This window comes from Commensalibacter sp. M0133 (assembly GCF_016101485.1).
GTDB lineage: Bacteria > Pseudomonadota > Alphaproteobacteria > Acetobacterales > Acetobacteraceae > Commensalibacter > Commensalibacter melissae.
This window is the reverse complement of record NZ_JACFQI010000001.1, coordinates 415,157-472,827: the sequence shown is the minus strand read 5'-3', so window position 1 is coordinate 472,827 and position 57,671 is coordinate 415,157. Positions and strand designations below refer to the sequence as shown.

The 57,671-nt window shown below is 37.6% G+C and carries 52 protein-coding genes and 1 tRNA gene (2 of these 53 running past the window's edge); 33 read left to right on the top strand and 20 right to left on the bottom strand.

Going from position 1 to position 57,671, the window contains the following annotated elements; translation table 11 throughout:
* A protein-coding gene (locus H3T46_RS02125) for a hypothetical protein (protein ID WP_155565538.1) crosses the window boundary here: on the top strand, positions 1-423 show its 3' portion. 186 nt of this gene lie to the left of the window's left edge; the window shows 423 of its 609 coding nt (coding positions 187-609); the start codon falls outside the window, past its left edge; its stop codon occupies positions 421-423.
* On the top strand, positions 423-827 hold the full coding sequence (locus H3T46_RS02120; RefSeq protein WP_110438090.1) for a hypothetical protein: 405 nt from the start codon (positions 423-425) through the stop codon (positions 825-827). The genes H3T46_RS02125 and H3T46_RS02120 overlap by 1 nt, the downstream gene beginning before the upstream one ends.
* A gap of 3 nt (positions 828-830) precedes the next feature.
* Here the strand turns inward: H3T46_RS02120 and H3T46_RS02115 are convergent, their stop codons facing one another.
* From H3T46_RS02115 to H3T46_RS02100, 4 genes are all read right to left on the bottom strand, one after another.
* Positions 831-1,202, bottom strand: coding sequence for a DUF1499 domain-containing protein (locus H3T46_RS02115; protein WP_146206640.1), 372 nt, complete (start codon positions 1,200-1,202; stop codon positions 831-833).
* Between the two features lie 65 nt (positions 1,203-1,267).
* Positions 1,268-1,684: an outer membrane protein assembly factor BamE gene (locus H3T46_RS02110; RefSeq protein WP_198197283.1), complete on the bottom strand. Its 417-nt coding sequence runs from the start codon at positions 1,682-1,684 to the stop codon at positions 1,268-1,270.
* Positions 1,685-1,730: 46 nt separating this feature from the next.
* Positions 1,731-2,162, bottom strand: coding sequence for a hypothetical protein (locus H3T46_RS02105; RefSeq protein WP_155568178.1), 432 nt, complete (start codon positions 2,160-2,162; stop codon positions 1,731-1,733).
* 2 nt (positions 2,163-2,164) lie between these two features.
* The gene (locus H3T46_RS02100) at positions 2,165-2,662 is read right to left on the bottom strand and encodes a hypothetical protein (RefSeq protein ID WP_198197282.1); all 498 of its coding nucleotides are present in this window, start codon (positions 2,660-2,662) and stop codon (positions 2,165-2,167) included.
* A gap of 304 nt (positions 2,663-2,966) precedes the next feature.
* On the opposite strand from H3T46_RS02100, the gene H3T46_RS02095 reads away from it, so the two are divergent.
* The 4 genes from H3T46_RS02095 to H3T46_RS02080 are packed head-to-tail and all read left to right on the top strand — an operon-like array spanning position 2,967 to position 7,217.
* On the top strand, positions 2,967-4,685 hold the full coding sequence (locus tag H3T46_RS02095; protein ID WP_198197281.1) for a serine protease: 1,719 nt from the start codon (positions 2,967-2,969) through the stop codon (positions 4,683-4,685).
* Positions 4,682-5,434 carry a hypothetical protein gene (locus tag H3T46_RS02090; protein ID WP_198197280.1) on the top strand — a complete coding sequence of 251 codons (753 nt, stop codon included), beginning with the start codon at positions 4,682-4,684 and terminating at the stop codon, positions 5,432-5,434. The genes H3T46_RS02095 and H3T46_RS02090 overlap by 4 nt, the downstream gene beginning before the upstream one ends.
* A 5-nt stretch (positions 5,435-5,439) precedes the next feature.
* Complete coding sequence (locus H3T46_RS02085; protein ID WP_198197279.1) at positions 5,440-6,702, top strand: hypothetical protein; 1,263 nt, start codon at positions 5,440-5,442, stop codon at positions 6,700-6,702.
* A 5-nt stretch (positions 6,703-6,707) separates the two neighbouring features.
* Complete coding sequence (locus tag H3T46_RS02080; RefSeq protein ID WP_198197278.1) at positions 6,708-7,217, top strand: hypothetical protein; 510 nt, start codon at positions 6,708-6,710, stop codon at positions 7,215-7,217.
* Between the two features lie 72 nt (positions 7,218-7,289).
* On the opposite strand, the gene H3T46_RS02075 is transcribed toward H3T46_RS02080, so the two are convergent.
* Positions 7,290-8,387, bottom strand: a complete 1,098-nt coding sequence (locus H3T46_RS02075; RefSeq protein ID WP_198197277.1) for a branched-chain amino acid aminotransferase — start codon at positions 8,385-8,387, stop codon at positions 7,290-7,292.
* Between the two features lie 230 nt (positions 8,388-8,617).
* On the opposite strand from H3T46_RS02075, the gene gabD reads away from it, so the two are divergent.
* Positions 8,618-10,084, top strand: coding sequence for an NADP-dependent succinate-semialdehyde dehydrogenase (gene gabD, locus H3T46_RS02070; RefSeq protein WP_198197276.1), 1,467 nt, complete (start codon positions 8,618-8,620; stop codon positions 10,082-10,084).
* A 63-nt stretch (positions 10,085-10,147) separates the two neighbouring features.
* Here gabD and H3T46_RS02065 read toward each other — a convergent pair whose 3' ends face one another.
* Together H3T46_RS02065 and H3T46_RS02060 are read right to left on the bottom strand one after the other, a co-directional pair.
* Positions 10,148-11,131 carry an MYG1 family protein gene (locus H3T46_RS02065; protein WP_155580473.1) on the bottom strand — a complete coding sequence of 328 codons (984 nt, stop codon included), beginning with the start codon at positions 11,129-11,131 and terminating at the stop codon, positions 10,148-10,150.
* A gap of 152 nt (positions 11,132-11,283) precedes the next feature.
* Positions 11,284-13,533: a primosomal protein N' gene (locus H3T46_RS02060; RefSeq protein ID WP_232349951.1), complete on the bottom strand. Its 2,250-nt coding sequence runs from the start codon at positions 13,531-13,533 to the stop codon at positions 11,284-11,286.
* A gap of 153 nt (positions 13,534-13,686) precedes the next feature.
* Between H3T46_RS02060 and thiD the strand changes: the two genes are divergently transcribed.
* The 3 genes from thiD to H3T46_RS02045 are packed head-to-tail and all read left to right on the top strand — an operon-like array spanning position 13,687 to position 16,436.
* Complete coding sequence (gene thiD / locus H3T46_RS02055; protein ID WP_198197275.1) at positions 13,687-14,487, top strand: bifunctional hydroxymethylpyrimidine kinase/phosphomethylpyrimidine kinase; 801 nt, start codon at positions 13,687-13,689, stop codon at positions 14,485-14,487.
* 45 nt (positions 14,488-14,532) lie between these two features.
* Positions 14,533-15,516: a tyrosine recombinase XerC gene (locus H3T46_RS02050; protein WP_198197274.1), complete on the top strand. Its 984-nt coding sequence runs from the start codon at positions 14,533-14,535 to the stop codon at positions 15,514-15,516.
* Positions 15,513-16,436 carry a retroviral-like aspartic protease family protein gene (locus H3T46_RS02045; protein ID WP_198193125.1) on the top strand — a complete coding sequence of 308 codons (924 nt, stop codon included), beginning with the start codon at positions 15,513-15,515 and terminating at the stop codon, positions 16,434-16,436. Before H3T46_RS02050 ends, H3T46_RS02045 begins: the two co-directional genes overlap by 4 nt.
* Here the strand turns inward: H3T46_RS02045 and H3T46_RS02040 are convergent, their stop codons facing one another.
* Complete coding sequence (locus tag H3T46_RS02040) at positions 16,437-17,804, bottom strand: MFS transporter (RefSeq protein WP_155568166.1); 1,368 nt, start codon at positions 17,802-17,804, stop codon at positions 16,437-16,439.
* A 266-nt stretch (positions 17,805-18,070) separates the two neighbouring features.
* Between H3T46_RS02040 and H3T46_RS02035 the strand changes: the two genes are divergently transcribed.
* Genes H3T46_RS02035 through H3T46_RS02005 form a run of 7 tightly spaced genes read left to right on the top strand, consistent with a single transcriptional unit; the run spans position 18,071 to position 30,334 of the window.
* The gene (locus H3T46_RS02035) at positions 18,071-20,995 is read left to right on the top strand and encodes a virulence factor SrfB (protein WP_198197273.1); all 2,925 of its coding nucleotides are present in this window, start codon (positions 18,071-18,073) and stop codon (positions 20,993-20,995) included.
* A gap of 16 nt (positions 20,996-21,011) precedes the next feature.
* Positions 21,012-23,648: a virulence factor SrfC family protein gene (locus H3T46_RS02030; RefSeq protein ID WP_198197272.1), complete on the top strand. Its 2,637-nt coding sequence runs from the start codon at positions 21,012-21,014 to the stop codon at positions 23,646-23,648.
* Between the two features lies 1 nt (position 23,649).
* Entirely contained in the window at positions 23,650-24,885 is a 1,236-nt protein-coding gene (locus H3T46_RS02025; RefSeq protein WP_198197271.1) for a sel1 repeat family protein, read from the top strand.
* The gene (locus H3T46_RS02020) at positions 24,882-26,834 is read left to right on the top strand and encodes a vWA domain-containing protein (RefSeq protein ID WP_347400998.1); all 1,953 of its coding nucleotides are present in this window, start codon (positions 24,882-24,884) and stop codon (positions 26,832-26,834) included. Before H3T46_RS02025 ends, H3T46_RS02020 begins: the two co-directional genes overlap by 4 nt.
* A complete protein-coding gene (locus H3T46_RS02015; RefSeq protein WP_198197270.1) occupies positions 26,834-27,544 on the top strand; it encodes an ABC transporter ATP-binding protein in 711 nt (236 codons plus the stop codon). Before H3T46_RS02020 ends, H3T46_RS02015 begins: the two co-directional genes overlap by 1 nt.
* Positions 27,537-28,763 carry an ABC transporter permease gene (locus H3T46_RS02010; RefSeq protein ID WP_198197269.1) on the top strand — a complete coding sequence of 409 codons (1,227 nt, stop codon included), beginning with the start codon at positions 27,537-27,539 and terminating at the stop codon, positions 28,761-28,763. The genes H3T46_RS02015 and H3T46_RS02010 overlap by 8 nt, the downstream gene beginning before the upstream one ends.
* Entirely contained in the window at positions 28,760-30,334 is a 1,575-nt protein-coding gene (locus H3T46_RS02005) for an SUMF1/EgtB/PvdO family nonheme iron enzyme (protein ID WP_198197268.1), read from the top strand. Before H3T46_RS02010 ends, H3T46_RS02005 begins: the two co-directional genes overlap by 4 nt.
* Before the next feature lie 63 nt (positions 30,335-30,397).
* Here the strand turns inward: H3T46_RS02005 and H3T46_RS02000 are convergent, their stop codons facing one another.
* A complete protein-coding gene (locus H3T46_RS02000; RefSeq protein WP_198197267.1) occupies positions 30,398-31,921 on the bottom strand; it encodes a carboxylesterase/lipase family protein in 1,524 nt (507 codons plus the stop codon).
* Between the two features lie 276 nt (positions 31,922-32,197).
* On the opposite strand from H3T46_RS02000, the gene H3T46_RS01995 reads away from it, so the two are divergent.
* On the top strand, positions 32,198-32,869 hold the full coding sequence (locus H3T46_RS01995) for a glycine zipper domain-containing protein (protein ID WP_232349952.1): 672 nt from the start codon (positions 32,198-32,200) through the stop codon (positions 32,867-32,869).
* A gap of 29 nt (positions 32,870-32,898) precedes the next feature.
* The gene (locus tag H3T46_RS01990; protein ID WP_198197266.1) at positions 32,899-33,363 is read left to right on the top strand and encodes a hypothetical protein; all 465 of its coding nucleotides are present in this window, start codon (positions 32,899-32,901) and stop codon (positions 33,361-33,363) included.
* A gap of 7 nt (positions 33,364-33,370) precedes the next feature.
* Here the strand turns inward: H3T46_RS01990 and H3T46_RS01985 are convergent, their stop codons facing one another.
* From H3T46_RS01985 to H3T46_RS01955, 7 genes are all read right to left on the bottom strand, one after another.
* Positions 33,371-34,387: a HoxN/HupN/NixA family nickel/cobalt transporter gene (locus H3T46_RS01985; RefSeq protein ID WP_155580460.1), complete on the bottom strand. Its 1,017-nt coding sequence runs from the start codon at positions 34,385-34,387 to the stop codon at positions 33,371-33,373.
* Between the two features lie 81 nt (positions 34,388-34,468).
* Positions 34,469-34,804: a DoxX family protein gene (locus H3T46_RS01980; RefSeq protein WP_110438064.1), complete on the bottom strand. Its 336-nt coding sequence runs from the start codon at positions 34,802-34,804 to the stop codon at positions 34,469-34,471.
* A gap of 159 nt (positions 34,805-34,963) precedes the next feature.
* Entirely contained in the window at positions 34,964-35,992 is a 1,029-nt protein-coding gene (locus H3T46_RS01975; RefSeq protein ID WP_155565514.1) for an isocitrate/isopropylmalate dehydrogenase family protein, read from the bottom strand.
* Positions 35,993-36,087: 95 nt separating this feature from the next.
* Positions 36,088-37,845, bottom strand: a complete 1,758-nt coding sequence (locus H3T46_RS01970; RefSeq protein ID WP_198197265.1) for an aminopeptidase P family protein — start codon at positions 37,843-37,845, stop codon at positions 36,088-36,090.
* A gap of 31 nt (positions 37,846-37,876) precedes the next feature.
* Entirely contained in the window at positions 37,877-38,374 is a 498-nt protein-coding gene (locus H3T46_RS01965) for a GNAT family N-acetyltransferase (protein ID WP_110438061.1), read from the bottom strand.
* On the bottom strand, positions 38,371-39,276 hold the full coding sequence (locus H3T46_RS01960) for a 50S ribosomal protein L11 methyltransferase (protein ID WP_155565512.1): 906 nt from the start codon (positions 39,274-39,276) through the stop codon (positions 38,371-38,373). Before H3T46_RS01960 ends, H3T46_RS01965 begins: the two co-directional genes overlap by 4 nt.
* Entirely contained in the window at positions 39,273-41,486 is a 2,214-nt protein-coding gene (locus H3T46_RS01955) for an ATP-dependent helicase (protein WP_198197264.1), read from the bottom strand. The genes H3T46_RS01960 and H3T46_RS01955 overlap by 4 nt, the downstream gene beginning before the upstream one ends.
* A gap of 83 nt (positions 41,487-41,569) precedes the next feature.
* On the opposite strand from H3T46_RS01955, the gene H3T46_RS01950 reads away from it, so the two are divergent.
* The 6 genes from H3T46_RS01950 to H3T46_RS01925 all read left to right on the top strand — a co-directional run bounded on the left by H3T46_RS01950 (position 41,570) and on the right by H3T46_RS01925 (position 46,393).
* Positions 41,570-42,280, top strand: coding sequence for a JAB domain-containing protein (locus H3T46_RS01950; RefSeq protein ID WP_198197263.1), 711 nt, complete (start codon positions 41,570-41,572; stop codon positions 42,278-42,280).
* Between the two features lie 28 nt (positions 42,281-42,308).
* Positions 42,309-43,097 (top strand): N-formylglutamate amidohydrolase, encoded by a 789-nt coding sequence (locus H3T46_RS01945; protein ID WP_198197262.1) that lies wholly within the window; start codon positions 42,309-42,311, stop codon positions 43,095-43,097.
* On the top strand, positions 43,037-43,933 hold the full coding sequence (locus H3T46_RS01940) for a shikimate dehydrogenase (RefSeq protein WP_370552768.1): 897 nt from the start codon (positions 43,037-43,039) through the stop codon (positions 43,931-43,933). Before H3T46_RS01945 ends, H3T46_RS01940 begins: the two co-directional genes overlap by 61 nt.
* Positions 43,934-43,942: 9 nt before the next feature.
* Positions 43,943-44,539 carry a dephospho-CoA kinase gene (gene coaE, locus H3T46_RS01935; protein ID WP_198197261.1) on the top strand — a complete coding sequence of 199 codons (597 nt, stop codon included), beginning with the start codon at positions 43,943-43,945 and terminating at the stop codon, positions 44,537-44,539.
* Complete coding sequence (gene dnaQ, locus H3T46_RS01930) at positions 44,536-45,231, top strand: DNA polymerase III subunit epsilon (protein ID WP_155571953.1); 696 nt, start codon at positions 44,536-44,538, stop codon at positions 45,229-45,231. The genes coaE and dnaQ overlap by 4 nt, the downstream gene beginning before the upstream one ends.
* A 136-nt stretch (positions 45,232-45,367) precedes the next feature.
* A complete protein-coding gene (locus tag H3T46_RS01925) occupies positions 45,368-46,393 on the top strand; it encodes a lipid A deacylase LpxR family protein (RefSeq protein WP_198197260.1) in 1,026 nt (341 codons plus the stop codon).
* A 7-nt stretch (positions 46,394-46,400) separates the two neighbouring features.
* On the opposite strand, the gene H3T46_RS01920 is transcribed toward H3T46_RS01925, so the two are convergent.
* Positions 46,401-47,780 carry an MATE family efflux transporter gene (locus H3T46_RS01920; RefSeq protein ID WP_198197259.1) on the bottom strand — a complete coding sequence of 460 codons (1,380 nt, stop codon included), beginning with the start codon at positions 47,778-47,780 and terminating at the stop codon, positions 46,401-46,403.
* Between the two features lie 92 nt (positions 47,781-47,872).
* Here H3T46_RS01920 and cysS point away from each other — a divergent pair, with 92 nt between their 5' ends.
* Positions 47,873-49,228: a cysteine--tRNA ligase gene (gene cysS / locus H3T46_RS01915; RefSeq protein WP_198197651.1), complete on the top strand. Its 1,356-nt coding sequence runs from the start codon at positions 47,873-47,875 to the stop codon at positions 49,226-49,228.
* On the top strand, positions 49,225-49,992 hold the full coding sequence (locus H3T46_RS01910) for an RNA methyltransferase (RefSeq protein WP_198197258.1): 768 nt from the start codon (positions 49,225-49,227) through the stop codon (positions 49,990-49,992). The genes cysS and H3T46_RS01910 overlap by 4 nt, the downstream gene beginning before the upstream one ends.
* Before the next feature lie 5 nt (positions 49,993-49,997).
* On the opposite strand, the gene H3T46_RS01905 is transcribed toward H3T46_RS01910, so the two are convergent.
* Positions 49,998-50,528 carry an HdeD family acid-resistance protein gene (locus H3T46_RS01905; protein WP_198197257.1) on the bottom strand — a complete coding sequence of 177 codons (531 nt, stop codon included), beginning with the start codon at positions 50,526-50,528 and terminating at the stop codon, positions 49,998-50,000.
* Between the two features lie 171 nt (positions 50,529-50,699).
* Here H3T46_RS01905 and H3T46_RS01900 point away from each other — a divergent pair, with 171 nt between their 5' ends.
* The 3 genes from H3T46_RS01900 (at position 50,700) to H3T46_RS01890 (ending at position 54,126) form a co-directional block, all read left to right on the top strand.
* Entirely contained in the window at positions 50,700-51,626 is a 927-nt protein-coding gene (locus H3T46_RS01900) for an SEL1-like repeat protein (protein WP_198197256.1), read from the top strand.
* 243 nt (positions 51,627-51,869) lie between these two features.
* On the top strand, positions 51,870-52,487 hold the full coding sequence (gene rpsD, locus H3T46_RS01895) for a 30S ribosomal protein S4 (RefSeq protein ID WP_155566844.1): 618 nt from the start codon (positions 51,870-51,872) through the stop codon (positions 52,485-52,487).
* Positions 52,488-52,578: 91 nt separating this feature from the next.
* Positions 52,579-54,126: a peptide chain release factor 3 gene (locus tag H3T46_RS01890; RefSeq protein WP_198197255.1), complete on the top strand. Its 1,548-nt coding sequence runs from the start codon at positions 52,579-52,581 to the stop codon at positions 54,124-54,126.
* On the opposite strand, the gene H3T46_RS01885 is transcribed toward H3T46_RS01890, so the two are convergent.
* Together H3T46_RS01885 and H3T46_RS01880 are read right to left on the bottom strand one after the other, a co-directional pair.
* On the bottom strand, positions 54,127-54,828 hold the full coding sequence (locus tag H3T46_RS01885; RefSeq protein ID WP_232349953.1) for an NUDIX hydrolase: 702 nt from the start codon (positions 54,826-54,828) through the stop codon (positions 54,127-54,129). It lies immediately after the preceding gene.
* Positions 54,829-54,863: 35 nt separating this feature from the next.
* A tRNA-Gln gene (locus H3T46_RS01880) sits at positions 54,864-54,937 on the bottom strand.
* A gap of 192 nt (positions 54,938-55,129) precedes the next feature.
* On the opposite strand from H3T46_RS01880, the gene H3T46_RS01875 reads away from it, so the two are divergent.
* The 3 genes from H3T46_RS01875 to guaB form a co-directional block, all read left to right on the top strand.
* The gene (locus H3T46_RS01875) at positions 55,130-56,128 is read left to right on the top strand and encodes a Ppx/GppA family phosphatase (protein WP_122123623.1); all 999 of its coding nucleotides are present in this window, start codon (positions 55,130-55,132) and stop codon (positions 56,126-56,128) included.
* A gap of 36 nt (positions 56,129-56,164) precedes the next feature.
* Positions 56,165-56,884 carry an RlmE family RNA methyltransferase gene (locus tag H3T46_RS01870; protein WP_198197253.1) on the top strand — a complete coding sequence of 240 codons (720 nt, stop codon included), beginning with the start codon at positions 56,165-56,167 and terminating at the stop codon, positions 56,882-56,884.
* A gap of 179 nt (positions 56,885-57,063) precedes the next feature.
* Positions 57,064-57,671 carry the start of an IMP dehydrogenase gene (guaB, locus tag H3T46_RS01865; RefSeq protein WP_198197252.1) on the top strand. It continues 877 nt past the right edge of the window, so 608 of the gene's 1,485 nt are visible here — the first part of the coding sequence; the start codon lies at positions 57,064-57,066; the stop codon falls past the right edge of the window.

Sequence of the window (57,671 nt, the reverse complement as noted above, 5' to 3'; positions counted from 1 at the left end):
GCTGTAATGAATGTTGTCCAAGATCAGCATTATGTTATAAGAGAGGTGAATGCGGGGGTTGGCACCTTATATGCAGACCAGACATATGATATTGGTCAGCCTTTGAGTTTTTTTGGAATTCCGATCACTCATTTTCATCAAAAACCGTGGGCGGGTGGAAATTTGGCAATTCAGCTGGGACCGTTTGAACTGGCTGGTGGACAAAATAGTTTATATGTTGCCAAGAAAAACAGTTCTGTTTCTGTTGTGCTTTTGCCTTTGGAAAATAATAAAAAAGGATTTCAAATTCATGTTTCAATTGAAATGCGTGATTTTTACAATGACGGACATGTCGGTGAAATCTGGTTAGTCCGGGATCCAAAAATTTATCAGAATTTCTTTGATGCTTTGTCAAAAGCAATTTATTTACAGGCTCAATCCTAATGAAAATTTTTCATTTATTTTCTGTGGTCGTGGTTTTATTGTTGGCAGGATGTAATGGGAATTCCATACCAACAAGCCTGAGATTAACTGATTTACCGACAGGTCAGCTTCGTAATATGCAAATGCGGCAATTTGATCAGTCAGATATAAATAGGGTTAATCAAGCCGTAATTAAAACACTGGTCAGTCTGGATTTTCAAATTGTCAGGGTGGATGATCTAAGCCATCTGATTGAAGTCATACGTCTGGAAAACGGACATATTATGCAGGCAAATATAATGTTAATATCAATGGTGAACCATGGTACGACAGTTCGTATAGCTTTGCGCTACAATCAATATCCCGTAACGTCACCCCAAGTTTATCAGGAATTTTTTGATACGTTGTCACGTAATTTATCCTGATCTTTAATAAATGGCGTTGGCGTTCAAGAATGTGGCTTGAGATAACTGATTAAAAAAATTTTGATAGAATTCAGGGTTTTTGTCCAATGGCAAGTTATTCATACGAGCCATAGCCCTGACGATAATATGATCTTTATTGGGTTGTGTCGTAACGGTAATTTCAATTATGTCATCTGTAAAATGGGTTGCCGTGACAAAACCGATCTGATCATTTGATCTCACAATGATATATCCCATGTCTTGCAGCGTAGATGAAATGGCCTGGATCATTTTTTGCTGATCCGTAGTTTCAAATGATCGACTCTGAACAGCCCTTAGTGCAAGAGTCTGTTGCGGTTTTGCCAAAACAGTTTGAAGCGGATTTAATAAAACCATGATCCCAATGAAGATTTGGCCCCAAAGGGATATAGAAATATATATACGAGAAAATGTTTGCATTCCTAGAAATTGCTATATCTATAAGAATAATCTCTAACTTTTTGATTATGGTCAAATTTAACAATCAAGGTGAGTGTTCGTTGTGACGTGCTGGATGTATTGGCTTTGTTTCCCAACCCGAGGATAACAATGGTTGCCCATCCTCCCGAACTGGAATGTGTACGCATGGTTGAAATTCGATCATACACCCATACTTCCTGATGTTGATCATCGGAAGTTACAATATTGGGTGGCCCAAAAATTTCAACAACCGAGGCATTACTCATACCTTTATGAAGTTGGCTTTCAATGGTTCCAAGAGTCAGATGGGCATCTGTATTTTGAGCCGTCTGAGCATCTTGGGTTTGTTTTGATGCTGATTCACAACTAGCCATGAGTAAAACTGTGGTGGGAATAATCATATATTTGAGAAAGCGCATGATGTTTGTCCATAATTAAATAGAAAAGCCATTATTTACAGTAAGATTAAAATGGTTGATTTTGCAAGAATAGTGATCGGGATAGTGGTTCAAAAAAATTCTTTTGATAAAAAACAGGGTCTACTATATTTTCATATCCGGTTGAGGAAGCGCTGAAATTATTGTAAATTTGTCCATTGACTCTTACAGCAAATTTATTTTTATCAATGGAATATGTCATTACACTCAAAATTATATTGCTGTTTTGTTGTGCCGTTACCTCGGAACTGTCCAAATTGACTTTTACAATATTAAAACCTTGATCCTGCAGTGTTGTAATAATGGTTTTCAACAAAATATCTTGATTAGGTGCCTCGAATGTACGCGTTTCATTTACACGTTTTTGAGTGGCGGGAAGCATAGATTCATTATTGTTTGAACAAGCTGTCAGTGAGAAACATGACAAGCCTAATATGCAAAGAAAAAATTTAAGTGTCATTTTCATCGGGATGTGTAATTTTGATGAAGGGATCGTGAATAGGAAAAGGCATCAAAAAACTGTTGATATGTTACAGGGGATCGAATGATTTCAGATTGTCTTGGAGGACCACCGTTTAAATTTGCACCTTCTTCACCATTATAAAGTGGATAGGCACTTAAGGATAGGCGTGCAATGATTGTATGAACAGAATCATTTTTTGAACTTAAAGTTAAAGTTGCCAAAATAACCTGATTTAAATCAGGATGAGTCTGGTTGGCAGCGATAAGCCCCATGGCAGGTGAAGTTTCTGTAATAATAAATCCAAGATCCTGAAAGGTAGACAAAGCAATTTGATAGGCTTGAGAAGAAGATAAATTCGGGAATTCCCTTGTCTGTAAAGTCCGAATTTCCATTGTTGTCAAAGACTTGTCATTTTTTGCATGAGCAGATAAGGGGATTAATGCCAATGTAATTCCGATAATGATATTCAAATTCAAATAATTTTTGATAGTTAGCATTGGTGTATCCGATTTGGAAAATCATTCCGTTATTTTTTTACATTTGAAATTATTATAATATAATTTGGTAAAAAGGTTTATTTAAAAATCCTAATTTGATTTTTTCAATTATCTTAAATTATTTTTTGTTTTTTGTCTTTAAAAATGAATAGTTTTGGCAAGTTTTGCCTGATTTTATTTTATTGATAATTGCTTGTTATACGGGACTCAAAGCTTGGCTTTGTTATGCCATACTTGGCAAGAATATAACATTGGATTACTATCATTAAGTTTAAAAGATATTTCATAAAATTTGCGAGCAAATATGACATTATTTCTTCTTGACAAACAGAATCTAAAAAAATCAGAAATAATGACTATTAATGATCAAATTATATATGAAAAATACGATTTGATCATCAAAATTTTTTCTCAGTATTGTCCAGATATACAATTGGCTGAACCTGTTGTTACAGAAAATCAAAATAAAGATACGTTATTGATTTCCTGGTATGTGGATACCTTTGAAGAGCCAAAAATAATAACTGGGCCGCAAAAGCAGCAAATTTATCAGAAAATGGCTATTTCATTTAAAAATTTGTTTAAAAATATATCCAGGGACAGTTCGAGCGGAAAAATTGTTGAAGCTGTTTTACATATTACGGATTTTAGGGATATTCTTATAAGCGGGGATAAGATAATTATTAAGAATTGGGGAGGAAATTCTTTTCAGGACAATAAAAATTCAGGAATATATTTACCATCCTTGTTTGAATTTTCATCTGAGCCCAAACCTGCAAAAGACGTCATTTCACATTTCTCTGATGAAAAAAAGGTTAATGGACAAATAAAGTCATTTATTAAATCACGAGAAAATTCTACGGTAAATCCTAAAATATCATTACGTTTTCGGTTTTTGACAAATTTCAAGAATCAATTTGTTTTATCTCGATTAATAGCGGCGATTTTGTTTTTTTTTATAGGTTTATTGTTGGGTTGGCGAATAATATTTGCTGAACATCCAATCAAAATTAATGGAATTACAGTTCGGGAAGCTCATAATCTTGTTAAACAATATCCGCAAATAGAGAAATCCAATCATGATCTGGAAACAGAAATTAAGATTTTGAAGGATAGGTTAAAAAATCCACCCTGTAACATAAGGGAATCTCGTGCAGATCCATCATTAAATAAAAGTTTAGAACATCCATTTACACCAATGACTTCAACCGGAAAAATTTTTGAAGGTAGTTTACCGGAACTGCTTGAAAAAAGTACTGTTTTTATAATGGTGTTAAAGGACGATGATGTATCTGCCGCTTCGGGTACAGGATTTTTCGTCACATCCGACACAATCGTGACTAATCGACATGTGGTTGAAAATGCCAAGAACAATTCTGTAATGGTTACCAATAAATCCTTGGGACAGTTGAAACTTGCTCATGTTGTTTCTGTAAGTCAGACTATAGAAAATGGAGGACTGGACCTGGCAATTCTTAAGGTTGAAAATGCGCCACCGCAACAACCTCTGAGTTTTTCATTAGATGCACGACCCTTACAGGATGTTGTCGCTGCAGGTTATCCGGGAATCATGATAAGCCAGGATGATGCGATGCAAAGACTGATGAAGGGTGATCTACAAGCAATTCCTGGTGTTATATTGACCAAGGGACAGATTAACGGAATTCAGAATAATCACAATGGAGAAAAAATAATGCCTCATAGCGCAATGGTTTCTCCGGGTAATTCTGGAGGTCCACTGGTTGATCTGTGTGGAAGGGTAGTTGGAGTAAACACGTTTGTAACGATGGATCAGTATACATCCTCCCATGGTAATTATGCCCAAAAATCCGACATGATTGTTAGAGTTTTACAATCCTCAAATCTACCTATCCAGGTTCAATCGGGAGCCTGTCAGCCTGAACCGGTTGAAAAACAAGACCAATCGACTGACAAGCCCGCATTTAAATCTGACAAATCCGAGCAGGATAATAATCAATCATCTTCTGATCCTATTGAATCTAAAAAGGATAATTCAAAATGAAATTGCAATTTATTCCAGGAAGACCGATTGTTACAACCAATTTCAATAAGGCAAAACCCCTTGGAATGAATGGTCAGTTGATATTGGAAAACTGGCATATTCTGTATGATCTTTTGAAGAAGAATGTCGGTCCTGAATGTGCCGCTTTATTGCTTGAACCTCAATTGGATCGGGGACGAGGAGAGGTTGATTGGTATTTGCCTGTCGACAGCCAAAATCTCCCTGTCAAACATTTATCAAAAGAGGAGAATTTAAAAGAGGCGTATGATTATATCGAAGAAGGGAAAAAATACGCTCAGTGTTTGATAAACTCTCCAGATTCATTGCAAAAGCAAAAAGGCAAGCTTCTTTTGGATGCATTACAATTTCCCAATGACGAATTCATAATCGCAACCCCTCATGGACCAGCCATATTGGAATGGGGACATGAATCAAATCAGCCTTATTCAAAAAAGGAAGTTTTGTCCGCCAAGGGAAAGGAGAGGAATATGAAAGTTATGACAATTCTCCCTCCTCCAGTTTCACTATTTAATAATCGCATTGAGAACAAAAATTTTTGGCCATGGATAATAAGTGGTCTCATTTTACTATTATTGATGATATTGCCATGGTGGAAAGGAATCATATCAATAAATTATTGTCGTTATTATTGGCTTTTACCTTTGGTGTTGTTTTTTTTGACATTGCTTGTTGTTGGCGTGATGCTAAAAAAACAAAATGATCTTCATTCTTTGGTCAATAAGGAATGAACCTGATGGTTTTGGTATTAAGTCGACAAAAAATCAATCGGTTAAAACCTCTTTTTAATCGGCAACAGAATTTTTATCGTCAGATATATAATGAAATATTAACCTATAGTGATGCGGATCACGCAAGAATTTTTGCTCAGCCAGAATTCAATAACGATATCGTTCGTTGGAATGCGGAGGGACAAACAAGTTTTTCATGGAAAGAACTTGATCAAAATCAGCAGCAAAAATTATTACAGGCAACACGTTCAATTTTGCTGGATATTGAGGAAATCATTCAACGTTATCCTGGTCTCACGCTTTCAAGATTTTTCAATCAATGCCGTCAATTTCCTGGCTTGGATTTTTTGTATGCTGTTGATGGAAAACCTGTAATCACTGCATGGGGTTTTTCATGTGACCAGAAAACCTATGATCCATTGATGGGTATTGAGAGAAAAAAGAGAAATCATTTGTTTTTTTGGAACAGATTTCCTTGGATTACAGCATTGAGTGCTTTTGCATTAGGTATATTAACGTCAATATTTTGGACGGATGAAGATTTAAATGGAAAAAAATGTGAAATCATTTATCCTTCGGAAAATAAAGTCAGGCATGTAATGAATGACAAAAAACGTCAGGATCAATTGGCGGATGAACGAAATAAATTACTTGAACAGTGGAATATTTTACAAAATCAATGTCGAATTCCTTCGGTAAAACCCTTAGTACCTATTGATCCAATAAAAATTGACCCTTTACCATCTCCTGAACCATTACCTGAAATACCATCCCTGAAAGATAATGCGAATTTACCTGATATAGACAATTTACAGAAAAAAAATGTTCCAAAACCTCCCGTAAATTCAACTGTTCCACCAAAAACAGATGTTAAATCCAATAACAAGGTTGATCTTCCAAAAGAATCTTGGAACAAGAAAGACACGACAATGTTAAAGGGATGTTGGCATTTGACAACACATTTAGAATTATATACGCACGGTTTATTTTTCAATTCTCATCAACCTGTAACCAACTGGTCCTTGTGTTTTAATCCGAACGCGGCGGGTCATCAGGTTTTAACAAGGCGAGATGGTGGGACATGTCAGGGACCTTTATATGCCGGGTTTCAGGGCGAACAACTTGTACTGAATCAACCAGAGGACTGTCAGGGGGATTTTCATCTTATCAGTGGTAAAAATGTTTGTACAAGATTGAATGATCGCGAAGCAAGATGTACATATATAGACGCAAATGGTCATCAGTCCACAGGTATATTTAAACGATAATCAAGATGATGTTTCGTAATTATTTATTTTTAATTTACAGTTTATTTTTATTTTGCTTGCAAGTGAATGCTGCGGAACAAACATATTATTTGGATGGACATGAAGGAAATTGGACAGCGTTTCATTATTCACATATGAAACAGCAAATTGATTCATGTCATGTTCTTTCAAATGATCTGGTTCTTGGGTTTGAAAGGGATGCAAATAATGTTGGTTTGATTTTATGGGATTCAAAAGGTAAGCAAATTTCGGGTAAAAATAAAAATATAGCCTTGACAATTAATAAGGAACATTTTTTGTTCACGATGAAAGCGATGGATAAGAATATGTTGATGAATCGTTTGAATTTAAGGGATTTCAACTATTTGTTGCAAAAATTATCCTATGCAGATTTGGTTGTTGTTGAATATGGTCAGCAACCCGTAAATATTGTTGATTTGCTTGGATTGCCATCCATGTTAAGTAAGTTTAATTATTGTATAAGCCAAGCTAAATTTGGATTTTCAGAAAAATGAAAACCATTTTCCCTAAAATATATATATTTAGTTTGGAAAATGGTTATTAAAGATAAGAAAAACAAAAAGTTTTTATTTTACTACTTTTACCCATTGATAGGGATCAATGACATTTCCGAATTGAATGTCAATCAAACTTTTACGAAGGTCTTGGGTAATTTTTCCTGATTTACCTTCATTTATAATATATTCGCCTTTTGAGTTTTTTATTTTTCCAATAGGCGTAATGACAGCGGCAGTGCCACAGGCAAAGATTTCAGAGATTTTTTTTGATTGAATATCGTCAATCAATTGATGGATTGAATATTTTTCCTGTTTAACGGTCAGTCCCTTATCTTTTGCTAAGGTAATAAGAGAATCACGGGTTACCCCAGGTAGAATGGTTCCACTTAAGGGGGGGGTTAGTAAAGTTCCATCTTTGAATACAAAAAAGATATTCATCCCTCCCATTTCCTCAATCCATTTATGCTCTATAGAATCAAGAAAAATAAGTTGGTCGCACTGATTTTTTGTAGCTTCCTGTTGGGCGGCAAGGCTGGCGGCATAATTTCCGCCACATTTAACCTCTCCAGTTCCACCGGGGGCCGCCCTTGTATAGAATTCAGAAACCCATACAGATACAGATTGCGCATCTTTGGAAAAATAGGAACCGGCTGGCGAGGCAATCAGCATAAACAGATATTCCGGAGAAGGTTTAACACCAAGATAAGGTTTGCTGGCAATCATGAAAGGACGGAGATATAGAGAACCTATCTCCTGGTCTGGGATCCAGTTCTTTTCCGCTTTAACAAATTCATTAATGGCTTGTAAATAGAGTGATTCAGGAAGTTGGGCCATGGCAAGCCTTTTGGCCGAATTGGCAAAACGTTTGGCGTTGGCTTCGGGTCTGAATAAAAGAATACGACCATCATTTGCCTTATAGGCCTTCATGCCTTCGAATATTTCTTGTGCATAATGAAAAACGCAAACGGCAGGATCCAAACTAATTGGTCCGTAAGCCTTGATTTCCGCATCATGCCATTTTTTTTCATCATTATAATGAATTACCAACATATGGTCTGTGAATTTTTGCCCAAAACCAGGTTTTTTTAAAATTGCCTCACGTTCCTTTTTTGACAGGCTGTTTGGATTTTGGGAGAATTTAATCGGAAATTGTTTTCCGGAATTCATTTTCTTATCTTTCTTTTATCTTTAGTTTTAAGTAATTTTGTTACAAAATATACAACAGCAAAATAGATTGTTATGCAAGTTGTTTTCAGTAAAATTTTAATATGGATCTATTATAAAATATAAATCAAAAACAATTCTTTGTTATGATAATGTAAATTATAACAAAACAGAATTCGCTTTGTTATAATCTTAATAACATTAATTATTCCATATGATAGAAAGCAACGGGTATGGTTCAAAAAAGTCTTGACGATTTAAAAAACAAGTCATTGTTCAAACAGCAATGTTTCATTGATGGTCAATGGTTGAATGCAGATAATGGTCAAGTAATTCAGGTTGTCAATCCTGCAACTGATGAAATTATTGGAACTGTTCCGAAAATGGGTGGTAACGAAACAAAAAAGGCTATTAAAGCCGCACAAACCGCCCAGATTGCGTGGCGAAAAAAAACCGCAAAAGAGCGGTCTGTCATTTTGCGTCGTTGGTATGAATTAATGGAAGAAAACAAGGATGATCTTGCATTAATTCTCACACTTGAACAGGGGAAACCCTTGGCGGAGGCTAAGGGGGAAATTCAATATGGCGCGTCTTATCTGGAATGGTTTGCCGAAGAGGCAAAAAGGGTTTATGGCGATACCATTCCCGGACACGCGGCAGATAAACGGATTTCGGTTATCAAACAACCAATTGGGGTTACGGCAGCAATTACTCCCTGGAATTTTCCCAACGCGATGATTACCCGCAAGGCTGGTCCAGCATTGGCAGTTGGATGTTCAATGGTACTTAAACCCGCAAGTATGACCCCTTACTCTGCCTTGGCCCTGGGTGTGCTTGCTGAAGAAGCTGGATTACCGCCAGGGGTTTTCAATATCATTACAGGATCCTCAGGGGAAATTGGTGGAGAGTTGACCACTAATCCAATAGTTCGTAAACTAACCTTTACAGGATCAACAGAAATTGGCGCTCAGTTAATACAGGAATCAGCCGGTACGGTAAAAAAATTATCGATGGAATTGGGGGGGAATGCACCCTTCATCGTTTTTGAAGACGCAGATATTGATGCGGCGGTGGAAGGGGCAATGATGTCCAAATATCGAAATGCGGGTCAAACTTGTGTCTGTGCAAATCGATTTTATGTTCATGATTCAGTTTATGATCAATTTATTGAAAAATTTAAACATGCCGTTACCAAACTCAAGGTTGGCAATGGATTGAATAAAGATGTAACCATTGGTCCCTTGATTGATCGAAATGCCTTGAAAAAGGTGAAAGAACATATTGATGATGCTGTAAATAAAGGCGCAACTGTTGTCATGGGTGGTAAAGCTCTTGAGGGATGTTTTTTCGAGCCGACAATTTTATCGAATGTACCATTTAATGCACTGGTTTCGAAAGAGGAAACTTTTGGACCTTTGGCGCCTGTATATCGCTTTGAAACTGAAGAAGAGGTTATTCATTTGGCCAATGATACGGAATTTGGTTTGGCATCCTATTTTTATGCCAATGATATTTCAAGAATAACACGTGTATCAGAAGCCTTGGAATACGGGATTGTGGGAATTAATACTGGTTTGATCTCAAATGAAACGGCCCCTTTTGGCGGAATAAAGGCATCAGGTCTTGGAAGGGAAGGTTCCAAATATGGTATAGATGATTATCTTGAAATCAAATATTTATGTTTGGGTATTCACCTGTAAATCAGACTAGACAAGATTAAGGATTAATACGAATTCTAATCCTTAATTTTAGTTTTCTATAAATTATTCAAGGGTTTTGTGTGCAAGTGCGATTGCTGCCTCTTTTGATGTGGCAACAGCTATGAACAATCCCTTGTGAACGAATTTTGCCCCCAGAATTCCTGTTTCTTTTTCTAGATTTTCACCTTCTAGTCCTCCCCAGCTGGCAGGAAACAACTTACGTCGATCGTTTCCGTGCATACGGATCGGAACTGTTCCGACACGCCATTCATTTTCTGCAGGATAAATTACCAGTTGTGTATTCCAACCATTGGCAAAAATCGGATATATATGTGGCATCCAGCGAGGCAACATCAAAATACGGTTATCGGGGCTGTTCTTGTATGCTTCTTCACAACAGCTGATGGCTCTGTTACGAGCAAATTCAATATTGAGTTGATAAATCAAAACAGTTTGAACGATTTTACTTGCCTCAAAAAAACGTTCCAGCTGGTTTGACGGGTCGTCGCAATCCCACGCAGGATTGAAAATATTTATGATTGATGAAAAATTTAATCCGTTTTCAGGTTGCATTTTTCCATTATCGATTGCATCTATGGGAATGACTAGCGCTTTTTCAATTACACTATGCGCAACACGATGTGATTTCTCATCCAGGTCAGGGGCTAGTTTTTTAATGACATCCAGACCAAAAGCGGTCCATATAAGACCAGCAGAACTATAGGGAATAGTTCCTTCCATGTTTTTGGGTGTCTGTTTGATATCTCTTTCAGGAGCACCAATCTGGTGATGGTCAAAATAACGCTTACCATCAAAAATTCCCCCAACATCAAAAACAATATCAGCTTTTTCAATGATTTCAGGGTTACGTGTTCTTTCCAGCCGAAAGGGTCTATTTTCTAAATCCAATGCAAGAAATAAGGTTGTAAAGGCGAAAACATCGTCAATATGAAAACGTCCGTTATGTGTGACGATTAAAAGTTCCTTTGAATAATCCATCAATCCTTCTGTAAGAGAATCAGAATGAATTGTAGGGGAGTTAGGCATGGGATCTCCTGATCAGTACAAATAAATTAATAACGAAAAAACATAATAAATAAAAACATCATTGGATGCGAGCGATTAATTAAGATTTCATACAGAATATTTTATATGAATTCTAATTATGAAAATATTCAGACTATAAATCTTAATCGATTTTACAAAAACGATATTGGATCGATATCCACAGTTATTTTTACGTTTTTTTTGGGTTTAATTGGATCCAACCATTGATGTAGGATCGGCTGTATGGCGATGGATTTATGTGTTCTTAACAATAAACGCTGTCGATAACGGTTACGAAGCAGAGATAGGGGAGCTGGGGCAGGTCCCAAAACGATGACCCCATCTCGGCTGGGTGCATTTAGACCGAGTTCTTGAGCTGTTTCCAAAGCATCCTGATTTGTATCCGCACTTACGATTATGGCGGCTAATCGACCGTAAGGAGGCCAAAATCCGGCTTTACGCTCATGCGCCTCTTCGATCATGAATTGATTGAAATCACCTTTGATTAACGTCTCCATTACGGGATGATCTGTTAAAAAACTTTGAATTATAACTGTACCGGGAAATCTGGCTCGACCGGCTCTACCCCCGACCTGATGCAATAACTGTAATGTTTTTTCAGCCGCACGTAAATCTGCGCCGGTTAATCCCAAATCGGCATCTATAACCCCAACAAGAGTAAGATCAGGGAAATGCCATCCCTTGGCAACAATTTGGGTGCCGATAATAAGGTTGATTTCTTTTCGCATAATTTGGCGAACGGCTTCGGCTGTCATTTTGGGACTGTTTAAACAGTCACTGGACATGACAAGGATTTTTGCGTCAGGAAAGGTAATTCTTGCCTCTTCGGTAATGCGTTCAATTCCAGGACCAATGGGAACCAGACTATTCTTGGTATTGCAATGGGGACATTCCAGCGGAATGGGTATAGAATAATCGCAATGATGACATACCAGTTTTCTAGTGCTGCGATGCTCAACCAACCATGCTGAACAATGTGGACATTCAAGACGGTAACCACAAGCACGGCATAAAGTTAAAGGGGCGTAACCGCGCCTGTTCAAAAAAAACAAGACCTGTTCGTTTTTGTCAAGTTTTTCCTGTGTTGCCTTTACAAGAGGTGGTGACAGGAAATGTCCTTTTTCTGGTGGATATATTTTCATGTCAACCAGTTCGGTTCGTGGCATGATAGCCCCACCATGTCGTTTGGTTAAGGTGAGATGAAAATATTTTCCCTGATGCGCATTTATCAGGGTTTCCATTGAAGGGGTGGCGGAAACCAAAATAATAGGACACGAGGATAGTTTAGCCCTGACAATGGCCATATCTCTGGCATTATAGATAACACCTTCCTCCTGTTTGAAGGAAGATTCGTGTTCCTCGTCCACAATTATCAATCCCAGATCATAAAAAGGTAGAAATAGGGCGGATCTCGCGCCAACTAACACGAAAACTTCATTTTTTAATATAGCCATCCAGGTTTGTTTACGGTGTTTCAAACCTAGATCGGAATGCCATAGTGCAGGATTTACGCCAAAACGTTTGTAAAACCGGTTGGTCCATTGAGCTGACAAAGCGATTTCTGGCAATAAAACCAGAACCTGTTTATTCTGTTCGATGCAGGAAGCTATGGCTTGCATATAAACTTCTGTTTTTCCTGAACCGGTAATGCCTTGCAGTAAAGTAACAGAAAATTTTTTCTTATCGACTTGTTTCGTTAAAAAAGTTGTTGCTTTGGTTTGTTCTTCGGAAAGGCTAGGTTGATGAAAATTGGGATCAGGTTTTGAAAATTGCGTAAAATTGGTAAGGGGTTGTTTGAAAATGCCTCCTGATTTTTCCAGTCCATAAATAACCGAAGGTTTTATATGTAAATTTTCTGTCAATTCCCTTGTTGTATAGGCTTGATCTGGAATATTCATGAAATCCAGAATTTTTTTTCTTTTTTCGGTAATTTTCAAGTTTGTTGGCAAAGGTGAAGTTTTTATCCATCCATATTCTTTTTTTAAGGGAACGGTGAGAGCTCTGACATTACGGATTGCCATTGCCAGAACGGAACCTGATTCTGTAAAATTGTAATTTGCCATCCAATCAATGAATTGCATTAAAACTCTCGGTAAGGGCTGAATGGGTAAAATGGAAATAATTTCTTTTAATTTTCTTTTTTCTTTTTTTGGGGTGGATGATAAAGACAAATTGCCTGATAGAACGTGATCTTGCCAGACAACCCCTATTTCCTTACGTTGATTGAGCGGTACAATAACCAGGGTACCAGGAATGATTTTTTCCACTTTTAGGTCGTGTGGAATTATATAATCAAAAGGTTCCTTGAATGGGTAAGGAAGAAGAACCGGGACTATTTTACGGTAAGATAGAGGCATATCAGATAAAATATCAGGATTCATTTGACAAACTCAATTGAAATTGAGGCAAAATCTTATTTTACGAGGATAGTATAGCATTGTTTGAAACTATATGTTCTGGATTTAAGATAAAATATATCTCTAGAATGAATTAAAACTATAATCATAAAATATTAGACATAAATTGGGATCTACATGATTAAAAATATTTTAACAATTGCTGGAACCGATCCAAGTGGAGGGGCGGGAATCCAGGCTGATATCAAAACTTTTTCCGCATTGGGAACCTATGCAATGTCAGTTATAACGGCGGTTGTTGCGCAAAACACCCAAGGGGTAAGATCTTTTCAGATTATGGATCCTAAAATGGTTGCAGATCAGATCGATGCGATTTTTCAGGATATCCAAGTTGACGCTGTCAAAATCGGAATGCTTGGCAATGAGCTTATTGTCAGGATTGTAGCCCAGAAACTGAGAGAATATAATGTTGCCAAGGTCGTTATTGATCCTGTCATGGTGGCAAAAAGCGGTGATCATTTGATCAATGATGCGGCAGTTAATGCATTGAAGGACGAACTATTTCCTCTTGCCACCCTTATTACCCCGAATATCCCGGAGGCATGCGTTTTATTGAATAGAGATGATCCAATAACAATGCTGGAAATGAAAGAGGAGGCACAGAAATTACTTTCATTTGGATCTCATTGGGTTTTGTTAAAAGGGGGACATCTCGAGGGATTTAACTGTTTTGATGTATTATGTAACAAGAATGAATTTTTCGATTATGAGGATGAAAGAGTGCTGACAAATAATAATCACGGGACAGGATGCACGTTGTCTTCTGCCATAACAGCCTTGATTCCCGTTATGGAAATTCCTGATGCGGTCAGAGAGGCCAAGACTTATCTAGGGCATGCACTTAAGGCTGGCAATCAGCTGCAAGTGGGTAAGGGACATGGGCCGGTCAATCATTTTTACAGAATATGGAATTTATAATAAATTATCATTTCAGTGACAGAATCGCGTTGAAAGGATCCAATCATGCTGGCAGAAGATTATTTAAAGCATTTCTTGAAATGGATGAGGGACAGTCAAAGAGCCTCATCTAATAGTATTATTGCCTATCAACAGGATTTAACCCTTTTTTTACAATTTTTTACAAATTATAGGGGTAAAGAAATAACCGGGCATGATCTTGCCGATCTTTCATATAAGGATGTCAGGGCATGGATGGCGGATGAAAACAACAAAGCCCTTAAAAGTCATTATCTTGGTCAGGGTCGACATACGCAAGATGCCGCAATCCGTACACGTAAGAGACGTTTATCCGCATTGCGGTCATTTTATCGCTTTTTGGCAAGGTTTTATTATATTGAGAATAATATTGCTTCATTAATAAAGATTCCAAAGGTCAATCAACCTTTACCTCATCCATTGACGGAAAAAGAGGCCTCAGAGTTGACTAGGAATATTGCGATTGTTGATCAGTCCCCAATGACTCAAAATCGTGACATCGCTTTATTTACATTGTTGTATGGTTGTGGTTTGCGGTTGTCTGAAGCCTTATCCTTAAATTGGGGGGATCTCAGAAATGCAGACCTGACCCGTGAGGGTGCAACCCTAAGGATAACCGGTAAAGGAAACAAGGAACGACTTGTGCCGATTTTGTCCTATGTGGCTGAGGCATTAATAAAATGGGAAAAACATTATCCTTTTATGATAAAATCTCAATCACCAGTTTTTGTCGGTGTTAAAGGCAAAAGGTTAAATCCATCGATTGCCCAAAAAAATATGCGTGAATACAGACGCATGACAGGATTGTCAGAATTGGCAACACCTCATGCCCTACGTCACTCATTTGCCACCCATATTTTACAAAACGGAGGAGATTTAAGAACAATACAGATGTTGTTAGGACATGCAAGCCTGTCTACAACGCAGCGTTATACATTGATGGATGAATCTCATTTACTTGAAGTATGGAATAAAGCCCATCCCAAAGCGAATATAAATAGAAAAATATGAAAAAACTCATTCTGACATTTTATTTTTTTACAGGCTTATGGTCTTTTGATTCTGCCAAAGCCGAAAGGAATTTATGCAGTTATGAAAAAATTGCGCAAATTCCTCTCAGAAATATAGGAGGATATATAATAGGGGATTTTCAAATTAATGGACAAATGGTTTCACTGATTATTGACACAGGTTCAGAAGGAAGTCTTATTTCTTTGGATGGAGCTTCAAGGCTGCATTTACCTGTGGATCCAGGCCAAAAAACAATAATACTGGGTTCAAAAGGGGGAAGTAAAACAGTACAAAATGTTTTTATCCGAAATATGCACATAGGAACGTACAATCTGGGCGCTTTATCTATACCAGTTGGTAATTTACCTCAATTTCCAAGAATTAAACCTGCCATTTCAGGATTGATCGGTGGAGATATATTATCAAATTTTGATGTTGAATTTTCATTAAAAACAGGAAAGCTAAATTTATGGGAGGTGAACAGCCATTCATTATTATGTATGGTACCACCTTTTTGGCAAGAAAAAGGTCATATTACTGATTTGGACAAAAAAGGTTTTCGTGTGTTTACAAAGGTAAGAATTGATCAGTTTCCCCTAGAAGCCCTAATTGACAGTGGTGCACGATCCCGAATAGTTGCCCTTCAAAAAGTAAAAGAAATGGGAATTCATGAAGATGAGCTGGCCACACGTCCGGGTGGACTGGCAAGCTCGATTGGTTCAAAAGAGGTTGTTTATCACTGGTATCAATTTAAGCGTTTCGAAATTGGTGGACAGGTTGAAATCAAACCTACATTGACCGTATCCCCATTGCATGATGAAGCAGATATGCTGATTGGTTCAGACTGGTTTGCACTAAATAAAATATGGATATCCTATAAACGGGAAAAATTGTATTTTATAAATAATAAAGAAGAATAATTATTTTCCTTTTGGCAAAAACCAAAAGATAAAAGAGCTGAAAAGTGTCGTTATACCCAACCAAAACCATGTAAAATGAAAATGTATTGCAGGAGCGGAATTGGGATGCAAAGATTGATCTACATTTAAAAGTATTGCAGAGACGGCAACACCAGAAGCCATGGAAAGTTGCATGACTGTGGATAATAAACCGCTTCCTGAAGGTTGTTTACTAAAAGATAGATCAATAACGGTAACTGTATTCATGGCTGTAAATTGAATGGAATTTATAAATCCAGTAATGAGCATTAGAACAATCAATAATGTCCAGCTGGATGAACTTGTTACAGTTACATACGAAATATATGAAAAACTGAGCAATATAGTGTTGATAAACAGAAAACGTCGGTAACCGGTCTGTCTTATAATCTGATCGACGAAAGATTTTCCCACAAAAGAAGCAATGGCCAATGGTAACATTGCAAAACCACATTTTACGGGTGAAAGTCCCAATAGAATTTGTAACATCAATGGCAGCATGAATGGCACGGCGCCGCATCCGATACGTGCAACGATGTTACCGAAAATTCCAATTGTGAAGCTTCTTACTTTAAAAAGGTTGTGATGAAATAAGGGGTGTTTATGATTATAGGATTTTATCCAGTAAAATATCATTAAAAGGATGCCCAGAATAAGAATCAGGGTTGGAATTTTAAATTGTTTTGTTTCACTAAATAGACTGAGTGCATAGGTAAGAAAGGCTATTGAAATGGCAAATATTCCGTACCCTGTATAATCCATTTTAATTGATTTATCCTTGATATCGGGAAAAATTCGTAAGGCAAATATAATTCCAAGAATACCGAAGGGTATATTGATTAAAAATATTAGAGACCAATGAAAATAAGAAGTGATCATCCCCCCAACAATGGGACCGATCAAGGGACCAGTCAAAGCGGGAAGGGTTACCATACTTAATGCTTTTACCAGTTCGTCTTTGGAAAAGGTCTGGATAATTGCCAATCGACCGATCGGCAGCATAAGTGCTCCTCCAGAACCCTGAATAATCCTTGCGATTAACAATTCATTCAAGTTATGGGAAAGTCCGCATAAAAGAGAACCAGATGTAAAAATTGCCAGTGAAAGACAAAAAATTATGCGACATCCATGTTTTTGGCATAGATATCCCGTAAGAGGAATAAATAGGGATCCAGCCACCATATAATAAATAATGATATTTTTTGTTTTGAATAAAGGTGTGTTAAAAAAATTGGATAAGTAGGGAATTATTGTATTGACGGCAGTTGAATCAAGTGCAGCCATGAAAAATGATATTGCTGCGACAATGGGTAAAAACCGTTTTTGATTGTTTTCAATCGGAATGTTCATGATTATTAATATACCTAGTAATTTAGGTACGGTATTTGATTTATATAGTCAAGATATGAAACTTAATAAATATAATGTTCAATCATACTCAGAATATTATTTATTTTTTAATTGGTTGAAATTTATATTTAAATAGATTTTCAAAATTATTTCATAAAAATTCGGTCGTTAAAATAATTCAATTATTTATTATTTATTTTATAATAGCTGTTATAGTTTAATCTATCAATTTGTGTCCTAATATTTCTCAGGGGATTGAGAATCATATGTCTCGTATCATCACTTTAATTCCTGACAGTGGAATACAGTTTTGGTCTATAAAAATTCCTGTTGCGCAATTAAAAAATGTTCATTGCTGGTTTTGGGAAGAGCGTAATGGTGAATATGATGATGGTACACCACGTTATATCTTGCATTCCCTTAGGGAGGATCCCGAGACAGGTGTGTTGAGGGATGTTCAATCCGGTCAGGTTCCACCTGAAAATCAGATTTATGAGGTTTCCTGGAAAGGGATGATGCAAATGTTTCTGCATCAATGGATACCCTTGCCTTTTTTTGCGCTCATATCGGGTGAAGAAACAGGTAATGAGCATTTTCGAAATGGACCGGCAAATTGGGTACGTGGATATCTTACACAGATAAGGGAGGATTTGTATCAATTTGATCTTGTATTCGATACAAGTTTGCAAACACAGGATAATAATGAAATTTATAATGCACCCACTATAGAAGATAGCCAAAGACAGGACTGTTATAAATTCGTTTCTAATTTTACTGATGTGGCATGGTTTTTGAATGAAGGATGGGTGGGTGATTGGCTTTTGAAAATCAAACAGGAAAATGTTGTCAATAGTTCTTTATATGAAGAACGATATTGTTGGCATTATGCCGTCTATCAGGCATTCCTACAGATTTTAACCTCCTTGCAAACCTTACCATCAGTGCATTTGCTGGATGGTGGTAAGGGAATAACATCACAAGTGCCGGTTGAGGTAGACCTAATTCTGGATTTGGGAAATTCAAGGAGCTGTGGAATTTTAGTTGAGGATCATCCGGGACAGGATGTTAATTTTTCAAATAGCTATCCTTTGATTCTTAGAGATCTTTCACGTCCCAATCTTAAATATGACAAACCATTTCCAAGCTGTATAGAATTTGCTCGTGCAAATTTTGGAAGTGATCTTCTCTCTCGTCGTTCCGGAAGGGTGTCTGCCTTTTATTGGCCAAGTCCGGTCAGGGTAGGTTATGAGGCGGCACATTTGGCAGGGACAAGAATTGGAAATGAAGGTATAACCGGTATCACATCTCCTAAAAGATATATATGGGACACGCGTTTATCTTTACAAAGCTGGCGTTACAATAGCCGTTCCATGGGTATTTCGGGCAGAATAATCGATCCTCCAGTTACGGGGGCATTTATGGCAATGATTTCACCGGATGGTCGTGTTTTGACTGAGGAGGAACGTTTAATAGGGGAGAATATCACCACACAACCAAATTTTTCACGGAGTTCATTATTTACCTTTATGCTTGTGGAAATTTTGTTTCAAGCGAGATTACAGATGAACTCGCCTCAAAATCGTGAACAAAGACAAAATAAAACTTTAATGAGACATCTTCGGTCTGTAACATTGACTTTACCTCCCGGTATGCCGGTAGCGGAACAGAAAATCTTACGTAATCGTGCGATTTCAGCCATTGATTTATATTGCGAAATGCTGGGTATATCTACAAAAGATCGGCCAAAAATTCACACGCATCTTGATGAGGCAACAGCAACCCAAATCGTTTGGTTATATAACGAGATTACCGAACGTCTCGGTGGAAATGTGGATGAGTTCATGCAATTAAACGGTCATGTCGATAAAGATAGGGAAACTGATAACCGGATACCGAAAATTAGGATAGCAAGCTTGGATATTGGAGGTGGAACGACTGACTTGATGATAAGTTCCTATTCTGTGCCTGTGGGTGAGACAATTTGTCCACATCAGGAATTTAGGGAAAGCTTTAAAATAGCAGGGGATGATATTCTTGAACATATCATAACGCATATCATTTTACCCATAATGGAAAATTCCCTACGTAAAGCGGGCGTAATTGACACCCAGGCATTTTTTAGTTCCGCCATTGGACAGGACTGGGGAGGGCAATCAGAACAGGAGCGTCATTTAAGACAGCTTTTTGTCAATAATGTTTTGGAACCGGTTGCATTGGCAATATTGTCCCGTTATGAAAATTTAACTGATCGAACAATCGATATACTTGATGCATTCCATATTGGCGATGTTCTTGGTGAGGACAAGGAAAATATCGAGCGATCCCAAAATTACATTCAGACCCTTGCCAAAAAGGCAGGAGCAGAAAATTTTAAAATAACCGACTTGGAAATCATAGCCAAGGTGCAACAGGTTGAGGCCTCGATCACATATGTTATGGGTGATGTCATAGCGAAATTGTGCGAAGCAATTTGGACCTATGATTGTGATGTCTTGTTGATTTCAGGTAGACCTTCAAGATTACGCAGAATTGTTGATATGATTATGGCCGCCATGCCGGTTCCGGTTCACCGTATTATAGGTATGTACCATTATCGTGTTGGTGCATATTATTCTTTCCGTGATGCTCAGAACCGTATAAGTGATCCAAAAACCACCGTTGTAGTTGGTGCATCTTTATGTTTGCAAGCGGAAGGGAAGTTACAGAATTTTGTATTACGATCACGTGATTTGCATATGTATTCCACTGTGCGTTTTATTGGTCGTTTGGAAAAAAATGGTCAGTTGAGGAATAAAAATGTTTGGCTTTCGAATATAGATTTACCCGAAAGGAAGCTTCAAGAAGATGTAGGTTTCAAGATTGATGATTTTGAAAATACCACCAAGATTGGTTTTCGTCAGCTTGGAATTGAAAGATGGCCAGCGTCGCCATTATATGTTTTGGAAATAAATAATTTCAATGCTCTGAATAAAATTGCCCTGCCTTTGACGGTAACAATTAAGCGTCAGGATATCGATCAAGAAAAGGAAAATCTAAAAAATGATTATTCAGATCGCGAACAATTCAGGATTGTTGAAATAACAGATCGGAATGGCGAGCAATATCCCACCCGGCTTTTGGTCCTGAGATTGCAAACCATGATGAATTCCGAAGGTTATTGGCGTGATACAGGTCGCTTTACCTTAGCCTAGAGAAAGATTATTTAATATGCCAAACGATATTCAAGAAATGACCAGGCATCTACAAAAAAGAACCGGGAATGTATTATGTTCTGCTGATATGGCTTTACACTGGTTTGAAGATAATCCAAAAGCCATTAGGGGAGATGGGGATGCAGTCAAATATACCCTTAGGCGATTTCGTCGGCAGGCCAGACAACTTGACAATGCTGCTTACCAGCCACCTGCCGTGGCGGTTTTTGGAGCGTCTCAGGCAGGTAAATCCTATCTTGTTTCAAGTTTGGCGACAAAACCAGGACAGGCATTGATAGCGTATTATCAAAAAGAAAATCTTAATTTCTTAACGGATATGAATCCACAAGGGGGTAATGAGTCAACGGGGCTTGTATCTCGTTTTACGACGCGGAAAATTGACGTTATTGATGAAAATATGCCTGTTCCATTACGATTGTTGTCAGCGGTTGATGTCATAAAAATATTGACCAATACATCAATTGAGGATTTTAAGACAAAAGATGCCGAAATTGACGATCAGTCACTACAGAATTTGTTTCAGTCCATGAAACCTTTTATGCAAGACAAGATCATTAATTCAATTATAGATATTGATGATATAGAGGTTCTATATGAATATTTAAAAAAACAATATCCCGACCATCATAGATTTGAAAAATTAAGAGAAATTTACTGGCAGCAACTGAGGGAAACCGTTCCGTATATTCCAGCTCATGAATCGGCTGTCTTGTTTTCACCATTATGGAACAATCTGGGGCAATTTACCAATTTAGGAAGAAATTTATTTACAGTTTTAGGAAATTTGGGAAAAACGGAAAATGTCTATTGCTCTACAGAAGCACTGAAGCCAAGAGAAAAAAGTATATTGAATGTTGAAACCCTATTCACGCTTGGAATGAATTCCCAGGATAAAATTACCGTTTTGACTTCAAAAGGGGAAAGACAATCAATTGATCGTTCAATTGTAACGGCATTGACGGCAGAATTAACCGTTCCAATAGGAAGTGATGCTCCATGGGCATTTCTCAAGGAAACTGATTTGCTTGATTTTCCTGGCGCAAGATCAAGAGAAATGATTTACGATCCACAAGCGTTTCTCCAGGCACCAGAAGCTTTGGGACGTTTATTTCTTCGGGGAAAGGTGGCCTATCTTTTTCAACGCTATGAAGCCGAACGTGAAATTTCGGCAATGTTATTGTGTATTGGTGATTCCATACAGAATGTTTCAACCCTGCCAGGTATGATTGATGGATGGGTAAGAAACAGTATCGGTGCGACGGAAGAAGAACGTAATAGACAAAGAGATAATTTGTTTGTTGTTTTGACAAAATTTGATCGGGAGTTTGAACAAAAAGCAGGAGAATCTCCTTCATCAAGCACAAGATGGACAGCCAGAATTAATGCAAGTCTAATTGACTTTTTTAAAACGTGCAGTTGGATCGAGAATTGGAGAGATAATCATCCTTTCAATAATCTTTACTGGTTACGCAGTCCCTCTATAAGTTTCCCAGCTGTTATGGATTATACGGTCGTTAACGGACATAAGGAAGAAGCTGGAATTGCTGAACGGGCAAAAAATTTAGTTGAAACGATGAAACAGGCTTATTTGAGTAATCCTGAAATCAAGCGTTATGTGGCTGATCCTGAAAAGGCATGGAATGCTGTTTTACAGCCAAATGATGGAGGTATCACCTATCTTGCCGGTGCATTGGGAAAAGTATGTGACGCACGGTTAAAAGTTGAACAGATCAATGGACAGATCGAACATCTTGCTGTTAATTTGGCACGTTTCATTTCACCTTATTATCATAGTGGCAATACGGAAGAAGCTATCAAAAAGGCTTCATCGGAGGCTCAATCAATAGCTCTTTCATTGATGCAATCCGTCAAATCACAAATGTTTGGATCTTTGTTACGGTCACTCCAGGTTAGGCGAGAGGATATGATGGAAGCATGGCATAGTATGGAAATGCAGCTTTCCAACCAGAGATTGTTGATCGGTCGAACAAGTGATGTAGACGATCTTTTTCAGGATATGTTTCCAGATGCCGATTTATCGGATCAAAAACAGGAAAAAGAAGTGGATACGGGACAGGCAAAAGATCGTCATGAACAATATGCCGATTTAGTATTGTCCAAATGGAATCATATTATGGATGATTTTTCTCGTAATGATCAGGTTGAACAGCATTTTTATATTTCAACAGAACAATTAACCGCATTAACGGCAGAGATATCCTTGCTTGCAAGACGGTTAAATCTCAGGGATAGGCTCGCTGAACAGTTAAGACGCAATGCGGCGCTTTTCACCAGTGGTTCATTAAAGGGGGAAACACAGGTTTTGTTGGCAGAAATGGAAATTGGTAATTTTGTTTATTATTTGGGTTATCATTCCGTACCATTATCTGAAAGACCCATGACAAGAGGATTAAAGGGTGAGCATCATGTATTCGAACCAAGAGAGGCACCCAATGATATATTGATTTTACCTGAACATCCCGTTCCATATCACGAACGTTTTGTTCGAGATTGGATTTCAGCCATGGTACAGCGATTTGAAGAAAATGCTGGCGCGTCCAGTCTTGATGGAATTGATCCAGCTGCAAATGAAGCCCTGGGGCGTATCATAACCGTATTAAAAGGTGTATAAAATGAATTCGGTATTAAAAATTTCAGCATCAGGACCAGGTGAAGCCGCTATTACCGTAATAAGTAAGGCAGATTTGAAGGGACAGAATTTTAATATTACGTTTCCACAATTTCCCTCAATTCCTGTTCAAAAGGTTATACGTCAGGAACAACAAGGAAATGATCTAGTTTTATTTATTGAAGCTGACCGTTTATGTGATTTACTGGAGGCGGGGAGCCCATGCCAGATCAAGGTTCCGGAACTGGATCTTGTCCAAACCGTAATCTGGCCTCCCATTATCGGCAAACGAAGTGTTTCCAGAAAAGTTGTTGAAAATAAAAAAATAGATGATGTCAGCAGTCCCGGGAAAGAGAAAAAAAATTTAGAAATAGTTAATAAAATAAATGGGCAACAAGAAGAACCCACTGTTTTCCTGGATCAATCGGGAGCTGAACCGGATATAGAAACTGTTGTAATGGATACTGAAAATAATCGAGTTAATCAAAATGAAAACAAACCTGATTTACCGGTCATAAATCCAGAGATACAAAAGAAACGCTCCGTTTTTCCACAGAAAGAGGATTTATTGAATAGTGAAAATCTGCATGGAGAATCAAACAAGACCAGAAGCAAACTTCCCTGGATAATTTTAGTATCAGGTTTGGGTCTTTTGTCGTTATTCAGCATTGGAACAGGAATTTATATAAAAAAACATCATGTTCCCAATAAAAATCCTTCTGTTAAGGAAAAAACTATAGAAAACAAACCAGTAATAAAACAGAGTAATGATAAAAAGAATAATGATGATGGAAAACAATCTAAAAATTCCCAGAAGCAATCTTTTCCTGAATCAACCAAATCCAATTCCCAAAACAAGGCGAAAAATTTGGAAGTAATGCCATTACAGGATGTTCTTAGCAAAGCACCCAGCACATTGGCTATTACTAAAGAGGGGGAAAGGCGGTTAGAAAATAAGCAGGCTGATGATGGAATTTTGTTACTGGAAAATGCAGCATCCAAGGGGGAAAGTGAAGCAATGGTCAAGTTGGGTTTACTTTACAGTCCTGTAAATTTCAAGGTGGATGGTCCCATTCCCAGTCCTGATATGCGTGAAGCGGCACGATATTTCCAGATGGCTGCCCAAAAAGGCTCTCGAGAAGTTGTTGCCCCACGTCAGGCATTGTACGACTGGTTAAGTAAAAAAGCTGAAACTGGTGATGAAATGGCTCGTCTTACGTTAAAGGATTTTTGGCAGTGAGAAAAATTCTGAATAAATCATTAATTCTTTCGCTATTGTATTTTTCAGCAATAGAAAGTTCCTCAGTTATTTTTGCTGATTCTGCTGTTTCCCCATCCTCCACACCATTGCTTATGGAAGGAAAACATAATCTTTATCAAAAAATCATAACTAGACCTGGTGTTGTCTTATCAGATTCACCCTCAAATCAGAATGCGAAACCGATTGAGGGCTTCAAGGTTTTTTATGTTTATAAACGTCAGAAAGATACACAGGGAAATGAAGATTGGTTGCAGGTTGGAAGCGATACCCAGGGTCATATTGTAGGCTGGGTGCCAGCTGATAAAGTAATTAACTGGGCGCATACAATGGTTGGTGCCTTTACCAATCCGGCTGGACGCGAGCGTTCATTGTTCATGAAAAATGAACAGGATGAAAAACAGATATTGCTGGATCAATCTGGTGGGGATAAAGCCAAGGAATTAGCAAGAAATGCACTGGCCGGTAATCCTGGTCCGGTGATAGCCATGGAACCTGAAACATATGTAGATATCACTCATAATTTCTATTTGTTGCCAATTCTTGATGCCCAGCAGATAGATCGTCCAAGTGGTCCTCCATTACGTTTGCTTCATGTCGTTTCCGCTCCGTCACAAAAAAGCAAACCTGATTCATCGCCAGCGAATTTGAGGAATTTCAAGGCCAGTTTGGTTTTTGTTATGGATACGACTGTAAGTATGGAACCCTATATTGAACAAACTCAGGCAGCGGTTAAATCATTGATTAATTCAATAAAAAATACAGCGGTTAAAAATAATTTTCGTTTTGGATTGGTCGCCTTTCGGGACAGTTTGAAAGATAATCCGTCACTGGAATATGAAACAAAGGTTTTTGCAAGACCCGATTTCAAGCAACCTGTGGATAGTGTTAACAATGCCATAGCTTCTGTTCATGATGCAAAAGTTTCGTCAAAATCTTTTGACGAGGATGCTATCGCTGGAATTAAAACCGCACTTGATGAAATTGACTGGAATCAATCAGCTGGTAAATATATTATTCTGGTGACGGATGCAGGTGCAAGGGAGGCAAATGATCCTCACAGTATAACTAAACTGGGAATTGAAGAAATCAAACAGCTTGCTGAATCAAAAGGTGTTGCTGTATTTGTTGTTCATTTATTAACGCCTGCAGGTCAGAAAATCAATAATCATACCAGGGCCGCAAGCCAATATAGAAAGCTAAGTCAGTATGGTACGGCTGGATCCTTATATTTTCCTGTTAGGGGGGGGACACCAGAGGCTTTTTCAGAAGTGATTCAGACCCTCACAATGGCATTATTGCAACAGGTGGCGGATACAACAGGTAGACCTATAGCAGGATTGAATCCGTCAAAGAAAAATGCTCAATCTAAAAAAGCAGAGGATCAAATCAAAGTTGTCAGCCAGGCTATGCGTCTTGCCTATATGGGTAAGGAGGAAAATACTTCCGTTCCTGATGTGATTTCGAGTTATACTACAGATCGGGATTTGACTAATCCAGTAAAAAAGGCCATTGAAGTACGTGTTCTCTTAACCAAAAACCAGTTGTCAGATTTAGCCCAATCCTTACAGATCATCTTGAAAACAGGATTAGCGGGAAGAACCGAACCACAGACATTTTTTACCCAACTTCGTTCAGCCTTTGCAACAGCGGCCCGTGATCCGCAAAAAATTTCCCAATCTAAAAATATTGGCGGATTACTGGGAGAATATTTGCAAGGTTTACCTTATAAGTCGGATATCATGAACATTTCGGAACAGGATTGGCTTGCAATGGGAGCAATTGCGCAAAGAACAGTTCTGAATAATGTCGAAAGCCGTTTACGACTTTATCAGGAATATGAGTCTCATCCTGATCTTTGGGTACAGTTAACTGGAAGCAAAGATCCTGGTGAAGCGGTTTATCCTGTTCCCTTGGAAGCCTTGCCTTGATGAGAGAATTTTCGGGAAATCCTCTTATTTTTCTTGATAATGTTGCATATGAATTTTCTGATGGAATCAAAATTAATATTGATCATGCAGAAATTAAAAAGGGTGATCGTATACTCATTTCCGGTCCTTCAGGATGTGGTAAAAGTACGGTATTGGGAATGTTATCCTTATCCTTGAAACCGACAAAAGGACGTAATTTCTATTTTGAACAAAATGATATTTTAAAATTATGGAATAATTACAGACGGGATCAATTGGCTCATTTAAGGTCAGCATATTTTGGTTTTGTTCCGCAAACAGCGGGCCTAATACCTTTTATAACTGTAAAGGAAAATATAACTCTACCCTTATCGATTATTGGAAAAAAGAACAAAGTCTGGTTTGATCAGTTGATTACCTATCTTGAAATTGGACCAATTTTATCTAAAAAGCCATGTCAGGTATCTGTTGGCCAGCGTCAAAGGGTGGCTGTTGCAAGAGCATTAATCAATAGACCCATGATTGTTTTAGCGGATGAACCCACGGCTTCTGTTCATCCCACTCTAGCCGACGAAATTTTACATTTATTGGTTGAGACAGTAACGGAGGCTGGATCCGTTTTAATCATGACCTCACATGATGTTAAACGGGCGTTACAATATGGTCTAAAGGAGATGGCGTGTAATATTGACAATAAAACGAAAATAACACGGTTACGGATCCATGCATAAAAATCTGCATTTATTTTTATCCGCTAAACTTGCCTGGAAAGACTTGAAAAATGAACCAATTTTATCGTTATGCCATATTCTGGGCATTGTCGCAGTTTTGGCCCCTTTAATTGTCATTGCCGGATTAAGAAGTGGTGTATTAACCAGTATTAGGCAATCATTGCTTGAAGATCCTCATGTCAGGGAAATAGTCACAATATCCAATCATAGTTTTTCCCTTAATGATATAAAGAACATTAATTCAAATAACGATATTGCATTTATCATGCCTCGAACCCGTACACTGGCAGCAAGTTTGTTTATGGAAAATATGACTGACAAGAATAATGGTGATGGCAGGCATATCATGTTAGTACCTTCAGCCAAGGGTGACCCCTTGTTAGGTAATATTTCAGCTTTTATACAAAAAAATGATGAAATTTTTTTATCAGCCTCAGCGGCCAGCTATTTGCATATTCATGAGGGAGACCAAGTAAATGCCATTCTTGAAAGAATATATCATAATACTAAACAGCAAATAAATTTTCCTTTGAAAGTCGTATCTGTATTGCAACCCTCCGTTACAGATAAGGATTGCGCCTTTGTATCCTTGTCTTTGGCTGTTGCCGTGGAAACCTATCAGGATGGTATTGAAGACTGGCCCGTTCAAGTTAATAATTTCAAAATACCGCCAAATATCATGTATTCTGGTTTCCGGTTATATGCCAAAAATTTGACTGATGTGCCAAAATTAGACAGGAATCTACGTAATAACAATATAGATATCATATCAAGAGCAGGAGATGTTTCTGGATTATTATCGTTAACACAACGCTTGCAATATCTTTTCATCTTAATCGCGTCATTAGGAGGGAGCGGTTTATGTATTTCATTGGGATCTGGCCTTTGGGCAAATACCGAACGTAAACACAGATCTCTGGCTTTATTGCGCTATTCTGGATTTTGTTCATTGGATTTAATTTTTTTTCCACTTTTTCAATCTTTTATTCTTGCATTTTGCGGTCTGGCGATTTCGTTCGTTGCCGCGATAGGAGCAGGAGAACTGATTAATCATTTATTTAAAAATATTCTACCACAAAATCATGTTTTATTTTTGTTGAATAAGGAATTGATTTTGGCAACTATCTGTTTAACCTTTGGGGCAAGTTTCATAATCAGTTTTTTATCGGGAAAGAGAGCAGCCAAAATACAGCCATGGGAAGGGGTAATTGCTTTATGAAACAAATTGTTTTGATTATTGGACTTGGTATTGGATTTTTTCCTACTATTTCAAAAGCAATAAACGCATCATGGCCAAGTAAATTTATAGATATCCATCCAATGAAGGATGATTTTGCCTTGCCATTGCCTTGTGGAGGTAAAATGGTTTTTCGTAAGGTTGAAGTGCCAACAGAAGGTGGAGTTTTGGATGATTTACCAATTCAGATAGGACAATCTGAAACCCAGGAAGGTTATAGCGATTATATAAGGCAAGCGCAGCTCGCAGCACCATTTTCTAGCAGGGTGAATGGAAGTAATTTCTATTATATTGGGAAATATGACGTTACAAGAAATCAATATGATGCCATTCTAGATCAGGATTCATGTAAACAACCCGATCAGTCAGGACAGAAAGCAGTCAATAATATTTCATGGTTTGAGGCTCAAAATTTTGCGGAAAATTGGTCTGTTTGGCTATTGCAACATGCTAAAAATTCATTGCCAAAACGTGGTAATAAATATGGCTATATCCGTTTACCTACAGAAGCGGAATGGTATTATGCTGCTCAGGGAGGCAACAAGGTTAGCGAAACGGATTTTCTTGCACCAACATGGCCAATGCCAGAAGGAATTGAAGAATATGTTATGGCTGGTTCGGAACTGGCAAATGGTCAGGTTCAAACGGTAGGTAGCATGAAACCAAATCCTTTGGGGTTATATGATATGTTGGGAGAAGTTGGGCAAATGATGCAGGATTATTATCATTTGAATCGTGTGGGACGTCAGCATGGATTAACAGGTGGAATAATAGTAAAAGGTGGAAATTATACATTTAATCCATCGGATCTCAATACGGCATTACGTGAGGAAATCCCTCTATATGATCAAAATACCAATCAACCGACACATCTCGCAACCATGGGTTTTAGAGTTGTTATTTCCGCACCTACATTGGGTAGCCTGCAAGAAACCAATCAGGCATCATCAGAGTTTGATCAATTATTGCAAAAATCCCAAAAAGTGACAGCCAATACGCATCAGCTGATTGATAAGCTTAAGAAACAGACAACAGAGGCATCCTTAAAGGCCGGGCTTGAACAGATATCAACACAACTGGATCAGGATGCCAGAGCTCGTAATGATTTCTTGGCGGCAACCATGCGTGCCCAAATTGAAGCGGCATCCGCTTTGGCATTAAATATTTGGGAAAATCAACATACAATATTGATTTTGGAAAAGGAATTATCGCTTTTGAATATGTTGAGCCAAAAACAAAAAAACGATATAAAATCAAACATTATCAATCATAAACAAATCTTAAATAATTCAATTGACGGGTATTTGGAAACTATTCGTAAAATAGCAGATTCATCATCGATTATTGATAGAAAAAAACAATTCACCATGATTGAAACAGCATATAAAGCTAGAAAACTCAATAATCTGGCGTTTTTTGCCAATCGAATACAGGTATTGCTCTCTTTACCAAAAAGTAAGTGGACAAATGTATATGTGCTGCAAGATATGAAAAATATTCAGTCAAATCAGGCAAGAGATTCTGTGAACATCAATAATAAAAACAATAATTGAAGTCTATAAATTTAATTTTACAGACCTCGAGAAAGAATTATAAGACAATACGGATTTGATCTCTTAATCAGTTTTTTTTTTATTTTTTAATGCATTTTCAATATAATCCAATCTCGATTGAAATGGATCAGTTTCAAATTTGATACCGGTTGTTGAAAAATTGAGTAATTTATCAGGATGAATTTTAAATTCGGAAAATTCCGATAATCCGTCTACTTTAGGTTTTGAATATTTTGCAAAATTGACCCAGTATTTTTTTATTGCTTCTGACATGGCATTGTCTTGAGGTGTCAAGGATGAGTATACTTTGTTCAACGTTCCAAAAACATAGGGTAATTCTGATGCATGTGGTGCCCCATAGGAAGTATAAGGACGGGCCGAACTGGTAATATAGGAAAAACGATAGCGATAGACAGGAACATTTTTACTGGCAATTTGTTGTGTCAATAACCGGGTTGGTTCAAGAATTTGAATATCGGCCATAAATTGATGCAAAATTCTGGTTTCGGATAGTTTTCCATTCGGATTATAAATTTTATTGAGATCCTCTATATTCATTCCCAGCTTGCCTGCCATAACTTTCAAACCGGATTGGTTAATCATAAAACCATCGCCACTCGTATCACCGATTAATGTAGGAACAGGATAAAAAGCACCTTTTTCAAAAGCACTATCAAGGGATTGCTTTAACATGATACCATCAATAATCAATCCTGAAAAATAGTCAGGTTGTAGATCATCTAAATTCAATCTATCGACAATGGTTTCAGCAGGTAGCTTACGCAAATTTTCCAAAGCATATTCATCGTTTTGGATATTATTTTTTTTTGCGAAATTTAGGCCTGTTTTTTCTGCGTCATCAATGGTTCTGGGTGGGAAAAAGCGTGAATGCCCTGTTCCAGATTGAATAATGGCCTTATTAAATAAACCTTTTGCCTCTGAAATGGTCATTAGGGATATAATTGAGGCGCCGCCGGCAGATTCGCCAAATAAGGTGATATTATCGCTATCCCCCCCAAAAGAGGAAATATTTTTCTGTACCCATTGTAAAGCTGCAATTTGGTCCATAATTCCATAGTTTGCCCATTTGTTCTCCTCATTTTCTTGCTGTAAGTCCGGACGTGCAAAAAAACCAAAACGTCCAAGTCTATAATTGAAAGTGACAACTATAACCCCTTCATTTGCCATTGAACTGCCATCGAAGATTTCCTGATTACTTCCGCCGGAAACAAAACCACCGCCATGAATCCAGACCATTACAGGATATTTTTTTTGGGTTTCGTTTTTTTCAAAAAAGGATTTTGGCATCCAGATATTAAGATATAAACAATCCTCGCTTGTTAAAGGAAAGGTTTCTTTCTTATCCCATCGATTGGGATACTGACTGCAATTTGGTCCATATTCAGTGGTTGTTTTGATTCCCTGCCAAGGCTGAACAGGCTGTGGGGGAAACCACCTGAATGAACGAACAGGAGGCGTGGCATACGGAATCCCTTTGAAAATAGCAAGTTGGTTATCAAAATATCCCTGAAGTGTTCCTTGATTATTTAATTCAATAAAAGGATGTGATGTTGATGCTGAAGTCATTGTAATAAGCGCCAAAGATGATAAAAATGTGAGAAAAAATTGAAATATTACTTTTTTTAAAAAAGGGTATTCATACATGCGTATTGTACTTTTTTATGAAATGAACAAATCTGAATGTTATAGGTCAGTTGACTCAAATAGTATAAATAAATATCTCTTTTATGATATAATTATCACCTTACAACAATTATCGTGATTCCAAAATTTATTAAAGGATTGGATCATGAACCCATTTGGTTTAGATTATTTGTATTTAATAAAATATTAAGGTAACGTATGTCCAGATCCTATTTTACTAAAATTATTATTGGCTGTTCCTGTTTTTCATTAATGGCATGTACACCTGCCTATAATCCAAATCTATCTCCCGAACAAAATCGACAAATGCAAAGAAATTCCCAATTCAATCAAACGCTTGGGACAGGAGCATTGAGCGGTGCAGCTCTTGGAGCTTTGGTAGGAGGTTTGGCTGGTCATGGTAAGGGGGCTTTGATTGGTTCATTAAGTGGAGCGGCATTGGGAACCGGTGCTGGATATGCTGTTGCACATCGTACAGAAAATCAGCAGTTACAGGAAGATCAATTGAACAAACAAATTGCCGCCGCTCATCAGATAGCTTTGAATGCAAGTAATGACGCGCAACAGGCATCGCTGCAGATTGCTCAGTTACAGAGACAACTGGCAAACCTTAATAAACAGATAGCGTCAAAACAAATTACTGTTAGACAATATAAACAACAATTATCTCATTTTAATAATCAAAAAGCCCAATTAAACAATAAGATAAATTATTATTCTAAACAAAGTGACCAAATGCACCAATACGCTCAGATAGCTCATGATAATCGTTTTGAGCAGGAAGCACAATCAACAGATGCAGCAGTTAGCCGTTTAAAATATGCCGAGAATATTCTAGTGAATGGCATGAACAATCAACCTGCAGGTTGATTAAAATAAATTTTCAAAAGGATTTATTAATGAAATTCTATCAATTTATCATATCCTTAACTTCATTCATGATATTGACAAACTGTTCCAATCCTCAAAGTTGTGATCCTGATAAAACAAATTTTTTTAGCGGATTGGGATGTTCTGTTGGTAATGGTTATAATAAACGCTCCCAGAATTTGAATAATCAATTGCAATATGAACAGCAAAATGCGGTAAACCAGCAACAAAATGCGGCTCAGGCTCATTCACAATCCATTGAATTGCAGTCCAGGTTAGAACAAAGACGCAATCAATTGACTCAAATAGATAATCAGGCTTGGGCTGCACGGAAAAAATTGCAGGATGCTCGAGCGAATCATAGTTTGACGCAACAGCAGTTAAATCAGAAACAAAAATTGCTGGATAATTACAATGCAAGAAGATCCAGGGTAAATGATGATCCTTCACAACAGGATCTAAATGCTCTGTCAGCAATCTTGGGTAAAATGTAATGAATAATTAGGTAGCTTTCCTAAATTTATGAAATATTGTAAAGGATGAGATCCAGCAGAGTATAAATATACTGATAATTATAAAACCTGCAGACCCTAGATTTTCTTGTAATTCTTGAATTTGATCCCAAAAAAATCCGGAAAGCTTGAATTTTTCCTGTAACAACCCTAGAATTTCAATTCCACCAATGACAGTCGCGATAAAAATTGAAAGGCCAGTCATGGTTAGATTATACCATAATTTCCTTAGTGGTTCTTTAAATGCCCAATTATAGGCACCTGTCATAACAATACTGTCTGTAGTGTCAATCAGGGTCATTCCGCAAGTAAATAAAAGCGGAAAAACCATAATATCCCACGTGGCCATGCCTTTAGCTGCCTGTATGGCGGCAATTCCCAATAAACCGATCTCGGTTGCAGTATCAAATCCCAAACCGAAAAGAAAACCCAATGGTAACATATGCCATTCCTTGGACACCATGCGAAAGGCGGGTTTTAAAATTCTCGATAAAAATCCTCTTGAAGCGAGTATATTATCCATATCCTCGATTGAATAGGATTTATTTGCACGAAAATCTTTGAATATTTTCCAAATTTTCAAAAATATAAAAAAATTGATAAATGCTATGATCAACAAGAAACTGCCGGATACCAAAGTCGCTAAGGTGCCACCAATTAATTGGAATTCATCAATTTGTGTTTTGAACCGATTGGCAAAAGTTGCAACGAGCAGACAAAAAAGAATAACTATACTTGAATGACCAAGAGCAAACCATAATCCAGTGGCAAGGGAAGGTTTTTTATGTTGGGTAAATTGTCTGACAACATTATCAATGGCAGCAATGTGGTCTGCATCCACTGCATGACGTAAACCGAATACCCAAGCCAAAAACGCTGTGTTGAGAAGAAGAGGTGATTGGTAAAATGATTTCAGTGCCCAAATCCATGCAAGTATATTTGCAAGTATCAAGAAAAAATAAATGGAAATGACAGATTTTACCGGACGTTTAGGAGAAATTCGCATCAAAATCCTTGAGATATATATTAAAACCCCTTTTATTAAAGTAATTTAACCTTAAATAAAAGGGGCATTAAGATTCAGATTTTAATTTTTTTTACACCGTAAAAGCGAGAGAGCTGCAAAGATACCAACGCCATCAAGGGCGAGATCCTGTTTTCTTTTATGTTTCAAACCTGCAGCAAACATGCATGTTGCAGCTGCCAATAGGGTAAGAGCGCCCAATTTTGAGGTTTTTTTGCATAAAAGCATTGATGCCCCAGCAACTTCAAGGCCACCAACTATTTTCATATTGGTTTGTGACCAATTCATTTCAGAAAATCTTTTTTCTTGGATGCTAGCGCCTAAAACCTTGCTTGTTCCACATGCAGCAAATCCCAAACCAACAAGGGTTTTAAAGATTTTTTTGCAACATTTAGCCATAATTATAATCTCCTAAATATGAATATTTTGTAAATAAGTGTAACAATTACCATTCCAAGAAATTAAGTAAATAAATTTGAAATGAACTTATTTAAAACTGTAAATATATTTTACAAAATGACTGTAAGAAAATCTATATAAATCGAAGATTATGATAAATTAAGCTACAGCTTGTTTTAATGCCGCCGTAATTTCTTTCGTAGTTACATCACCTCCCAGGTCACGGGTTCTGACTTTATCCTCTACAACAACTTTATGAATTGCCTTATCAATTCTTTTTGCAAGATCGTCACGCTTAACATGTTTCAACATTAAGGCTGCGGCTCTCAACACAGCGATAGGATTGGCGCAGTTTTTACCTGCTATATCTGGAGCGGAACCATGAACAGCCTCAAACATTGCCGCTTTTTCACCGATATTAGCGCCTGGTGCAAGACCCAGCCCACCTGTTAAACCTGATGTCAGGTCTGATAGAATATCCCCGAAGAGATTGGTTGTAACGATTACATCGTAGGTTTCGGGTTTTATAACCAGTTCCATCGAACAGGCATCAACAATACGTTCCTCACAGGCAATTTTGCCTTCGTATTCCTTGGCAACCTTGCGACCCTCTTCAAGAAACAGACCGCATAATTCTTTAAGAATATTGGCCTTGTGAACAAGTGTAACCTTTTTACGATTGTTTTGCACTGCATAATCAAAGGCAAATTTAACAATTCTCCGGCATTCTTTACGTGAGGTGTAACCTGCACATGTGGCGATAGCTTTCAGATCATTATCAACAGGGATATGATTTTCCATGGCAGCATAAAAACCTTCGAGATTTTCACGTACTACAACAATGTCAATATTATCAAATCTGCCACCCTGAATAAGAGTTTTGGTGGGACGAACATTTGCATAAAGTCCGAATTCCCTGCGTAGGGTAACATTGATTGAACGGTAACCTTTACCTACAGGTGTTGTCAGGGGTCCTTTCAATACCAGGCCAGTTTTGTGAATACTCTCGATTGTTGACTGAGGCAATGGATCGCCTGATGCATCCACGCCAGCCATGCCCGCAAGTTGTCTGTCCCATTTGAATGGTGCCTGAATGGCATCGAGAATTTCGATAGTTGCACCAACAATTTCGGGACCTATTCCATCGCCTGGGATAAGGGTGGCTGGAATTAGAGATTGATTTGACATAATTGTACCTTTGAATGATTCTAAATAAAAATTAAATCTATGTTAATTTCATATATTTTTATCATCGATCTCGGGGTTAATAAAGGCATCAACTATCAAATGAACGTGCACATTTTCATGAGCCATGTTTGCTCGTTTTTATTCAGATGAGGATAGATCAAATCGGTAATTTGTTTATGATAATTGTTTAACCAATTTTTTTCCTGTGGGGTTAACAAAGTTGAATTTATGATTTTCCAGTCAAAAGGGACAAGCGTTAAGGGTTTAAATTTCAAAAAGTTATCATAAGGAGCCTTGCAAACAAGTAAAAGATTTTCAAGACGGATACCATGATGTCCAGCAAGATAGTATCCTGGTTCATTGGAAAGAATCATTCCTTCTTTTAGGGAAATAGGAAAGGGTTGTGATGATATTCGACAGGGACCTTCATGTACGGAAAGATAACTTCCCACACCATGACCAGTTCCGTGATCATAATTCAAACCGTTCTGCCATAAAGCGTAACGTGCCAATACGTCAAGTTGACTCCCTGTTGTTCCAATTGGAAAAACGGCTGATGAAAGTGCGATATGGCCTTTTAGAACCATTGTTGCCTGTTCACGAATTGAGGAGGGGGCAAATTCTTTCCCCATCCAAATGGTGCGGGTGATATCTGTGGTTCCGTTTTTGTACTGCCCGCCACTGTCAATAAGGTAAAGCTGATTTTCCCTTATAATCGAGTGGTTTGTTTTTGTTGCTTGGTAATGGATAATCGCACCGTTGGAACCGGTGGCAGAGATTGCAGGAAAACTCTCCTCTTTGTAAAATTTTCCCCCGGTTTCTATTCTGAACTGGTTGAGTTTTTCTGCCACTACAGTTTCGGATTTATCAATACCTTGTTTCTCAAGCCAGAATAAAAAACGGCACATTGCAATACCATCCCTGATATGGGCATTTATGGCACCTTTTTGTTCAACTTGATTTTTGCATGACTTGGGCAACAGAATGGGATTTGTACGATAATGAATTGATATTTCTTGTTTTTCGAGAAGTTGAATAAATCCTATCGGTGTCTGATTTTTATCCAATCCTATGACAAAAGATGTGATTTTTCTTAAATCTGAATATATATCATTTCGTGAACATAATTTTACAGTGTGACCAAGAAAATCTGACAGTGTTTCGGAATATTGTTCCTGATCTGCATATAAACATACATGATCTCTATATAAAATTGCAAAAACAAGTGGGATAGGGCTATATGGAACATCGGAACCACGAATATTAAGAAGCCAGCATATAGAGGCTGGATCACAAAATATAAAAGCATCTTCATTGTTGAAAAGTAGTTCTTTTTGCAATTTTTCAATTTTATTATGATGTGATAAACCAGAAAATTCCAGAGGATGAGGTTCAATAGGTTGATTAGGATAGTCTGGTTGATCCAGCCAAAGTGTGTCTATTGGATTATCAGTTATTGGAACAAGTCTTATTTTATTATTTTGTAGTGATTCCAAGTTTTTTTGACTCATTAATCTTGGGTCATATCCTAATTTTAATTTTTGCAGATGATTGTGATCTAAGACCCATGCAAGAGGTGATTTATGGGAAATATGATGATATTCCCATAATTCTTGGTTAAGCTGCTGTTGCATTTGAAGAATATAGCGTCCATCTGAAAATACAGCAGCATTATCCGGCAATACAACAGCTATGCCTGCACTTCCCGTAAATCCAGTCAACCACGCAAGGCGTTCGGCATAAGAAGCGACATATTCATTGAGAAATTCATCCCCGCGATTGATTATAAATCCGTCAAGATGATCTTTTTTTAGTATGGAACGAAGCGAAGATAGTTTTTCTGTATGTTGCATAAGATGATTTTATTCAAGGTTATTAATGATCTTAATTTATTATTTTGTACATGAATAATAGATCTAGCCATTTTTCAAATTTTATTCCTGTTTGCGGTAAGATACCTGCATGTTTGAATCCGAACCATTCATGTAATCGTATCGAGGCCTGGTTATTGGCGGTTATGGCAGCGACCATGACATGTACATTATTTTGGGAGGCATAATTCACAAGATGCTTCATCAGTTTTTTGCCAAGTCCTTGACCCTGGGCTTCCGGAATCAGATAAACCGAATGCTCAACAGTATGTTTATACCCGTCATAGGCCCTGAAATGTCCATATGTTGCAAAACCGAGGATTTTTTGCTGTTCATTGACGGCAACAAAAATCGGGAATCCCTCTTTTTCATGGTTTTCGAACCATACTAGCTGTTCATCATAGGTGCGGACTTTTGTCATCCAGAAAGCCGTTCCATAAATAATCTCTCGATTAACGATCTGGAGGATACTGTTAAGATCCGTAATTAATGCATGGCGGATTTGAATCATGTTTCTCTCGGTTTTTTAAGAATTAATGTCGCCCAATGTCCCTGTGAAACTTTGTCTTCAAGTTTCAGACCCTGTTTTTGATGTGCGGACAATACCATTGCTGTTTGGGATACAAGTAGACCCGATAATATTGCTATACCTTCAGGCTGTAAATTTCTGGCTAGATTTCTGGCCATTTTACATAAGGGGCGTGCAAGAATATTGGCAAAAACAAGATCATATGGAGCTTGCTTTCGAATTGAAGGTGTCAGCCAACCATTACCAACCTCACAATGGACGAAATTCCCCAGTTTGTTTCTTTTAACATTTTCTCGGGCAGCTCGAACGGACCATGGTTCAATATCAACAGCCAGAACCTTTTGATGGAATAAGGCAGCTGCAGCCATTGCCAAAATTCCTGAACCACATCCAAGATCAAGAATTTTACGAGGTTTTTTATAAGCGATCTTTTCAAGGGCAATTAGGCATCCACGAGTTGAACCATGTTCACCAGATCCAAAAGCCACACCTGCATCAAGGGTTAAAACAACACGTGAAGAAGAGATTGGATCGTTTAAATGCGTGCCACGAATAATGAACATATTACCCACTTTTTGAGCAGGAAAAGATTCATATGTTTTTGCAAGCCATCCTTCTGTTTCAGTGGAATGTTTTTGGATTTCTGGAAAGAACTGGGTAAGGCCGCCTGCTAACGTAATTGCATTGTTAAGCTCTTTATCTCCATAGCCTGTATCCTTGATTCCTTCCAATCGCCAAAGATTCTTGTCTTCATTTTCCTCAAATATCCCTACGGTCGGGCAAACCGTGTTCAGGGCCTGTTCAAATATTTCAATATGTTTTTCTGGAACAATTAGTGAAATGGTTTCAAGCGCATTGGCATGCCGTTTAGTTTTTAATGTCATGATGTTTCCGTCACAAAGCTGTCTATAACGTTTTTAATTCCGGTTTTATCGAAATTGATTTCAAGCTTATTCTGTTCAGTCTTTAATACAGTTCCATAACCGAATTTTTGATGAAACACACGGGCACCTACAGGAATATTTTTAGATTTTGGCAAATTTTGACGTTGTTTATTCGGTGTAAAAATATTTCCAAAAGAAATGGTGTCTCGGGTTCCTTTTTCTTTTTTTCCAAAATTCAAATTATCAAAATAATTTGGATTACTATGGTTTCTATTGATTCTGATTGACGGATTTACAATAAACTGGCTGGGTAATTCTTCAATGAAACGGCTGGGAATTGCTGATTGCCAGTTTCCATAAATCTGGCGGTTTGCGGCATAGGATATCACCAGATTTCGCCTGGCACGGGTAATGCCAACATAAGCCAAACGTCTTTCCTCTTCCAAGCCATTCAATCCATTTTCATCCAGTGTGCGTTGTGAGGGAAAAAGGCCTTCCTCCCATCCCGGCAAAAAAACCGTATCAAATTCAAGGCCCTTGGCGGCGTGAAGTGTCATTAAATTGACCTTGTCATCTCCACTCAGTTCATCATTATCCATTATAAGAGAGATATGCTCCAAGAATTCATTCAAAGATTGAAATTCGGACATCGCCCGGAAAAGTTCCCTGATGTTTTCAAGTCTGCCTTCTGATTCAACAGAGTTGTTTTGCTGCCACATCTCAATATAGCCGCAATGATGAATCAGGTCATCAATCGCTTTGAAATGACCACCTTTTTCACTCATGGATCTTGCCATTTCAAGTTGAAGCATCAGTTGATTCAGTTCACTCGCTACCTTACCCCTGATTATTCCTTGATTTAATGCTTGCTGTGCTGCCATCGTTAGGGAAATATTGGATTCTCGGGAAAGCAGATGCAATTTCTGAAGGGCGGCTTTGCCAATTCCGCGTTTCGGAACATTAATGATTCTTTCAAATGCCAAATCATCTGACGGCTGGGCGACAGTGCGCATGTAAGCGATGACATCGCGTATTTCAGCACGTTCATAAAACCTTACCCCGCTAATGATTTTATAGGGTATTCCCAATCTAATCATGCATTCCTCAAAAGGACGGGTTTGGGAACTGGTACGCATCAGGATTGCCATATCGCCAAATTGTTGTTCCTTTTTGTGAAAATCAATAATATTTTTACAAATGATTCTTGCCTCTTCATCGGAATCATAGGTTGAGAGAATTTTAACTTTTTCTCCTTCAACGGTGGCATTGGCAGCGTGAAGAGTTTTTCCCAATCGTTGCGAGTTAAATGATATCAAGCCTGATGCGGCACCAAGGATAGAGGAGGTTGAACGATAATTATTTTCCAAACGGATAATTTTAGCCCCTGGAAAATCCCTTTCAAATCTCAAAATATTGGTTATATCTGCCCCACGCCAGGAATATATGGATTGATCGTCATCTCCCACACAGCAAATATTGGCTTCTTGTCCATTTTTTTGGGCTAATAATTTTAACCATAAATATTGTATCATATTGGTGTCTTGATATTCATCAACCATAATATACGTAAAATAACGCTGATATTTTTCCAAGATATGTTGATGCTGGCTAAAAATATTAAACATATGCAGCATAAGATCGCCAAAATCACATGCGTTAATTTCCCGCAGGCGTTTTTGATAATGGGCATAAATTGTCTTGATTAGGGAATTTGCGGATTTATTTATTTCATCATTAGGCAAATTATCCGGTGAGTAACCCTTGTCTTTCCAGAACTGGATTGTACCAAGAATTAACTGTGGGGATACTCTTTTTGTGTCGATTGAATAAGCGGGTGTAATTTGCTTGATTAGGCGTAATTGATCATCTGTGTCCAGAATGGTGAAATTAGAGGTTAATCCGACAAGTGTAGCATTTTGCCTTAACATCCTTGCACATATTTTATGAAAACTTCCCAACCATAATCCCTCGACTGGTTTATTTATAAGGCTGGCAATTCTTTCGCTCATTTCTCTTGAAGCTTTATTGGTAAAAGTCACCGCTAAAATCTGATTGGGATACGCTTTTCCTGAAAGGAGAATATGGGCAAAACGTGATGTTAAAACACGAGTTTTACCGGTTCCGGCACCAGCCAGCACTAGAATAGGACCTTCTGTTGTTTCAACAGCTTTTTTTTGCGTTTCGTTAAGTTGGCTTAGATATTGGGTCATTACGCTTTACAGGATTGAATTAATTTTCAATATTGTTGATAAGGTGATTGATGAAATCAAATGATAACAGGTTGAACATATTAATGGATCATAATTCTTCTTTACCCTCGAATGATAAAGGAAGCAAACCTTTTAAAAATTTGGACGGTAGGGGACATCGCAACCGTATGCGTTCAAAAATTTTATCCAGGGGAACAGATGTTCTCGAAGATTACGAGATCCTTGAAATGCTGTTATATTCAGTCATTCCCAGAAAGGATACAAAACCTTTGGCAAAACAGTTGATTAACCAGCATGGTTCTTTGGGGCATGTTATCAAAGCAAATACAGATCGTACTGATCAGATCATATACAGTAAGAGATTTACTGAATTGATACAATTCATTCAATTGGTGGCTTTGCGTCTATGCATGTCTGATTTAATTGTGCCAACAAGTTTTAAACGCTTGAATGAAATGGTTGTTTTTTTGGAAAAAAACTTTCCAAAACAGGATAAAATCAATCTTAAATCCTTGAGGATAATTTATTTAAACAGTCAATATAACTTCATCAAAGAATATTTTATGGTGTATCCATCAAAAAATTCTGTTGCGTCTATACTAAAGAAAGCAATTGAAAATGATGCGGCTCAAATTGTATTGGTACATTATGTTAATGACGAAATAAATCCTGATATGAAATATCAGATTGAACAATTCTCCAAAATGTTGCAATCAAAGGTTGGTTTTTTTGATTTAAATCTCAGTGAACATTTATTTTGTGTTAATCATCATTATGTTAGTATATTAAAATAATCCAGAACCCAACAAACTGACTGCGTTTATGTTTTACAAATCAAAATCATCCAGTATTTTATCAGTCAATGATCCTGATCCTGTGAATATGATAAACCGACATTCGATTTCACCCTTTTTGATTATTTGTGATCATGCAGGGAAATTCATTCCTGAAAAACTAAATAACCTTGGATTGGAGCCAAATGATCTTGAGCGACATATTGCTTTTGATATTGGAATAAAAGGGGTAGGGAAAAAACTTGCAAAAAAATTAAATGCCACGTTAATTCTTCAAAACTATTCAAGACTTGTCATTGATTGCAACAGAAATCCAAATCATGAAAACCTGATTATTAAAATTAGCGATAAAACAGTTATAAAAGGTAATCTTGATTTGTCTGATGAGGAAAAAAAATCACGTGTTTCATCAATTTACAATTCCTATCATGCTTGTATTGAACAGGATATTGAACGTCGACAAAATGCGCAGATTTCAACCTGTTTAATAGCGCTGCACAGTCTTACACCTCAAATGGATAATATTGAAAGACCTTGGCATGCGGGTATTTTGCATGATCGTTATCCGGGATTCGGATTAATATTCAAAAAATATCTTGAGCAATATTATGAATTTCCAATTGGAGATAATGAACCCTATCGATTAAATGAGAAGAATGATTATTCTGTTCCTTGTCATGCGTTTGGAAGAAAATTGCTATATTTAGAACTGGAGATTCGACAAGATTTAATAAGATCGGAAATTCAGCAAAGGGAATGGGCGGATCGTCTGGCTTACTTATTGCCACTGACTTTACAGGAATACGGAAAACGATGAATATTATAACAGGAAAGGCTAAAGTGGCTGCGGTTCTTGGGTGGCCAGTTGAACATTCCCGATCTCCCCTGCTTCATAATTTTTGGTTGAATCGGTATGGAATTGACGGGGTTTACATTCCTCTGGCCGTTAAGCCTGAAAATTTCAAAAAAGTCATAATTGGCCTGTCAGCTTCGGGGTTTAAAGGATGCAATATAACCATCCCCAATAAAGAAATTGCCTTTTCATGTTGTGATGAGGTTGATGAAATCGCAAGGAAAATAGGTTCTGTCAATACCTTGACTTTTAAAAATGACGGTAAGATATTTGGCACTTCTACAGATGGTGCTGGTTTTATAGAATCCCTTAGAGATCATAACATCAGAATTAAAAATTGTAATGTACTAATACTTGGAGCAGGTGGGGCTGCACGTTCGGTTATTTCATCGCTTGCCCATGAGAAAGCGAAGATTACAATAGCAAATCGCACAAATTCCAGGGCATTGCAGCTTGCTCAAGATCTTGGGGCAGGTAATGTCATCGCATGGGATGCCTGGACATCTTTATTGGGTCAATATGACTTACTGGTAAATACAACCTCTTTGGGAATGGAAGGGAAAGAAAGTTTTGATTTTGATCTATCCAAAGCAAAATCAGGTTTGGTTGTTACGGATATTGTCTATGTTCCTCGCTTAACCCCTCTGTTAAAAGTGGCAAAAGAATTCAATTTGAAGACCATTGAAGGATTGGGGATGCTGCTTCACCAGGCCCGTTTCGGTTTTCGCGAATGGTTTGGAGTGGATCCCAAGGTTGATTCCGAGACAATCGAATATGTTGCCAAAACAATTAGAGAATAATATTTCATTATGAAGATATTGGGCGTAACAGGTGGAATGGGTATGGGTAAAACCACGGTATGTTCCCAGTTGCGTAAAGAGGGTTTCCCAGTTTTTGATGCTGACCATGTTGTGCATCAATTACAGGGATCTGATGGTAAAGCTTTACCATTTCTTGCCAAAGCTTTTCCCGGGTCAGTGCATGACAAAATACTTGATCGATCCTATTTGAGGAAATTGATTTCACAGGATCGGAATAATCTAAAAAAAATTGAAAACATTATCCTTCCATTGGTTGATATGGAACGAAAAAAATTCATCCAATTTTGGCAGGGAAAAAGAAAATTATGGTGTGTATTGGATATTCCCTTGTTGTTCGAAAAAAAGATAGATCAAGTATGCACCAAAACTCTTTTGGTTAATGCACCAAAGCAAATTCAAAAAATACGCATTATCAATCGAGGTGGAATTTCATGGCAACAGGCTGAAATACTTATTTCCCATCAGCTTCCCAATAGTTTGAAATGTCAATGGGCGGATAGGGTTATTCAAACAGGATTGAATAGGGCATATACTTACATTCAGGTAAAGCGCTTGGCTATATTAATGAAGAAAGATCAATTATGAAAAAAAGGTCTGTCCTTTTTGATACGGAAACAACAGGTGTCAATCCAGATAATGGCGATCGAATTATAGAAATTGCCGCAATAGAGTTAATCAATGATTTGCCAACAGATAATTTTTATCATGTTTTGATTGATCCAGAGCGAGATATTCCTGTTGAGGCAACACGAATTCATGGATTTACAATTGAAGATCTGCAAGGTAAGCCAAAATTCAAGGATATTGCTGACGAGTTTCTGAATTTTATTCAAAATGATCCCCTGATCGCGCATAATGCACCGTTTGATTTTAAATTTGTAAATTCAGAACTGAAATATATCAATCGTCCAACATTATCACTGGACAGAATGGTTGATACCTTACAAATTGCCCGCGCTCAATATCCATCCTCGCCAAATAGCCTGGATGCATTATGTCGACGGTTTTCAATAGATTTGTCAGAACGCACAACACATAACGCGTTGTTGGACTGTAAATTATTGTCAGAGGTGTATATTCAGCTTACGGGAGGCCGTCAGAGAGGATTGAGCTTTGATAATCAAACAAAGGAAAAAATAAGAAAAACCTATAAAAAAAATCATATTCATCAACCCGTTTTCATGAAAGCCACTGAAAAAGAATTGAAGATTCACAAGGAATTTTTGAATGAGAAAATACCAAATGCCTTATGGAATCATTTTATGGATAAAAATTGATTATTCAATAATTTAATTTGTGAATAGGTTGCATATTAAGAAAATAATCTTTTATTTTAATATACTATATTCAAATTTTGTTTTTTGATTTTATAAGTTTAGGTTAAATAGAATATTTAGAGTCAAAAGGTTGAAAATGGGCAAACGGGATTATTTGTCATTAACAAATTTATTATCATGTTTTTCCGTCTGTTCAATGGGTTTATTCTATTCTCATCCTTCTTTTTCAACACCAAAACAAGATCCATATAATACCCTAACAATACAATGGGAAAATGATGCAGCCTCAACCTTGAAAGGAACGTCTGATCAATATTATACAAACGGACTTAGAATAGGGTGGACATCTCCTACTGACACGTTGCCTCAACCTGTTGCGGATATGAACACGTTTCTTTTGGGAAAGGGAATGCAACGAATTCATTGGGGATTGCAGCAGTCGATATTTACACCACGTGATACTCAATCGAGCCAGAGATTGCCACATGATCGACCTTATGCCGGGGTTTTATTAACAACCGTTAATCTTATAAGTGACACGGATGATACGAGGAGTGTGTTTGGTATTCAAGCCGGTGTTTTAGGCCCCGGAGCTATGGGACGTCAGGTTCAAAATGGTTTTCATGCCATTACTGGGGATCACAAAAACCGTGGCTGGCACAACCAGTTAAAGAGTGTGCCCGTTTTTCAGGTTCAAATGGGTAGAACATGGAGATTTCTCGCAGGGCATGCTGGACCGGTTGATTTTGATATCTTACCTTCAGCTAATGGTGCAATGGGGATTTATAGAATTTATGGACAAATCGGTTCCCTATTCCGTTTTGGACAGGGTCTTGAAAGTGATTTCGGACCTGCAAGAATTGGTTCGGGAAATGACGGTACTGATGCCTATGTTGGAACCAGTTTTGTTAACTGGTATTTATTTGGTGGTGTAGATGGTCAGGCTGTAGCCTATAATGCCACTTTGCAAGGGGATCCCTCTAAATCACATGCGCAACATGTTTCAAAAAGATCAGATGTTGGCGAAATTCTTGCAGGGGCCGCTTTAATTATCAAAGGATATAAAATCGCTTATACCCAAACTTGGCAGACCCAAGAATTCAGGGGACAAAAAAGTGGATTATTTAATTATGGATCTGTTTCCGTATCCTTTAAATTTTGATTTTTCTCTAACGTAAGGCACGTTCCATTATTCTGCTTGGGCGATAGGTAAGATAATAAAAACGTGCTGTTGCCAATACAGCAATAACAGCAAGGCCAATAGCCATGCCTGTCCACAATCCTGGTGCTTTATAGTTCAATGAAAATGCAAACCAACCACTCAGTGTATATCCAATTACCCAATAGCTTATCAAAGCAAAGATCATTGGGATTGTGGTATCTTTCAATCCGCGTAATGCACCCATCGCAACGCCTTGCATACCGTCAACAATCTGGAAAAGAGCAACAATTTTCAATATAACGACCGCAATTTCAATTGTTGATTGATTGCTGAATGAATGAATATCAATAAAAAGGCTGACAATGGTTTTCGGGAAAATGAAAATGATTATACCAATTAGCCCCATAAAAACAGAACCAAGACCGATAGATAAAAAACCTGAATTTTTCGCATACAAAGGTTTTTGAGCGCCAACCCAATAACTTACCCGAACATTGGCGGCCTGAGAAATGGCAAGGGGTATCATGAACGTAAAAGTGGCAAAGCTGTTGGCAATTTGATGGGCGGCAAGTGCATCGGTTCCTAGTAGTCCTGCCCGGAAAGAAGTTGCAAGGAAAAGAAGCATTTCAGCTGCTGAACTGACACAGATGGGCAACCCCAGACGCATCAAGGGTAAAAGCAAGGACAAATCAATTTTAAAAGGGTAAAGATATTGTTTTAAATTCTTTTTGCAATGGGTTACTCCAATAAATAAAATTGTTGAAACCCACAAAGTAATTGTGCTGCCAATTGCTGAACCATACAAGCCCATTTTAGGGGCGCCCCATAAACCATAAATAAAGGCTGCATTTAACAAGGCGTTGATAATTGTAGTTAAAGGTGTTATTTGCAAAAGAATTTTCGAGGCATTAAAAGCTGGTAAAACAACTCTTATTAAACCTGTTCCAATAAGAACAGGGGGCATACCCCATAAGAGAATATTCATAAAATGACTGGATTTTGCAATCATATCAGGATTTTCACCTGTCCACATCAATATAAAGTTTGTTGATTTCAAAAGAAAATAGCAGGGTATACAGAGAATTAATCCAAATATATAGGTTGTCCAATAAATTTTGGATATCTGAGAAATTCTTCTTGATCCTATATATTCAGCAATTAAAATTGCAGCTGAACTCAACGCCGATTGCAAAACAACACAAACAGTAAAAAATAACTGTGTTGTAAATCCACCGATTGCTAAGGTTTCTTTATCGACTTTTCCCAATAAAATCGTATCGGTTACACCCATAGCCATTTGACATAGTTGGGCAAATGCGATTGGTATGGCAATAAAAAAGATCGCAGAAAGTTCTTTTTTCAGAAAAGCTGGTTGAGAAAGTTGCATTATATTTATTTATGACTAATAAAGAATAAAGATTTAATTTATTGAGTGTTGTTTGGACACAATCGAATACAGGATATGAACAAGGTAAAACAATGAATAAGCCAGAAATTTCCCTATATGACAGTCGTCATCATAAGATTTTACCTTTTAAACCATTAGATTCTTTAAATATCCGTTTATATTTTTGTGGCCCTACAGTATACGATTTTTTACATATTGGCAATTTGCGTGCAATGTTAACAGCCGATATTTTGGTAAGATTGTTGCGGAAAATTTATCCTAAAGTGACTTATGTACGGAATATTACGGATGTTGATGATAAGATAAATGCCCGTGCCAGAGCCAATCATGAATCTATTCAAGCATTGACCTGTCGAACGATTGAAGAATTTCATCAAGATATGGCTTCAATGTTTATCTTGCCCCCTGATATTGAACCAAAAGCTACAGAACATATCGAAGACATACAAGAGATGATTATCAGTCTTGTCAGTCAGGGATATGCCTATGAAGCTGATGGTCATGTTCTTTTCTCTGTCCATCAATACAAGAAATATGGGAGTTTATCAGGCCGCAATCCAGATGAATTGCTGGCTGGGGCAAGAGTTGAGATCGCGACTTACAAAAAAAATCCCGGTGATTTTGTGTTATGGAAACCTTCAAATGAGGATGAACCAGGATGGGATAGTCCCTGGGGAAAGGGTAGGCCAGGCTGGCATATTGAATGTTCTGCAATGTCCCATCGTTACCTCGGTGAAAATTTTGATATTCATGGCGGTGGTCAGGATCTGATTTTTCCCCACCACGAAAATGAATGTGCACAAAGTCTATGTTGTTTTCCAGGCAGTCAGTTTGCCAATTATTGGCTACATAATGCCATGCTGTTGGTAAATGGTGATAAAATGTCCAAGTCTCTGGGCAATTTTTTTACAATACGGGAAATATTGACAAAGCATAATCCAGAAGCATTACGGTTATTATTATTGCAATCTCATTACCGTTCTGTTTTGAATTTCACTGATGAAGCCTTAAAAGATGCTAAAAAGGTTATGGATCGTTTCTATCGCGCCTTGTTGCCTTATGAACAGAATTTTAATTCAGAAATGGATTTACCAGAATTAGTCATGGATGCTTTGGCAAATGATTTAAATACACCCCAAGCTTTGGTGTTTATGCATCAATTTGCAGATAAAGCCTTACAAGGTGATGAACATTCTGCCTTAAAATTGAAACAGGCGGGTCAACAGCTTGGCTTGTTTAATAGTCTACCAACTCAATGGTTTCAAGATATTGATAATGAAGATGAGATTAAGATCTTAATTCAAGAAAGAAATAATGCAAAAAAATCGAAAGATTTTATCAAGGCGGATAAAATACGTGACCAGCTCAAAGCTCAGGGTATCTTATTGGAAGACAGTCCACAAGGTACGACATGGAGAAAAATATGACAGGTCGTGATGGTGGTGCAGATTTGATCCCAGTTGGAAATACACCTGTCGTTATTTTGGTTCGCCCACAGCTTGCTGATAATATTGGCAGTGTAGCTCGAGCGATGGCGAACGGGGGATTGTTCCATTTGCGGTTGGTGGCCCCGCGAGATGGATGGCCACAGCCAAAAGCCTGGAGAGCAGCATCTGGTGCAGACCGTTTATTGGATCATACAAAAATTTTCGATACGGTAGAAGCCGCTGTTGCGGATTTACATCATGTTTTTGCAACCTGTCCCAGACCTCGTCAAATTATCAAACCTTTATTAACGGCGCGTGGTGGCGCATGTGAAATGCGGGAAATGACCAATCGTGGATTGAAAATCGGTATTTTGTTTGGGCCAGAGCGAACCGGGTTGGAAAATGAGGATTTTGTTCAGACTGATTATTGGATCCGTTATCCCTTGGATCCAAGATTCATGTCATTGAATTTATCACAAGCCGTTATGATTATGGCTTATGAGTGGTGGATGTCCACTGAAGAAACACCGGAGCGCCAGTTGCAGACTAACAAAACGCATATCGCTACTAAAGGAGAGCTGAATAATTTTATGAATCATTTGATCAGGGAGCTTGATTATTGTGGATTTCTACGCAATCAGGAAAAACGGCCAGGAATGATTCGTAATCTGTATCATCTTTTTCAAAGGGGAGAAGTGACAGAACAGGAATTACGAACCCTTCATGGTGTTGTGGCGGAATTGGTTAAGGGCCCCATGAAATAATTAAATTATTTGATTTGGGATTTGAGCGTAAAGCCAAGTTGCAACCATGCAGTTCCATTGAAGATAAGGTCAAAACCAACCATGAATCCGATAAACCACAGGCCGTTTATTGGATTGACGAAAAGAATAAATCCTAAAATCAAGCCAAGAATACCACTGAATACCAACAACCCCCATCCTTTGGTATTTTTATTGTTAAAGGCAATCATAAGACGCATGATTCCACCAAAACAAAAACAAACACCAAGAAAAATGGTAATTATAACCGAACCATTAACAGGTTCACGAATCAATAATATACCGCCAATAAGATAAATGATACCGCATAGGGCTGACCAGAGAAAACTGCTCCAATCTTTAAGATAACAGGCGTGAATGAGTTGGGCCAAACCTGTAATAATTAATAAAATTCCGATAATTATAACCATTGCAATTGTTACAAAAACCGTGTCAATTAGGCACAGAATGCCGGTAATCAAACACAATATTCCCAATCCTACGAACCATTTCCATTTTTGGGCTATTAATTGATCCATTATGATCTCCAAAAAATATTTTATAATTTTGTAAAGCGGTTAATTGTAGTTAGTTTAATTTTTTTTATGAAATTAATCTATTTATTTATTAATAAAATCAGTCATAATTTGGTATGAACAGATAGTTAACGATATATTTTTATTTCATTTTATAAATCATTAAGGTTCATAATGAAAAACATTATTGTTATTCTTGCCGCTACTTTTTTTATATGCACATATCCTGTTCGTTCCCATGCATATGAAAGCCATTTATCATACTGGTTCGGTCAATTTGAAAAAATTCTCTATCTACCCTCTGCTGAATATTGTTACAGGTTAGGTGTAATTTATTTAACGGGTAAAGGGGTTCAGAAAAATGATAGATTAGCCCTTATATTTTTTACACAATCTGCCAGCGGAGGTTTTGCGCCAGCACAATTTGTTTTAGGTCGGTTTTATGCCTTGGGTGTTATTGTGCCGCAAGATTATAATAAAGCGATTGAATGGTTTAACTATTCCGCAGGACAGGGGAATGCTGAAGCTCAGTTTTATTTAGGTAATTTGTATCAGAATGGTGAAGGGATTGAGCAGAATTATGACAAGGCGTTTGATTATTTTCATAAGGCTGCTTTGCAAGGGAATCTAATGGCTCAATCCGCTCTTGGAATTATGTATTTAGAAGGTAAGGGATGTAAACAAGATTTTTTTAAAGCCTTTCAATGGACCCGTAAATCTGCAGAACAAGGAAATAGTTTTGCCCAGTATATCCTGGGATCATTATATGACACAGGTAAAGGCACAGATTTAGATTATTTCAAGGCGAAAGAATTGTATCAGAAGTCAGCAGATCAGGGATATGAGGGCGCTTTATACAAGTTGGGAACAATGTATGAAGCGGGTCACGGTGTATTACAGGATTTTCAGACGGCTCTTTTCTATTATCATAAAGCTGCAGATCAAGAAAATACGGATGCCCAATTGCGACTTGGGGAAATATATCATGAAGGGAAGTTGGTTCCTCAAGATGAGGCCACGGCAAAAGAGTATTTTAAACAATCATGTTTAAATAGATCTCAAAAAGGCTGCGACAAATATCGGTTGTTGAATACGAAATAATTTTTAAATTTTTTTTAATATTATTCAAACTGTTAATTATTTGACAATTCATTAAAGTTTGAATATATAGGCTTCTACTGCCAGAAAAGTGGTTTATTTTTATCCAAAGAAGTGATGAGGTTACTTTGTATCAAATATAAACCCGTCTTTGATGCGAGTTAAAGAACTACTGGTACAATAAAATCTAATATTGCTTTACCTCAATGCGATATTTAACATATATAAAGAAAGATATTTAGACGTATGAGTAAGCGTTTACAAAGCAAATATAAAATTAACCGTCGTTTAGGGGTTAATTTGTGGGGACGTGCTAAATCACCGGTTAACAAGCGTGAATATGGTCCTGGTCAACACGGTCAACGCCGCCGTGCAAAGCCTTCCGATTTTAGCGTTCAGTTAATGGCTAAACAAAAACTCAAGGGATATTACGGAAATATCAGTGAAAAGCAATTCCGTCGTTATTACGCTGAAGCATCTCGTCGTAAAGGTGATACTTCTGAAAACTTGATCAATTTGTTGGAACGTCGTTTGGATGCTGTAGTTTATCGGTTAAAATTTGCATCCACTCCATTTGCTGCACGTCAGTTCATTAACCATGGACATGTTTTAGTAAATGGCAAGCGTGTTAATATCCCATCATATTCTTTAAAAGATAATGATGTTGTTGAAGTTAGGGAAAGATCAAAACAACTTGCCATTGTACTGGATGCAGTTCAAAGTAAAGAACGGGATATTCCTGAATATTTAGAGGTTGATCATCGTCAAATGAAGGGTTCATTTGTTCGTACGCCAAAATTAAATGATGTTCCATATCCTGTAACTATGGAACCCAATTTGGTTGTCGAGTTTTATTCTCGTTAATCACATTTTATTTTTATATAAAAATGCCGAGCAATTTTTTTGCTCGGCTTTTGTGCGTTTATTGTTTTCAATATAAATTTAGGTCTGCTTGATGTTAGATACAGTTCAGAGTCTGGATAAAGAAATTTCCCGTCGTCGCACTTTCGCTATTATTTCCCATCCTGATGCGGGTAAGACGACTTTGACTGAACGTATATTGCATGCTGGTGGGGCTATACAGATGGCGGGAAATGTCCGTGCTAAAAGGGAACAGCGTCGAACTCGTTCGGACTGGATGAATATTGAAAAGGATCGCGGTATTTCAGTTGTAACTTCTGTTATGACGTTTGAATATGGTGGTTGCATTTTTAACTTGTTGGATACGCCTGGCCACGAAGATTTTTCTGAAGATACATACAGGACTTTGACGGCTGTTGATGCCGCAGTTATGGTTATTGATGCGGCAAAAGGGATTGAGGCAAGAACACGGAAACTTTTTGAAATTTGTCGTTTGCGCGATATACCGATTGTAACCTTTATCAACAAGATGGACAGAGAATCTCAGGATCCTTTTGAATTGCTAGATGAAGTGGCCTCTACACTGGCTCTTGAAACAACACCTTTAACATGGCCTGTGGGACGGGCTGCCAAATTTTTGGGTGCTTATGATGTTCGGAAACAAACCATGCGCCTAAAAGAGGGAATTCCAGAAACAGATGATCGTGTTATAGCATTAAAAGAAGAAGTGGAATTGGTTAAGGCTGCTCTGCCGGAATTTAATATTGATGATTTTAAGGCAGGTTTTTTAACTCCGGTTTTTTTTGGAAGTGCGATTAAGGAATTGGGGGTTCATGATCTTTTGGATGCATTGGTTGAATTTGGCCCAAGTCCACGAAATCAGGAAAGTGATCAACGTCTGGTGGCGGCAAATGAACCATCAATGACTGCTCTTGTATTTAAAATTCAGGCAAATATGGATCCAAATCATCGGGATCGTATCGCCTTTGCCCGTATTTGTTCTGGACGTTTAGAACGAGGTATGAAATTGAAACATACCCGTACAGGAAAAATTTTTGCGTTACATACCCCTCAGTTTTTCTTTGCACGAGACAGACAATTGGCAGAGGAGGCTTTTGCGGGAGATGTTGTTGGAATTCCCAATCATGGCACATTACGTATTGGAGATACCTTGACGGAAGGAGAGGAGCTTCAGTTTACAGGAGTACCCTATTTTGCCCCTGAAATACTACGACGGGTTCGCCTTGCTGATGCGATGAAAGCCAAGAAATTAAAACAGGCATTAATTGAGCTTGCAGAAGAGGGCGTTGTCCAGCTTTTTAAACCACAGGACGGGTCTTCGCCTATTGTTGGTGTGGTTGGAATATTGCAACTTGATGTCTTACAGACGCGTTTGAAACATGAGTACGGCGTTGAAATAGGATTTGATACTGTATCTTTTACACAGGTCCGTTGGTTTGAGGGTGAAAAAAACAAAATTGAGAAATTTATTAATTCCAACAAAAGTGCCATTGCTGATGATATAGACGGAGATCCAGTATTTCTGGCCACTTCTGAATTCATGATGCAACGGACTGTTGAAATGCAAAAAGACTTAAAATTTCATGATATCAAACAGATCGGCATTGTTAAAAACAGCTAGTCATATCCTATTATTATCTTTATAGCTGGCCTTGATTAAATATCTGGTGGATGGAATTATTGGTTTAGGTAAAAGGGTTAAATCGGATATGCATATAAGTTCATCATATTCTGAGTTGCCTTTTTTTTGCCAATAATTATATATTTGTTGAAAATTCAAGTGTGTTTTCAGCATTATTCCGATATCGATTATTCCTTTTTCGGGATGTTGAGTTGCAATAAGAATGCGGCTATTTGAAAAAAAATCTTTTTTTAATCCAAGTTCTTCTCTTGCCTCTACAAATAATTGTTCATGCAAATTTACAGTTTTTTCTTCATGACGTGATTCCACGCTACCCGCAGGGGCACATTGCCAGTAATTGGGTAGATAAACGCTGTTACTGTTTCTTTTTCCAAGAATAAAACCATTATCGCAAAAAATTAAACCTGTTACAGCCAAAGGTTTAAGACAAAGAAATTCATTGAATTCCTTATTTTCCATTTGGGCCGAAACATATCTATATTCTGTCCAATATCCCGTTATTTGATGGGGTAATATCAAAGTAACGGTAAATACACGTCCATTAAACAATTTTGGGTATAATCTTTTTTTGGCAACCCATAAATTTTCAATCTGTTTTTCAAGATTTATAGATAATTCAGTTTTATAATCTATAAGTTTTACGGAACATTCTGGGTATAAAGCAAATGTTTTCCATTCCATTTTATTATCTTTGAATGTCATAACGGAAACATTTTTGGCTGGGAGACCTGGATTCGAACCAGGGCTGACCGGGTCAGAGCCGGTAGTTCTACCGCTAAACTATCTCCCAATATATTTAATGTGGATGCTTATATCATGTAAAAAATTATAAATCAAGGGTATGGTAAAATAAATTAATTACAAAAATTTTTAGTTATTTTAATAAAAAAATCCAAATTAATAATAAATTGTGTTAATATTAAGGAGCTATACAAAAAATAAGGAATTAACTTTGACTGGATAAAGTAATTAGGGCGTAAATATGTTTGCGGCATTGGATTTAGGCACAAATAATTGTCGTCTGCTGATCGTGTCATCTGATCGTGGCAGGTTGAGAATTGTTGACCATTATAATCGAGTAGTTCGATTGGGTGAGGGATTGTATGAAACAGGTCAGTTGAGTCAAGCTGCCATGGAACGTACAATGGTCGCGCTCCGACATTGTGCATCCAAAATTGAAGGTAAAAGATTTTCCGCCTTTTATGCTGTCGCTACCGAAGCTTGTCGACGCGCCTCAAATGCTGATCATTTTCTTAGTCAGGTTTTATATGAAACAGGACTGAACATTAAGGTTATTTCACCACGGGAAGAGGTTGAGCTGGCTTTGGCCGGCTGCAATTCATTTTTATATGACAATGTGTTGAAACGTAATAAGACCAAGGCACTATTATTTGATATTGGAGGTGGTTCCACTGAAATTGCATGGGTTAAAATTGATTTTGCGCGACGAAAATATATTTTGATTGGATGTTTCAGTATACCTGTTGGCATTCTTACGTTAAGAGAGCAATTCAATATTGCCACCTTGCAGAATTACTATCAAATGTTTGATTTTGTTTTATCCAAGGTCATGGAATTCGAGGCCATTCACCGTATTCAGGCAGAGATTGTAAGAAATCAGGTTCAATTCATAGGGGTAAGTGGAACTATAACCACTCTTGCAAGCATTTTGTTAAATCAAAACAAGTATAATCGTGCGGCGATTGATGGTTTGTCTTTGCAAACAGCCCAACTTAAGGAAATAATCAGGACTTTGCTAGATCAGAAATTCAAAGAGACTGAAATTCTTTCCGACCGATATAAAAAAAGAATTCATTATCTTTTACCTGGATGCGCAATATTTGATGCCATACATACCTTGTGGCCCGCCAATGACATTGTCGTTGCCGATCGGGGTATTCGGGATGGAATAATTGCCAAAATGACGACAAACAAGTTAAGAAACTATTATAAAAATCATCATTATTTGTTAAACCAGTAATAAATTTAATTAATCAGTATAATTAAAGTAAAAACTATGAATAAAGATAATGCGAATTCGAATTCGCGCAAAAAAAAGAAATCGCGTTTTGATACTGGATTGACGGTTACCTTAAAAAAAACAAAAGGACGTTCAACATCTCAACAAAGATGGTTGACGCGTCAGTTGAATGATCCTTATGTAAAAGCTGCGCAACAGCATGGCTGGCGGTCCCGTGCCGCTTATAAGCTAATAGAGTTAAATGATAAATTTCATTTTTTAAAAAAGGGGATAAAGGTTGTTGATCTGGGTGCAGCGCCAGGAGGATGGTCTCAGGTTGCGGTATATCACAAGGCATCCAAAGTTGTAGGTATTGATTTGTTGCAAGTTGAACCAGTTATGGGAGCTGATATTTTTCAGGGAGATTTTACAGAGCCCCATAATCTTGAAGTATTACTGGATAAATTAGAGGGTAAGGCGGATCTGGTCATGTCTGATATGGCACCGAACACGACAGGACATGCAGCAACGGATCATATAAGAATAATTAATTTGACAGAACAGGCTTTGGACTTTGCAATAAAAATTTTAAATTTGAATGGAGTTTTCATTGCCAAAGTTTTCCAGGGGGGAAGTGAAAAATTGATGTTAAATAAACTCAAGCGATCCTTCAAAATTGTAAAACATGCAAAACCTCCAGCAAGTCGTAAGGAATCCAGAGAGTTATATGTGATTGCCACAGGGTTTAAAGGGAATAATTCCGAAGATAAATCGTGAATGTGTTGATAAAATTTCAAGGATAATTTGATTTTGTCACTATTTGACACAAAATTGATTTTTGACTTGTCTAATCACAATTTTTTAGGTATGAAGAATTGCCAATAATTGGAACCCGATTTTTTTCGGTTATCCCTTTTTATCTTTAATTTTCTAATTTTTAATAAAGGGTACCATAAATGGCACATTCTTCTATTTCCCAAAAACATATTCGAGAAGCCCTTGCTTTTGATGATGTTTTGATTATTCCAGCAAAATCTAATGTATTGCCTAATCAGGCTGATGTTCGGTCCAATTTGACCCGATCTATCCGTTTGAATATACCCTTGATTTCATCAGCCATGGATACAGTAACAGAATGTGCAATGGCCATTGCTATGGCACAAAATGGAGGAATAGGGGTTATTCATAAAAATCTATCCATTCAGGAACAGGCCAATCAGGTCAAGCAGGTAAAGCGCTTTGAATCGGGAATGGTGGTTGATCCGGTAACTGTTCATCCTGAACAGACTTTAGAAGAAGTCATTGCAACAATGAAACGCCATAACATAAGTGGACTCCCTGTTATTGAAAAAAATACGAATCGGCTTGTTGGTATTGTCACGCATCGTGATGTCCGGTTTGCAACAAATGCAAAACAACCCGTTGCGGAGTTAATGACAAAAGATAACCTGGTTACAGTCAAAGAGGGTGTGAGTCCCGATGAAGCTAAAAAACTGCTTCATCAAAATCGTATTGAAAAATTGCTTGTCGTTGATAAAAATGATTGTTGTGTCGGAATAATAAC

Bases quoted from the DNA above. Each gene is read 5' to 3' on its own strand.
- H3T46_RS02120 (WP_110438090.1), top strand. From the start codon at position 423: ATGAAAATTTTTCATTTATTTTCTGTGGTCGTGGTTTTATTGTTGGCA.
- H3T46_RS02115 (WP_146206640.1), bottom strand. From the start codon at position 1,202: ATGGTTTTATTAAATCCGCTTCAAACTGTTTTGGCAAAACCGCAACAG.
- H3T46_RS02110 (WP_198197283.1), bottom strand. From the start codon at position 1,684: ATGCGCTTTCTCAAATATATGATTATTCCCACCACAGTTTTACTCATG.
- H3T46_RS02105 (WP_155568178.1), bottom strand. From the start codon at position 2,162: ATGACACTTAAATTTTTTCTTTGCATATTAGGCTTGTCATGTTTCTCA.
- H3T46_RS02100 (WP_198197282.1), bottom strand. From the start codon at position 2,662: ATGCTAACTATCAAAAATTATTTGAATTTGAATATCATTATCGGAATT.
- H3T46_RS02095 (WP_198197281.1), top strand. From the start codon at position 2,967: ATGACATTATTTCTTCTTGACAAACAGAATCTAAAAAAATCAGAAATA.
- H3T46_RS02090 (WP_198197280.1), top strand. From the start codon at position 4,682: ATGAAATTGCAATTTATTCCAGGAAGACCGATTGTTACAACCAATTTC.
- H3T46_RS02085 (WP_198197279.1), top strand. From the start codon at position 5,440: ATGGTTTTGGTATTAAGTCGACAAAAAATCAATCGGTTAAAACCTCTT.
- H3T46_RS02080 (WP_198197278.1), top strand. From the start codon at position 6,708: ATGATGTTTCGTAATTATTTATTTTTAATTTACAGTTTATTTTTATTT.
- H3T46_RS02075 (WP_198197277.1), bottom strand. From the start codon at position 8,387: ATGAATTCCGGAAAACAATTTCCGATTAAATTCTCCCAAAATCCAAAC.
- gabD (WP_198197276.1), top strand. From the start codon at position 8,618: ATGGTTCAAAAAAGTCTTGACGATTTAAAAAACAAGTCATTGTTCAAA.
- H3T46_RS02065 (WP_155580473.1), bottom strand. From the start codon at position 11,131: ATGCCTAACTCCCCTACAATTCATTCTGATTCTCTTACAGAAGGATTG.
- H3T46_RS02060 (WP_232349951.1), bottom strand. From the start codon at position 13,533: ATGAATCCTGATATTTTATCTGATATGCCTCTATCTTACCGTAAAATA.
- thiD (WP_198197275.1), top strand. From the start codon at position 13,687: ATGATTAAAAATATTTTAACAATTGCTGGAACCGATCCAAGTGGAGGG.
- H3T46_RS02050 (WP_198197274.1), top strand. From the start codon at position 14,533: ATGCTGGCAGAAGATTATTTAAAGCATTTCTTGAAATGGATGAGGGAC.
- H3T46_RS02045 (WP_198193125.1), top strand. From the start codon at position 15,513: ATGAAAAAACTCATTCTGACATTTTATTTTTTTACAGGCTTATGGTCT.
- H3T46_RS02040 (WP_155568166.1), bottom strand. From the start codon at position 17,804: ATGAACATTCCGATTGAAAACAATCAAAAACGGTTTTTACCCATTGTC.
- H3T46_RS02035 (WP_198197273.1), top strand. From the start codon at position 18,071: ATGTCTCGTATCATCACTTTAATTCCTGACAGTGGAATACAGTTTTGG.
- H3T46_RS02030 (WP_198197272.1), top strand. From the start codon at position 21,012: ATGCCAAACGATATTCAAGAAATGACCAGGCATCTACAAAAAAGAACC.
- H3T46_RS02025 (WP_198197271.1), top strand. From the start codon at position 23,650: ATGAATTCGGTATTAAAAATTTCAGCATCAGGACCAGGTGAAGCCGCT.
- H3T46_RS02015 (WP_198197270.1), top strand. From the start codon at position 26,834: ATGAGAGAATTTTCGGGAAATCCTCTTATTTTTCTTGATAATGTTGCA.
- H3T46_RS02010 (WP_198197269.1), top strand. From the start codon at position 27,537: ATGCATAAAAATCTGCATTTATTTTTATCCGCTAAACTTGCCTGGAAA.
- H3T46_RS02005 (WP_198197268.1), top strand. From the start codon at position 28,760: ATGAAACAAATTGTTTTGATTATTGGACTTGGTATTGGATTTTTTCCT.
- H3T46_RS02000 (WP_198197267.1), bottom strand. From the start codon at position 31,921: ATGACTTCAGCATCAACATCACATCCTTTTATTGAATTAAATAATCAA.
- H3T46_RS01995 (WP_232349952.1), top strand. From the start codon at position 32,198: ATGTCCAGATCCTATTTTACTAAAATTATTATTGGCTGTTCCTGTTTT.
- H3T46_RS01990 (WP_198197266.1), top strand. From the start codon at position 32,899: ATGAAATTCTATCAATTTATCATATCCTTAACTTCATTCATGATATTG.
- H3T46_RS01985 (WP_155580460.1), bottom strand. From the start codon at position 34,387: ATGCGAATTTCTCCTAAACGTCCGGTAAAATCTGTCATTTCCATTTAT.
- H3T46_RS01980 (WP_110438064.1), bottom strand. From the start codon at position 34,804: ATGGCTAAATGTTGCAAAAAAATCTTTAAAACCCTTGTTGGTTTGGGA.
- H3T46_RS01975 (WP_155565514.1), bottom strand. From the start codon at position 35,992: ATGTCAAATCAATCTCTAATTCCAGCCACCCTTATCCCAGGCGATGGA.
- H3T46_RS01970 (WP_198197265.1), bottom strand. From the start codon at position 37,845: ATGCAACATACAGAAAAACTATCTTCGCTTCGTTCCATACTAAAAAAA.
- H3T46_RS01965 (WP_110438061.1), bottom strand. From the start codon at position 38,374: ATGATTCAAATCCGCCATGCATTAATTACGGATCTTAACAGTATCCTC.
- H3T46_RS01960 (WP_155565512.1), bottom strand. From the start codon at position 39,276: ATGACATTAAAAACTAAACGGCATGCCAATGCGCTTGAAACCATTTCA.
- H3T46_RS01955 (WP_198197264.1), bottom strand. From the start codon at position 41,486: ATGACCCAATATCTAAGCCAACTTAACGAAACGCAAAAAAAAGCTGTT.
- H3T46_RS01950 (WP_198197263.1), top strand. From the start codon at position 41,570: ATGGATCATAATTCTTCTTTACCCTCGAATGATAAAGGAAGCAAACCT.
- H3T46_RS01945 (WP_198197262.1), top strand. From the start codon at position 42,309: ATGTTTTACAAATCAAAATCATCCAGTATTTTATCAGTCAATGATCCT.
- H3T46_RS01940 (WP_370552768.1), top strand. From the start codon at position 43,037: ATGGGCGGATCGTCTGGCTTACTTATTGCCACTGACTTTACAGGAATA.
- coaE (WP_198197261.1), top strand. From the start codon at position 43,943: ATGAAGATATTGGGCGTAACAGGTGGAATGGGTATGGGTAAAACCACG.
- dnaQ (WP_155571953.1), top strand. From the start codon at position 44,536: ATGAAAAAAAGGTCTGTCCTTTTTGATACGGAAACAACAGGTGTCAAT.
- H3T46_RS01925 (WP_198197260.1), top strand. From the start codon at position 45,368: ATGGGCAAACGGGATTATTTGTCATTAACAAATTTATTATCATGTTTT.
- H3T46_RS01920 (WP_198197259.1), bottom strand. From the start codon at position 47,780: ATGCAACTTTCTCAACCAGCTTTTCTGAAAAAAGAACTTTCTGCGATC.
- cysS (WP_198197651.1), top strand. From the start codon at position 47,873: ATGAATAAGCCAGAAATTTCCCTATATGACAGTCGTCATCATAAGATT.
- H3T46_RS01910 (WP_198197258.1), top strand. From the start codon at position 49,225: ATGACAGGTCGTGATGGTGGTGCAGATTTGATCCCAGTTGGAAATACA.
- H3T46_RS01905 (WP_198197257.1), bottom strand. From the start codon at position 50,528: ATGGATCAATTAATAGCCCAAAAATGGAAATGGTTCGTAGGATTGGGA.
- H3T46_RS01900 (WP_198197256.1), top strand. From the start codon at position 50,700: ATGAAAAACATTATTGTTATTCTTGCCGCTACTTTTTTTATATGCACA.
- rpsD (WP_155566844.1), top strand. From the start codon at position 51,870: ATGAGTAAGCGTTTACAAAGCAAATATAAAATTAACCGTCGTTTAGGG.
- H3T46_RS01890 (WP_198197255.1), top strand. From the start codon at position 52,579: ATGTTAGATACAGTTCAGAGTCTGGATAAAGAAATTTCCCGTCGTCGC.
- H3T46_RS01885 (WP_232349953.1), bottom strand. From the start codon at position 54,828: ATGGAATGGAAAACATTTGCTTTATACCCAGAATGTTCCGTAAAACTT.
- H3T46_RS01875 (WP_122123623.1), top strand. From the start codon at position 55,130: ATGTTTGCGGCATTGGATTTAGGCACAAATAATTGTCGTCTGCTGATC.
- H3T46_RS01870 (WP_198197253.1), top strand. From the start codon at position 56,165: ATGAATAAAGATAATGCGAATTCGAATTCGCGCAAAAAAAAGAAATCG.